This window comes from Massilia eburnea (assembly GCF_050709955.1).
In the GTDB taxonomy this organism is placed as follows: Bacteria; Pseudomonadota; Gammaproteobacteria; order Burkholderiales; family Burkholderiaceae_D; genus Rugamonas; species Rugamonas eburnea_A.
Genome location: NZ_JBNZFX010000012.1, coordinates 56,257 through 113,927, shown reverse-complemented (window position 1 = coordinate 113,927; position 57,671 = coordinate 56,257). Strand labels below are relative to the sequence as shown.

The 57,671-nt window shown below is 63.3% G+C and carries 47 protein-coding genes, 1 tRNA gene, 4 pseudogenes and 1 riboswitch (2 of these 53 only partly in view); of the genes and pseudogenes, 42 read left to right on the top strand and 10 right to left on the bottom strand.

Annotated features, from left to right (window positions below):
- Both ACQ4MM_RS08550 and ACQ4MM_RS08545 read right to left on the bottom strand, forming a co-directional pair.
- A protein-coding gene (locus ACQ4MM_RS08550; RefSeq protein ID WP_431476969.1) for a DUF58 domain-containing protein crosses the window boundary here: on the bottom strand, positions 1-904 show its 5' portion. Its footprint begins 56 nt before the window's first position; only the first 904 of its 960 coding nucleotides appear in the window; its start codon is at positions 902-904; its stop codon lies off the left edge, out of view.
- 24 nt (positions 905-928) lie between these two features.
- On the bottom strand, positions 929-1,849 hold the full coding sequence (locus ACQ4MM_RS08545) for an AAA family ATPase (protein WP_431476968.1): 921 nt from the start codon (positions 1,847-1,849) through the stop codon (positions 929-931).
- A gap of 61 nt (positions 1,850-1,910) precedes the next feature.
- On the opposite strand from ACQ4MM_RS08545, the gene ACQ4MM_RS08540 reads away from it, so the two are divergent.
- From ACQ4MM_RS08540 to ylqF, 3 genes are read left to right on the top strand one after another with little or no spacing between them, the layout of a single operon-like run.
- On the top strand, positions 1,911-2,837 hold the full coding sequence (locus tag ACQ4MM_RS08540) for a histone deacetylase family protein (protein ID WP_431476967.1): 927 nt from the start codon (positions 1,911-1,913) through the stop codon (positions 2,835-2,837).
- Between the two features lies 1 nt (position 2,838).
- The gene (locus ACQ4MM_RS08535) at positions 2,839-3,441 is read left to right on the top strand and encodes an energy transducer TonB (protein WP_431476966.1); all 603 of its coding nucleotides are present in this window, start codon (positions 2,839-2,841) and stop codon (positions 3,439-3,441) included.
- A 37-nt stretch (positions 3,442-3,478) separates the two neighbouring features.
- Positions 3,479-4,426, top strand: coding sequence for a ribosome biogenesis GTPase YlqF (ylqF, locus tag ACQ4MM_RS08530; protein WP_431476965.1), 948 nt, complete (start codon positions 3,479-3,481; stop codon positions 4,424-4,426).
- A 24-nt stretch (positions 4,427-4,450) separates the two neighbouring features.
- On the opposite strand, the gene ACQ4MM_RS08525 is transcribed toward ylqF, so the two are convergent.
- The 3 genes from ACQ4MM_RS08525 to ACQ4MM_RS08515 are packed head-to-tail and all read right to left on the bottom strand — an operon-like array spanning position 4,451 to position 8,257.
- Positions 4,451-5,239 (bottom strand): DODA-type extradiol aromatic ring-opening family dioxygenase, encoded by a 789-nt coding sequence (locus ACQ4MM_RS08525; RefSeq protein WP_431476964.1) that lies wholly within the window; start codon positions 5,237-5,239, stop codon positions 4,451-4,453.
- A gap of 19 nt (positions 5,240-5,258) precedes the next feature.
- Entirely contained in the window at positions 5,259-6,119 is an 861-nt protein-coding gene (locus ACQ4MM_RS08520; RefSeq protein WP_431476963.1) for a hypothetical protein, read from the bottom strand.
- Positions 6,116-8,257, bottom strand: coding sequence for a M1 family metallopeptidase (locus ACQ4MM_RS08515; RefSeq protein ID WP_431476962.1), 2,142 nt, complete (start codon positions 8,255-8,257; stop codon positions 6,116-6,118). The genes ACQ4MM_RS08520 and ACQ4MM_RS08515 overlap by 4 nt, the downstream gene beginning before the upstream one ends.
- A 49-nt stretch (positions 8,258-8,306) precedes the next feature.
- A riboswitch (cobalamin riboswitch) is annotated at positions 8,307-8,509 on the top strand.
- Positions 8,510-8,580: 71 nt separating this feature from the next.
- Between ACQ4MM_RS08515 and ACQ4MM_RS08510 the strand changes: the two genes are divergently transcribed.
- The 3 genes from ACQ4MM_RS08510 (at position 8,581) to ACQ4MM_RS08500 (ending at position 11,612) form a co-directional block, all read left to right on the top strand.
- Entirely contained in the window at positions 8,581-10,524 is a 1,944-nt protein-coding gene (locus ACQ4MM_RS08510; RefSeq protein WP_431476961.1) for a TonB-dependent receptor, read from the top strand.
- Between the two features lie 116 nt (positions 10,525-10,640).
- The gene (locus ACQ4MM_RS08505) at positions 10,641-11,297 is read left to right on the top strand and encodes a thiol:disulfide interchange protein DsbA/DsbL (protein ID WP_431476960.1); all 657 of its coding nucleotides are present in this window, start codon (positions 10,641-10,643) and stop codon (positions 11,295-11,297) included.
- A gap of 3 nt (positions 11,298-11,300) precedes the next feature.
- The gene (locus tag ACQ4MM_RS08500) at positions 11,301-11,612 is read left to right on the top strand and encodes a hypothetical protein (protein WP_431476959.1); all 312 of its coding nucleotides are present in this window, start codon (positions 11,301-11,303) and stop codon (positions 11,610-11,612) included.
- Positions 11,613-11,638: 26 nt separating this feature from the next.
- Here ACQ4MM_RS08500 and ACQ4MM_RS08495 read toward each other — a convergent pair whose 3' ends face one another.
- Entirely contained in the window at positions 11,639-12,136 is a 498-nt protein-coding gene (locus ACQ4MM_RS08495) for a MarR family winged helix-turn-helix transcriptional regulator (RefSeq protein ID WP_431476958.1), read from the bottom strand.
- A gap of 297 nt (positions 12,137-12,433) precedes the next feature.
- Here ACQ4MM_RS08495 and ACQ4MM_RS08490 point away from each other — a divergent pair, with 297 nt between their 5' ends.
- Together ACQ4MM_RS08490 and ACQ4MM_RS08485 are read left to right on the top strand one after the other, a co-directional pair.
- Entirely contained in the window at positions 12,434-12,748 is a 315-nt protein-coding gene (locus tag ACQ4MM_RS08490) for a hypothetical protein (RefSeq protein WP_431476957.1), read from the top strand.
- Between the two features lie 192 nt (positions 12,749-12,940).
- The gene (locus ACQ4MM_RS08485) at positions 12,941-15,790 is read left to right on the top strand and encodes a TonB-dependent receptor (RefSeq protein ID WP_431476956.1); all 2,850 of its coding nucleotides are present in this window, start codon (positions 12,941-12,943) and stop codon (positions 15,788-15,790) included.
- Positions 15,791-15,868: 78 nt separating this feature from the next.
- On the opposite strand, the gene ACQ4MM_RS08480 is transcribed toward ACQ4MM_RS08485, so the two are convergent.
- Positions 15,869-16,837, bottom strand: coding sequence for a LysR family transcriptional regulator (locus tag ACQ4MM_RS08480; protein ID WP_431476955.1), 969 nt, complete (start codon positions 16,835-16,837; stop codon positions 15,869-15,871).
- A 106-nt stretch (positions 16,838-16,943) separates the two neighbouring features.
- Between ACQ4MM_RS08480 and ACQ4MM_RS08475 the strand changes: the two genes are divergently transcribed.
- Complete coding sequence (locus tag ACQ4MM_RS08475; protein ID WP_431476954.1) at positions 16,944-17,969, top strand: zinc-dependent alcohol dehydrogenase family protein; 1,026 nt, start codon at positions 16,944-16,946, stop codon at positions 17,967-17,969.
- Positions 17,970-18,191: 222 nt separating this feature from the next.
- Here the strand turns inward: ACQ4MM_RS08475 and sodB are convergent, their stop codons facing one another.
- The gene (gene sodB, locus ACQ4MM_RS08470) at positions 18,192-18,770 is read right to left on the bottom strand and encodes a superoxide dismutase [Fe] (protein ID WP_090441166.1); all 579 of its coding nucleotides are present in this window, start codon (positions 18,768-18,770) and stop codon (positions 18,192-18,194) included.
- Positions 18,771-18,837: 67 nt separating this feature from the next.
- Positions 18,838-20,181: an exodeoxyribonuclease VII large subunit gene (gene xseA, locus ACQ4MM_RS08465; protein ID WP_431476953.1), complete on the bottom strand. Its 1,344-nt coding sequence runs from the start codon at positions 20,179-20,181 to the stop codon at positions 18,838-18,840.
- A 906-nt stretch (positions 20,182-21,087) separates the two neighbouring features.
- Between xseA and ACQ4MM_RS08460 the strand changes: the two genes are divergently transcribed.
- The 21 genes and pseudogenes from ACQ4MM_RS08460 to ACQ4MM_RS08360 all read left to right on the top strand — a co-directional run bounded on the left by ACQ4MM_RS08460 (position 21,088) and on the right by ACQ4MM_RS08360 (position 45,170).
- Complete coding sequence (locus ACQ4MM_RS08460; protein ID WP_431476952.1) at positions 21,088-21,693, top strand: MotA/TolQ/ExbB proton channel family protein; 606 nt, start codon at positions 21,088-21,090, stop codon at positions 21,691-21,693.
- Between the two features lie 21 nt (positions 21,694-21,714).
- Positions 21,715-22,134, top strand: coding sequence for an ExbD/TolR family protein (locus ACQ4MM_RS08455; protein WP_090441411.1), 420 nt, complete (start codon positions 21,715-21,717; stop codon positions 22,132-22,134).
- Positions 22,134-23,213: a tetraacyldisaccharide 4'-kinase gene (gene lpxK / locus ACQ4MM_RS08450; protein ID WP_431476951.1), complete on the top strand. Its 1,080-nt coding sequence runs from the start codon at positions 22,134-22,136 to the stop codon at positions 23,211-23,213. Before ACQ4MM_RS08455 ends, lpxK begins: the two co-directional genes overlap by 1 nt.
- Entirely contained in the window at positions 23,194-23,370 is a 177-nt protein-coding gene (locus ACQ4MM_RS08445; protein ID WP_426341977.1) for a Trm112 family protein, read from the top strand. Before lpxK ends, ACQ4MM_RS08445 begins: the two co-directional genes overlap by 20 nt.
- Positions 23,371-23,373: 3 nt before the next feature.
- Complete coding sequence (kdsB, locus tag ACQ4MM_RS08440) at positions 23,374-24,132, top strand: 3-deoxy-manno-octulosonate cytidylyltransferase (RefSeq protein ID WP_431476950.1); 759 nt, start codon at positions 23,374-23,376, stop codon at positions 24,130-24,132.
- Between the two features lie 78 nt (positions 24,133-24,210).
- Positions 24,211-24,868, top strand: a pseudogene (adk, locus tag ACQ4MM_RS08435) (adenylate kinase).
- Between the two features lie 158 nt (positions 24,869-25,026).
- A pseudogene (locus ACQ4MM_RS08430) lies at positions 25,027-27,355 on the top strand (sodium-translocating pyrophosphatase).
- Complete coding sequence (locus tag ACQ4MM_RS08425) at positions 27,285-27,776, top strand: hypothetical protein (RefSeq protein ID WP_431476949.1); 492 nt, start codon at positions 27,285-27,287, stop codon at positions 27,774-27,776. The pseudogene ACQ4MM_RS08430 and the gene ACQ4MM_RS08425 overlap by 71 nt, the downstream one beginning before the upstream one ends.
- A gap of 63 nt (positions 27,777-27,839) precedes the next feature.
- Positions 27,840-28,601 (top strand): 3-hydroxyacyl-CoA dehydrogenase, encoded by a 762-nt coding sequence (locus ACQ4MM_RS08420; RefSeq protein WP_431476948.1) that lies wholly within the window; start codon positions 27,840-27,842, stop codon positions 28,599-28,601.
- A gap of 39 nt (positions 28,602-28,640) precedes the next feature.
- The gene (ggt, locus tag ACQ4MM_RS08415) at positions 28,641-30,389 is read left to right on the top strand and encodes a gamma-glutamyltransferase (protein ID WP_431476947.1); all 1,749 of its coding nucleotides are present in this window, start codon (positions 28,641-28,643) and stop codon (positions 30,387-30,389) included.
- A 75-nt stretch (positions 30,390-30,464) separates the two neighbouring features.
- Complete coding sequence (locus tag ACQ4MM_RS08410) at positions 30,465-31,634, top strand: patatin-like phospholipase family protein (RefSeq protein ID WP_431476946.1); 1,170 nt, start codon at positions 30,465-30,467, stop codon at positions 31,632-31,634.
- 79 nt (positions 31,635-31,713) lie between these two features.
- The gene (locus tag ACQ4MM_RS08405; protein ID WP_431476945.1) at positions 31,714-35,871 is read left to right on the top strand and encodes a two-component regulator propeller domain-containing protein; all 4,158 of its coding nucleotides are present in this window, start codon (positions 31,714-31,716) and stop codon (positions 35,869-35,871) included.
- Positions 35,872-35,889: 18 nt separating this feature from the next.
- Positions 35,890-36,597 (top strand): response regulator, encoded by a 708-nt coding sequence (locus ACQ4MM_RS08400; RefSeq protein WP_431476944.1) that lies wholly within the window; start codon positions 35,890-35,892, stop codon positions 36,595-36,597.
- 88 nt (positions 36,598-36,685) lie between these two features.
- Positions 36,686-38,329 carry an AMP-binding protein gene (locus tag ACQ4MM_RS08395; RefSeq protein WP_431476943.1) on the top strand — a complete coding sequence of 548 codons (1,644 nt, stop codon included), beginning with the start codon at positions 36,686-36,688 and terminating at the stop codon, positions 38,327-38,329.
- A gap of 8 nt (positions 38,330-38,337) precedes the next feature.
- Complete coding sequence (locus tag ACQ4MM_RS08390) at positions 38,338-40,716, top strand: bifunctional salicylyl-CoA 5-hydroxylase/oxidoreductase (protein WP_431476942.1); 2,379 nt, start codon at positions 38,338-38,340, stop codon at positions 40,714-40,716.
- 3 nt (positions 40,717-40,719) lie between these two features.
- Positions 40,720-41,496, top strand: a complete 777-nt coding sequence (locus tag ACQ4MM_RS08385) for an SDR family NAD(P)-dependent oxidoreductase (RefSeq protein ID WP_431477006.1) — start codon at positions 40,720-40,722, stop codon at positions 41,494-41,496.
- Positions 41,497-41,509: 13 nt separating this feature from the next.
- A complete protein-coding gene (locus ACQ4MM_RS08380) occupies positions 41,510-41,995 on the top strand; it encodes a MarR family winged helix-turn-helix transcriptional regulator (RefSeq protein ID WP_431476941.1) in 486 nt (161 codons plus the stop codon).
- Positions 41,992-42,846 carry an enoyl-CoA hydratase family protein gene (locus tag ACQ4MM_RS08375; protein WP_431476940.1) on the top strand — a complete coding sequence of 285 codons (855 nt, stop codon included), beginning with the start codon at positions 41,992-41,994 and terminating at the stop codon, positions 42,844-42,846. The genes ACQ4MM_RS08380 and ACQ4MM_RS08375 overlap by 4 nt, the downstream gene beginning before the upstream one ends.
- 1 nt (position 42,847) lies before the next feature.
- Positions 42,848-44,009, top strand: a pseudogene (locus ACQ4MM_RS08370) (acyl-CoA dehydrogenase family protein).
- Positions 44,010-44,018: 9 nt separating this feature from the next.
- Positions 44,019-44,411: a RidA family protein gene (locus ACQ4MM_RS08365; RefSeq protein WP_431476939.1), complete on the top strand. Its 393-nt coding sequence runs from the start codon at positions 44,019-44,021 to the stop codon at positions 44,409-44,411.
- Between the two features lie 42 nt (positions 44,412-44,453).
- Entirely contained in the window at positions 44,454-45,170 is a 717-nt protein-coding gene (locus ACQ4MM_RS08360) for a PEP_CTERM-anchored TLD domain-containing protein (RefSeq protein ID WP_431476938.1), read from the top strand.
- Positions 45,171-45,203: 33 nt separating this feature from the next.
- On the opposite strand, the gene ACQ4MM_RS08355 is transcribed toward ACQ4MM_RS08360, so the two are convergent.
- Positions 45,204-45,278 (bottom strand) — tRNA-Arg (locus ACQ4MM_RS08355).
- A gap of 79 nt (positions 45,279-45,357) precedes the next feature.
- Between ACQ4MM_RS08355 and ACQ4MM_RS08350 the strand changes: the two are divergent.
- The 12 genes and pseudogenes from ACQ4MM_RS08350 to ACQ4MM_RS08295 form a co-directional block, all read left to right on the top strand.
- A pseudogene (locus ACQ4MM_RS08350) lies at positions 45,358-47,272 on the top strand (ATP-binding cassette domain-containing protein).
- A 246-nt stretch (positions 47,273-47,518) separates the two neighbouring features.
- Positions 47,519-48,121 (top strand): CAAX prenyl protease-related protein, encoded by a 603-nt coding sequence (locus ACQ4MM_RS08345; RefSeq protein WP_431476937.1) that lies wholly within the window; start codon positions 47,519-47,521, stop codon positions 48,119-48,121.
- A 47-nt stretch (positions 48,122-48,168) separates the two neighbouring features.
- A complete protein-coding gene (gene epsL / locus ACQ4MM_RS08340; protein ID WP_431476936.1) occupies positions 48,169-49,356 on the top strand; it encodes an XrtB/PEP-CTERM-associated polysaccharide biosynthesis outer membrane protein EpsL in 1,188 nt (395 codons plus the stop codon).
- A 15-nt stretch (positions 49,357-49,371) separates the two neighbouring features.
- Positions 49,372-50,754: an undecaprenyl-phosphate glucose phosphotransferase gene (locus ACQ4MM_RS08335; protein WP_431476935.1), complete on the top strand. Its 1,383-nt coding sequence runs from the start codon at positions 49,372-49,374 to the stop codon at positions 50,752-50,754.
- A gap of 60 nt (positions 50,755-50,814) precedes the next feature.
- On the top strand, positions 50,815-51,696 hold the full coding sequence (locus tag ACQ4MM_RS08330) for an EpsD family peptidyl-prolyl cis-trans isomerase (protein ID WP_431476934.1): 882 nt from the start codon (positions 50,815-50,817) through the stop codon (positions 51,694-51,696).
- 21 nt (positions 51,697-51,717) lie between these two features.
- Positions 51,718-52,509: a polysaccharide export protein EpsE gene (gene epsE, locus ACQ4MM_RS08325; RefSeq protein WP_431476933.1), complete on the top strand. Its 792-nt coding sequence runs from the start codon at positions 51,718-51,720 to the stop codon at positions 52,507-52,509.
- A gap of 9 nt (positions 52,510-52,518) precedes the next feature.
- The gene (locus tag ACQ4MM_RS08320; RefSeq protein WP_431476932.1) at positions 52,519-53,076 is read left to right on the top strand and encodes a Wzz/FepE/Etk N-terminal domain-containing protein; all 558 of its coding nucleotides are present in this window, start codon (positions 52,519-52,521) and stop codon (positions 53,074-53,076) included.
- Positions 53,003-53,938 carry a hypothetical protein gene (locus ACQ4MM_RS08315; protein ID WP_431476931.1) on the top strand — a complete coding sequence of 312 codons (936 nt, stop codon included), beginning with the start codon at positions 53,003-53,005 and terminating at the stop codon, positions 53,936-53,938. Before ACQ4MM_RS08320 ends, ACQ4MM_RS08315 begins: the two co-directional genes overlap by 74 nt.
- Positions 53,939-54,811: a chain length determinant protein tyrosine kinase EpsG gene (epsG, locus tag ACQ4MM_RS08310; protein WP_431476930.1), complete on the top strand. Its 873-nt coding sequence runs from the start codon at positions 53,939-53,941 to the stop codon at positions 54,809-54,811.
- Position 54,812: 1 nt separating this feature from the next.
- Complete coding sequence (xrtB, locus tag ACQ4MM_RS08305) at positions 54,813-55,697, top strand: exosortase B (RefSeq protein WP_431476929.1); 885 nt, start codon at positions 54,813-54,815, stop codon at positions 55,695-55,697.
- Positions 55,698-55,704: 7 nt separating this feature from the next.
- Positions 55,705-56,379 carry an exosortase-associated protein EpsI, B-type gene (gene epsI, locus ACQ4MM_RS08300; protein WP_431476928.1) on the top strand — a complete coding sequence of 225 codons (675 nt, stop codon included), beginning with the start codon at positions 55,705-55,707 and terminating at the stop codon, positions 56,377-56,379.
- Positions 56,380-56,386: 7 nt separating this feature from the next.
- Positions 56,387-57,671, top strand: the 5' portion of a protein-coding gene (locus ACQ4MM_RS08295; RefSeq protein WP_431476927.1) for a hypothetical protein. Its footprint extends 248 nt past the window's final position; the window shows 1,285 of its 1,533 coding nt (coding positions 1-1,285); the start codon lies at positions 56,387-56,389; the stop codon falls past the right edge of the window.

Here is a 57,671-nt window from a genome sequence, read left to right as displayed (position 1 = left end):
CTTCGCCCAGGCCTTGCGCGATCTCGCGATGGCCGACATGCAGGGCATAGGGCAGGGCGCGCCGCTCCGCTTCCAGCACCCAGGCGGTCAAGCGGGACAGGCGCACTTCGATATCGAGCAGCGGCGGCAGCGCATCCAGGTCCAGCAGCAGGTCGGACACGGCGCCGCCTTCGAAATGCTTGCTCACCAGGTGGCCGCCATCGGCCGGATGCAGGCGTGCGATCTGGCGCCAGGCCAGGTGGCGCATCGGGTCGCCCGGCTGGTAGTTGCGGATGCCGGAAAAATTATCCAGGCCGACGGTGCCGTAGCCATCCTCGCGCGCGGCGCCGGTGGTGGGCAGCGGCGGCGGCGCAGCTTCCGGCTGCGGGTAGACCAGCACTTTCAGGTCCGGCTGCCAGTACGACCAGGAGCCGAACAGGCCAAGCGGGAAGCGGGTGAACAGGCGCACGCGCGGCGCTGCCAGCCAGCCGCGTTGGGCGCTGGGGCGCGACAGCATCACGGCGGCACTGCCCTTGGACGCGACGTCGATCGACTGGCGTGGTTCGCCCTCGTCCTGGAAACCGAGCCAGATCGCGTAGCGCGCGCGCGGTGTGGCATTGCGCACCAGCAGTTCGAACTGGGCCTCGTCGCCGGCGAACACCGGCTGGGCGCGGCCGGGGGCCAGGTGCAGGAAGGCCAGGTTCTTGGCCGTCATGTACATGTCGACGATGGCGCAGGACCCGGTGAAGAAGGTCAGCACGAAGCCCAGGCCCAGGTTGTAGTTGATGGAGCCGATCAGCATGATCAGCAGCAGTCCGACAAAGGCCAGGCCGGGCCTGGTCGGCAGGATGAAGACGCGGCGCATCACGAGATGCACCTCGCCCGGTTCCTTTTCCTTCAGCTGGAACAGCCAGCGGTCAAGCATTCTCCGCGCTGGAGCAAGCATGGCTTAAACCGCTACCGATTTTTGCAGTTGCAGCACCAGGTCGCGGCTGGCCAGCGCAGTGCCGTGCGAAGACTTGAGCGGGCGCAGGCGGTGCGCGCAGACCGGCACCAGCACGGCCTGCACGTCTTCCGGCATGACGTGGTCGCGGCCTTCCAGCGCAGCCCAGGCGCGGGCCGCCTGCAACAGGGCCAGCGCGGCGCGCGGGCTCAGTCCTTCGGCAAAGAAGCCGTTCTGGCGCGAAGCCTGCGCCAGCGCCTGCACATAATCGATCAGGGCCGGAGCGGCGTGGATCTGGCGCAGCGACTGCTGGGCGGCGAACAGTTCGGCCGGCGTCATGGCCGGCGGCAGGTGCTTGAGCATCTGGCGGCGGTCTTCGCCCATCAGCAGCGCGCGTTCGGCGGCGGCGTCCGGATAACCGAGCGAGATGCACATCAGGAAGCGGTCGAGCTGCGATTCCGGCAGCGGGAAGGTGCCGACCTGGTGGATCGGGTTCTGCGTCGCGATCACGAAGAACGGCTCGGGCAGGGGCCGGGTCACGCCATCGGCCGAGACCTGGCGCTCTTCCATCGCTTCCAGCAGGCCGGACTGGGTCTTCGGCGTGGCGCGGTTGATTTCGTCGGCCAGCAGCACCTGCGTGAAGATCGGGCCGGGGTGGAAGCTGAAGGCGTTCAGCTCGCGTTCATAGATCGAAACGCCGGCCACGTCGGCCGGCAGCAGGTCGCTGGTGAACTGGATACGGTTGAACTGCAGGCCCAGCGACAGCGCCAAAGCGTGCGACAGCGTGGTCTTGCCGACTCCCGGCAAGTCTTCCAATAAAAGGTGGCCGCCGGCCAGCAGGCAAGTCAGGGACTGGCGTACTTGCAATTCCTTGCCAACGATGACCTGCCCAACCTGGCGTGCTACGGCGTGTAATTTGGTATACATGGTTTTGGTACTCATCCCGCCGCGTGGTAGATTAGTCGCATTCTATGCGAGAACGCGATTCATGAGCACAGCAATTTACAGCCATCCCGACTGCCAGCGCCACGAAATGGGCGACTGGCATCCCGAATGTCCGGCGCGCCTGCAGGCCATTGCCGACCAGTTGATCAATGCCCACATCGACGACCTGCTGGATCACCGCGACGCGCCGCTGGCCGATGAAGCTTCGATCGCGCGCAACCACACTGCCAATGCCATCGCTATCGTGCGCGACCACCTGCCGTGCGCCGGCGACTACTATCCGATCGATGGCGATACTTCGCTGAACGCCCATAGCTGGCAGGCCGCGCGCCGCGCCGCCGGCGCCGCGCTGGCCGCCACCGACGCCGTGCTCGATGGCGAGATCGACAATGCCTTCTGTGCGGTGCGCCCGCCAGGCCACCATGCGCGGCCGACCGAGCCGATGGGCTTCTGCCTATTCAATAATGTGGCGATCGCCGTCAAGCATGCGCTCGACGCGCGCGGCCTGGAGCGCGTGGCGGTGGTCGATTTCGACGTCCATCACGGCAACGGTACCGAGGAAGCGCTGCTCGACGAGCCGCGCGCGCTGATGGTGAGCTTTTTCCAGCATCCGTTCTATCCATATTGCGAAGTGCTGCCGGAGACGCCGAACCGCGTCAATGTGCCGGTGCCGGCCGGTTCCAAAGGCGACACGGTGCGCGCGCTGGTGCAGGAGAAATGGCTGCCGGCGCTGCATGCGTTCAAGCCGCAGATGATCTTCATCTCCGCCGGTTTTGACGCGCACCGCGAGGACGACCTGGGCGGCATGGGGCTGGTGGAAGCCGATTACGCCTGGATGACGCAGCAGGTGATGGAGGTCGCGCGCCAGCATGCGCAAGGCCGCATCGTGAGCTGCCTGGAAGGCGGCTACAACCTGTCGGCCCTGGGCCGCAGCGTGGTCGCCCATGTAAAGGCCCTGGCCGAGATCTGAGATGCTGCCGCTGTTGCTTGCGCTGGCCGGTGCCGGCGCCTTTCCCTACGAATCGCTGGCCACGCCGGCCAACTGCACCGTGCCCGAGTGGCCGCGCGAAGCGGTACGCTACGAAATCGAAGGCACCACCATGCTGCAGTTCCAGGTCGGCGCCGATGGCGCGGTGCGCAATGCGGAAGTAACGCAGGGCAGCGGCTGGAGCATCCTTGACCGGGCGGCGCTGGCCGGGCTGGCGCGCTGCCGTTTCAAGCCGGGGCTGGCCGCGGCGCGCGACGGCACGGTGTTCCCGCTGCAGTATGCCTGGACGCTGGAAGGCCCGGCGCCATTGCGGCCGATGCTGCTGCCCGGCAGCTGCGGCCCGTCGCAGCGCTTCCTGCGCTACGATAACCTGGACCAGCGGCCCGATGGCCGGGCTTCCATCAAGCTGCGCTTCCTGGTCGACCCGGAGGGCAAGGCCCAGCGCATCGTGCCGGAAGCGGCGCATTTCGACGCCGGCGTGCTGCGCGACGCGGTGAGCTGGCTGCAAACTTGTCGTTTCGGCATCTCGCCCAAGGCCTCTGGTGCCCGCACCGACACCTCGTTCGGCAGGGTGGTCTTGAGGTAAAATGGCGGATTGTTCATTCGATTCGTAAGGCAAGAGCATGTCTATCCAATGGTTCCCCGGGCATATGAACGCCGCCAAGAAAAAGGCGGCGGAACAGATGGCCGACGTCGATGTCGTCATCGAAGTGGTTGACGCGCGCCTGCCTGCGGCCAGCTGCAACCCGCTGGTGGAAGAACTGCGCAAATTCCGCCAACGCCCTTGTCTGAAGATCCTGAACAAGATCGACCTGGCCGACCCGGATGCCACCGCGGCCTGGATCCGCCATTTCGAGCAGGACAAGACCGTCACCGCCTATGCGATGACGACCAAGAAGCCGTCCGATGTGGCCAGGGTGATTTCCAAGGCGCGCAAGCTGGCGCCGCACCGCAACGAGGCGATCAAGCCGCTGCGCATGATGATCATGGGGATTCCCAACGTCGGCAAGTCGACCCTGATGAACGCGCTGCTCAATCGCCGCGTGGCGAAAGTGGGCGACGAGCCGGCCGTCACCAAGCAGCAGCAGAAGATCTACCTGGATCTGGAAACGGTGCTGATCGACACGCCGGGCCTGCTGTGGCCGAAGATCGAGATGCCGTCCGACGGCATGGCGCTGGCGGCTTCGCATGCGATCGGTGCCAATGCGCTGATCGAGGAAGAAGTGGCGGTATGGCTGGCGGAAGAACTGCTGAAGCGCTATCCGGACCTGCTGAAGGCGCGCTACAAGGCCGATGTGTCGGCCATGGATGGCGTGGCGCTGATCGAACGCGTGGCGCAATTGCGCAGCTACCGCCTGCGCGGCGGCGATTGGGACTTCGAGAAAGCTTCGCACATGCTGCTGCAGGATTACCGCAGCGGCGCGCTGGGCCGCATTTCGCTGGAAACGCCTGCCACCCGCGCCGAAGCGCTGGCAATCCATACGGAAGCGGAGCGCATCAAGGCGGAAGAGGCGGAGCGCAAGGCCGCCGAGAAGGAAGCCGAACGAATGAAGGGCAAGCGCGGGTCCTGAGCCGAACCGAGTCCGAACCGAGCCCTAACCGAGCTTGAAGCTGCTGACCGCCAGCGCCCCCATGAAGCGGTCTTCGTGATACACCACCTCGGCGGCCGCATCCTCGGCCGCACCCACCACCACCATCAAAGGCAGCAAGTGCTCTTCGCGCGGATGCGCCAGCCGCGCGGCCGGTGCACGCTCCCACTCCAGCAGGCGCCTTGTGCGCTCAGCGGGAGCCGCCGCCATGGTCTCGCGCAGCCAGCCATCGAACAGCTGCGAAGCTTCGGCGCCGCCGGCGTTGAAAGCGCGCAGGTTGTGATAACTCAGGCCGCTGCCGGCTATTAACACGCCCTCGGCGCGCAAGGGCCGCAGCAGGCGGCCGATTTCCAGGTGTTCGGCCGGGTCCAGGCCATGGCGCAGCGAGAGCTGCACGATCGGCACATCGGCTTGCGGGAAGGCGGGATACATGGCGCTGAACGTGCCGTGGTCGAAACCGCGCTCCGGATCAAGCCTGGCACGCGCGCCAAGCAGTTCGATCACGCGCGCAGCCACTTCCGGCGAACCCGGGGCAGGGTACTGGATCTGGTAAGTATGCGGCGGGAAGCCGCCGTAATCGTAGATCATCGGCGGCCTGGCCGACGATGAAACGAGGAACTCGCGTCCCTCCCAGTGTGCAGTAACAGCCAGCACGGCTTTCGGCTTGCCGCCGGCCTGGCGCGGCAGGTCGCGCAGCGATGCGTCCAGCTGGTCGTAAGCGTTGCCGAATTGGTCGCGCATCCAGGGCCAGGGGCCGCCGCCATGGGACAGGAAGAAGGTGGGCAAAGTAGTCATGCCCACCAATATACTCCGCTCAGGGATTCGTTGCAGACAGCGTCATCAAGGCAAACAGTCGCGCCGCGCGCATCCACGCCATTGCCAGCACCACCAGCTGCGCCAGCAGGAAGCCGGCCAGCAGCAGCAAGCCGTTGCTGCCTTCCACGTTAAAGCGCGCCAGGGCGAACAGGCCGGCCACCAGCAAGCCGGTTACGGTCAGCAGCAGGTAGCTGCCGAACATGGCCGCCGGGCGGCGCAGCAGCAACTTGAGGCCCCGCCACCAGGCCTTGACCGCGGACCTGCGGCGGCGGTCGATGGCCAGCTGGGCGCGCCCCGCGTCCAGTGACAGGTTGGCCAGGGCAAGCAGCAGCACGCCCAGCACGTTGGCGAACAGCGACCAGGCGTCGGCGCTGGATTCGAGGCTGGCCTTCTCGCTGAAGTCCTGCACGCTGTCGGCCAGCGCGCCGCTGACCGCCAGCGCCAGGCCGAGTGGGATCACCGCCCACAGCAGCATGCGGAACATGCGCGGGTATTCGCTCACCCCGCCTGCGAACAGTTGGCGGAAGCTGGCGGTCTCCTGCGCCCGCCCTGCAGTGACGATCACGCCGGTCAGGAAGGGCGACAGCAGCAGGGTCAGTACCAGCGCGCCGATGCCGCCAGCCTGCAGCGCCAGGCTATTGCGCTTGATTTCACCCATGATGTCTGCCAGTGCCAGCACGTCCAGCGCTTTGGCCAGTTCAGGCGCATGCACCGAATGGGAAAGAATGCCGGAAAGGGCACTCCACATCGGCAGCGCGAGCAGCAAGGCAGGCAACAGCGTGGCAGCGAGCCAGATGACAAGCAGGCGCCATTGCAGGGCGGCGCGGCTTGCGTTTTTCAGGTTGGCGGTCAGTTTCATAGGGTTGCGATGAAGGAGATCAGGGTCTGGACGATGGCCGCAAAGTCGAAGCTCCAGCGGCGTGAGGCGCGGCCGTCGGACTTGAGCGTACGGCTGTCATCGAGCTTGCTGACGTCGAGATGGTTGCTGCGGCCAGGGTCGATTTCGGCCGACACAGCCTTCGAAGGCCGGGTCCATTCGAAGGTCTGCCAGCGTTCTTCGCCGCGCCATTGCACGGTTTCCTTGCTGCCGTCGGCGAAAGTGACGACCAGGGTTTGCGGCACGTCGGCGCCGCGGCGGCGCACCGTGACCATGGTGTGGTAAGGGAAGGGGCCTTCGCCTTCTTTCGCATTCGGGTGCGCCTTCTCCCATGCCTTGCGTTGCTTGTCTTCCCGCTCCTCGGCCTGCTCCGCCGTCAGCTCGACGTGCTTGCCGTTCTCTACCTGCACGCCTGGCAGCGGCACCACTTCGGCACTGCTGAACTTGGCGATGCGGTCGTCGACGCGGCTTACGCTGTACACCTGCTGGGCGAATACCCGCTCCACCAGTTCGCGCTTGCCGCTTACCTCGCTCAACACCTCGCGGAAATCGGCCACGCTCGGATGCCGGAATTTCCAGCGGCGATAGTATTCTTTGAAGGCGCGCCCCATCACCTCCTTGCCCAACTGGGCCTCCAGGTCGTGCATGGTGGTGGCAGTACGCGAATACACCGGCCCTACCCCCTGCAGGCGATGGAAGGCGCTGGCGCCTAGCGGATCGGCCGGTTCGTCGCGCGGGCTCGCGGCGCGCTCGACCTGCCACACATCGAAGCGCGGAGCAAAGCCGATCTTGCTGAGCAAGGGCGTGGTGGCATCGATCGTACGGCGCAGGTCGGCCAGCATGCGCGTGTTCCAGTATTGGTTCAAGCCTTCGTCCAGCATCGGCTCCTCAAACTCGTTGCTGGCGAGGATGCCGTAAAAGTAGCCATGGCCGAACTCGTGGATGGTGACGAAATCGAGCTCGAAAGCGCTGAATGTGCCAGGCGTGACGTCCTTGTAGGCATCGGCGGTAAAGAAGGTCGGGTATTCCATGCCGGCCGCTTCGCGCGCGTTGAACGGCGGGATGACGACAGTGACCGTCTTGTAAGGGTAAGGCCCGAGCGTCTGCGAGAAGTAGTCCAGCGAATCCTTGGTGGCCTTCAGTGCCGGAGCTGCATTCGATGCGTATTCCGGCGGGAACAACACGGTGATCGTCACCTGCGGGCTGCCGGCGCCGGTCCAGGTGCCGGTCAGCGGCTTGGCGCTGCGGCTGTCGGCCGTCCAGGCGAAATCGTGCACGTCGCCCTGCACGAAGTGGTGGGTCAGCTTGCCGTCTTTTTCGACCGGCTGGCCTTGCAGTTCGCCGGTGGCGCCCACGGTATAGCCTTTAGGTACGGTCAGCTTGACGTCATAGCTGCCGAAGTCGGCGTAAAACTCAGACTCGGCGTGAAATTCGTGCGCATTCCAGCGCGCCTGCGCCGCGCCGCGCTCACCGGGCAGCTCCAGTACCGCGATCTTGGGGAACCATTGCGCCACCAGGTGGAAGGTGCCGAAGTAGCCGGTGCGCGATACCACGCGCGGCAACTGGTCGAAGAAGCTGATGTCGAGCGTGGTGCTGGCGCCCGGCGCTACCGGCTGCGGCAGGTCCATGCGCACCACGGTGCGGTCGGTAACGGGGCCGCCATCGGGCTGCACGAACTGCCACGCCACGTTGGCGCCGTTCTGCTGCACGCTGCGCAGATCGATATAGCCCCATTCGCCGTCCTTGGTGTCGACGCCGGAGCGGAAGCCGCCGCCGCTCTTGCGCTGTTCGGTAAAGTAGGTGCTGCCGGCATTCTGGAAAGCGTTCAGGTACAGGTGCAGGTACACGCTGCGTACCGGTTCGCTGCTGCGGTTGCGCCAGGTCAGGCGCTGCTTGCCGTCGATGGTGTGCTTGACCGGGTCGAGGCTGGCCTCGATCTGGTAGTCCACCACGCGGTCGGACAGCGTGGCCTCCTGGCCGGTGCGCATGCCGCCCCAGGCATTGGGGGCGCTGGGCACGCTGACTGCGGCGGCGTTGTGCGGGGCAGTCCGGATCTCCGCTGGCGGTGCTGCGGCGCCGGCCAGCAGGGCGACGGCGGCGAGCGCGATGAAAGTGCGCATTGATTCCCTCATAACAATTTGGCAACGCGTCACTATAGCTTAAGCAGCGTATAATGTGCGCGCCTTGGTGCCCGCTCCCTGTTCGTGGGGGCAGTTAAACGGGAAACGCAATGTGCTGCCCCCGCAACGGTACGCAAGCGCCGTCGTCATGACGGCGGATCGCGCCAAACAACCACTGCATCAATCAACACGCAGGAAGGTGGAACGGTCAGTCTTGCCAGCCCGGATACCGGCCAGGGAGGTGGAAGCGCACCCGCACAGGGATCGTCTTCCGTGGATTTCGGCTGCGGGGAGGCAGGCGGAAAATACTCACTATAAAAGCCATGACTTTCATCACTTCGCGCTGCGCGCTTGCCGCAGCTATCGCCCTGTGCTTCGCCGCAGCGGCCCAAGCCCAATCGAACACCGTTGTCGTTTCCGGTTCCCGCTTCGCCAGCGATCCATCGCTGCTGCCGATCGGCGCCACCACCATTACCGCGGCCGAGATCCGCCGCGCCGGCGTGTCCGACGTCAGCCAGGCGATCCGCAAGATCGGCGGCGTGTATGGCCGCCAGAGCCTGACCGGCAGCCCCGACTTCGGCCTTGACCTGCGCGGCTTCGGCACCAACAGCGACCAGAACGTGGTGATCGTGCTCGATGGCGTGCGCCTGAACGAGAACGAGCTGTCCAGCGCAACCTTGTCCACCATCCCGATCGACATGGTGGAGCGCATCGACATCATGCGCGGCGGCGCCAGCGTGCTGTATGGTGAGGGCGCCACCGGCGGCGTGATCCAGATCACCACCAAGCGCCCGCAAGCCGGCCAGCGCAGCGGCAATGTGTTCACGGAACTGGGCCAGTTCGACAGCGGCGAAGTGCGCGCCAGCGTGGCGCAGGGCTTTGACGATGTCGCCTTTGACGCGTCGGCCGGCCACCAGCGCTCCGACAACTACCGCGACAACAATGAATTCAAGCAGTCGCGCTTGAATGGCGGCGTGAAATTCAACACCGCTGCTGGCCGCTTCTCGCTGCGCGCCGATATCGCGCGCCAGGACCAGCGCTTTGCCGGCAGCCTGACGCAAGCGCAATTCAACGACAATCCGCGCCAGACCCTGACTCCGAACGATTTCGGCAAGCTCGATACCGACCGCTACACCGCGGCCTGGGAGCACAAGATCGGCTCCTTCGACCTGGCCGCCGAACTGTCGCACCGCAAGAAGGACGCGGAAGCCACCTATTTCAGCCAGTTTGGCGTTTCCAGGTCGGCCTACGACACCAAGCAGACCCAGTTCTCGCCGCGCGTACGCCACCTGGGCCAGTTCAACGGCATGCTGAACGAACTGGTGGCCGGTTTTGACTTCGGCCGCTGGAACCGCGTCACCAGCTCCGCCTTCTCGGCCGCCGACGCCACGCAGAAGAGCAAGGCGTTCTATGTGCGCGACGAGATGAAGTTCAGCGGCCCGCAGCAATTCCGCCTGTCCGCCGGGGTGCGCCGCGAACTGTTCGACAAGGACTCCGTCGATCCAGTGCCGTTTACCACCGCCACCTACAGCGTCAAGCAAGCCAACAACGCGTGGGAAGTGCAGGGCAGCATGCTGGCCGCGCCAGGCCTCACCGCATGGGCCAAGGCTGGACAGAGCTACCGTGTCGCCAATTCCGACGAGAACGGCTTCACACCGCAAGCCAACAAGCCGCTGGCAACCCAGACTTCGCACGATGCCGAGATCGGCCTCGGTTACGCGCAGGGCGCCGCCAAGGTCGACGCACGCATCTTCCGCCACAACCTGGACAACGAGATCTATTACGACCCGACCGCAGGCATGTTCGGCGCCAACACCAACCTGGCACCGACCCAGCGCAAGGGCTTCGAACTGGATGGCAGCTACCGCTTCGCGCCGCAATGGCAGGTGCAGGGCCACTTCCAGCAAGTGGATGCCGAGTTCCGCTCCGGCCCGAACGCCGGCCGCGAGCTGGCGCTGGTACCGAAGAACATCCTGACCGTGCGCCTGGCATGGCTGCCGACCGACGGCCAGAGCGCCGACATCGGCGTGCAGCGCGTCGGCGAGCAGCGTTACGGTAGCGATTTCGATAACAGCTGCAGCACGCGCATGCCGGCCTACACCGTGGTCGACGGCCGCTACGCGCGCAAGTTCGGCCAGTGGGAGCTGGCGGTGACGGCGCTGAACATGTTCGACAAAGAGCACTTCAGCCAGGCCTTCAGCTGCCGCGCGGGCATCTACCCGAACAGTGGCCGCCAACTGAAAGTTTCGGCGCGCTACGACTTCTAAGCGCTTAAAGCAGGCTTAAATCAGCCCCGCTGGCGCCATTTTGGCCGGCGGGGCTGATCACGGGGCGCAAAAAATGGTAATCTCGCGGCGTTTACCATTTTCCTCTAAGGATGACCATGCGTTTGCTGCGACTGCTGATTGCTTCTGCCGCCCTGATGTTTACCGCCGCCGGCGCCTATGCCGCCGAGCCGAAACAAGGCGTTGACTATACGGTCCTCGATACCCCGGTGCGTAGTGAAGCCCAGGGCAAAAAAGTCGAGGTGGTCGAGTTCTTCATGTTCACTTGCCCGCACTGCTACGCGCTCGAGCCACGCATGTCGGCCTGGGTCAAGCAGAACGCCGAAAAAATCCACTTCCGCCGTATCCACTTTGCCCGCGGTGAAAAAGACCCGCTGGCACGCGCATATGTGACCCTGGAAACCATGGGTGCCACGGATGCCGCTAGCCTAAGGCTGTTTGACGCAATTCACAAAGAACGCAAGCGCCTGATGCGTGAGGAAGACGTGACCGCCGTGGTGGTCAGCGCAGGGGTCGACAAAGCCAAATACGAAAGCGTCTATAAATCCTTCAGCGTCGAGTCTAAAATGAAGCGTATGGAGAGCATCGTCGCCCAGTACAAGGTGGATAGCGCACCGACGCTGGTGATCGACGGCCGTTATGTGACCTCGCCATCGATGGCCGGCCGCCCAGGCCAGCCGGAAGAGCAGTCCCAGGCCGCGGCGCTGGCTGTCGCCGATTACCTGGTAGCCAAGGCTGCAGCGACCAAGAAATAAGACATGGATCAACGTGAAGAAGGTGTGATGCGTGCATTCCGGGAGTCGGCCCCTGACGAGGCCGGCCTGGTGCCGCGCACCTGGGTCAACCACCTGGCCTGGACCTTGGTGGTTGTGCTGTCCGGGCTGGTGTTCTGGCTCGTGCTGGCTGTGGTGAATGCGGAGAACCAGCGCAATGCACTGGCCAATATGCAATGCCGCGACCGCGTCTTCAAGGAAGAGATCGACCGCCAATGCATGCTGAGCGTGCAGTCACGCGAGCACTGGTGGCAGCACCTGTACTACGCCATGAAGCATACCAAGCCCCAGAAATGAAGAAAGCCCGCAGTAGCGGGCTTTTTTTAAGCAGTAACGTCGAGGTTGGCAAGCTGGCGCTTGAAGAGCTGCTCCTGCACGCGGATATCGTCGATGTTGTAGCCGTCGTAGGCGCGGGTGGTGCGCGTCCAGACTTCCGGCATCACCTGTTCGATCAGGTTGCGGCCGGCGTCAGTCAGGGTGATCATCACGCAACGGCGGTCGCCCGGGCGGTTGCCGCGGGTAATCAGGCCTTGCGCCTCCAGGTCGTTGCAGACCCGGGTCAGGTTGGCCGGCTTTTCCATGCAGGCTTCGCCCAGGTTGGAAGCGGTCGACGTCTCATTCTCCGATCCATACAGCACCGCCAGCACCATATAGCTGGCATCGACCAGGTCATACTTGCGCAGCACCGAGTTCGCCAGATCCTTCATGCGTTTCTGGACGTGATAGGTCATGCGCAGCAGGCGTACCAGCTCTTCCGGGAATTCCGGGATGCGAGTATGAATATTTTTCAGGCGCTTATTTGTTGCGTCAAAACTACTCATTCTGCGGGCACTCCTGTGCAATTTGTTCAAGCCTGAATTGTACTAGTGTTGACCTAAGGTAAATGCCTTTTTGATCTGTATCAAACCCCAAACGTAAGCTCCAAGTAGGGACAAGTTCCGTCCTTTTTGAAAGCTACATCTTGGTAAAACCTTATACTTAAAGGGGAAATTTGGTACAAATGCCATACAACCGAAGATGTTTCAGGTTTATTGCTTATGTAACACAGTGTTGGCATCTTCCAACACTGCGCCGTCCGCAGCCCGAATTCGTTAAATTAATGGAAACAGGAGGACACCATGTCAGGAACCAGTACCCTCGACCCCGACAATATGCCAGCCCAGCCTGACCGCGAAGTCAACAAGGGCCATGGCACCGGGGCGCTCGGCCCCAGCGACTCGTCCGACTCCGGCAGTGACCTGCAAGGCGCGCGCCCACCAGGGCCCGGCGACACCGAACTCGACAGCGATTCCGATGCCCAGGGCACCGGCGAACGCGCCAGCGTTGGACGCGATACGCCAGCGCCGGATGGCGGCGATATCGACGTCGACCACGTCGAATCGATGCCCGACGCCAAGCGCAAGGAACACGACGACGTCGAACGCGGCAGTTAAATGCTGTTGCGGTAAGGCTACAGCACGTCCCGGACGCCGTTGCCGGGGCGCACGTACGAGCGCGCTTTCCCCTAGGGCGCCAGCCTGCTCGATATCAAAAGCGGTATTGAAGTCGGAAAAGAATTAATTGGATTGCATTGCGGTAGTTCCCCTACATTCGGTTTCAACAAAAACCAATCAGGGAGACCACAAATGCAGCACCAGTTAAATTTGAAAACCACCGTCGCCTGCATGCTGGCCACTGGCCTGCTGAGCAGCGCTTCGGTGTGGGCGCAAGAGGCCGCGGAAAAGGCGGAGCCGACTGACAGCTCGACCGTGGTCGTCACGGGCGTCAAGGCATCGCTGATCAAGAGCTTGGCGATCAAGCGCACCAACGACCAGGTCGTGGAATCGATCGTGGCCGAAGACATCGGCAAGCTGCCCGATAACAATGTCGTCGAAGCGCTGCAGCGCGTGACCGGGATCCAGGTTACCAACCGCGCCGGCGGCGAAGTCGGCACCTTGTCCATCCGTGGCCTGCCCGACCTCCTGACCAGCTGGAACGGCCGCACGATTTTTACCGCGTCCGGCACGCAGGTCGCGCTGCAGGACATTCCTTCGACCCTGGTTCGCCAGATTGACGTCTACAAGACGCGCGACGCCAGCCAGCTGGAAACCGGCATTGCAGGCCAGGTTGACGTCAAGTCGCTGCGGCCGTTCGATTTCAAGGGGCCGAAAGTTTCGCTTTCAGCGCGTGAAACCTATCTCGATCCGGCGAAAAAGGCGAACCCGCAGCTCAGCGCCATGCTAAGCAACCGCTGGCAAACCGGCATCGGCGAATTCGGTGCCCTGGTCAACCTGGCAGCTACCAAGACGAAATACCGAAATGAAAGCGTGACGCCGGGCGCCATGGTGCCGTTTACCAGCCCCAATGCCGCCGAAGTTCCCCCAGGTTACACGCCCTTGCAGCGCATCTTCGACAACAAAATCTGGACACCTGGCACCCATGCAGGCTTGCCGATGGCAGAGGGTTCGACGCTGGATTTCAACGGCAAAGCCTATCCATATTACCTGGCGCGCGACGCCGTTTTCCAGAGCGATGTGCAGGGGGAACGCAAGCGTCCCGCCGCCAATATCGCCTTGCAGTGGAAACCGAACAGTGATTCGGTCTACACCTTCGAATCGATGTACAACGGTTATCGCGACAAGTCCTTCAACCGGCTGCTGTTCAGCTTCGTTGACTGGTGGGGGGATCTCGGCAGCAACCCTGCGGGGACGATCACGACATTCCCGGGAACGAACGTCATCAAGAGCCGTCACGTGAATAACGTCTATGGCTTCAATAGCGGCGACTACACCACGTCGGCAACCGATTCCCGTGTTTATGCCCTGAACGGCAAGTGGGACCTTGGCGACCGCCTGAGGCTGGAAGGTGATCTGTCGTACCAATCCAGCAGCTATCACTCGGAATTCACAGCCACCCGGATTGACCGCGTTGCACCGTCTATCGACGTCGACTTCAATGCCGGCGGCAACAACACGGCGTTCCATTTCAATAACGATGCCGACCTGGCCGACCCGGCCAAGTGGAATGTTGCGCAGTTCTTCGATAACGCCAACCGTAATAAGGGCAGCGCCGCGACGGCCAACCTGACGGGCGTCTACGATGCCAACTGGGGTGCGCTGGAGACGATCCACTTCGGCGTGCGCTTTGACGACCGCAAGGCGTCGGAGGCTAACCGGACGCAGTCGGGCACCTTGAACCGCAACCTCGCCGCGCTGGGTCCGGAGTATTCCTCCACCAACTCGAACTTCGGCACGGACATCTCGGACGTTCCGCGTTCATGGGTAGAGCCGAATGCCTACTACATCCGCAACCATATCGACGACTGGCGCAAGCTCCTTAACTCGGCCGATGCGAACTTCCAGACGACCGACAAACTGCGCCTGCAGAAGACGTTTGAGGTCGATGAAAAGACGAGCAACCTGTTCCTGATGGGGAATACCCAAAACGAGCTGTTCGGCCATCGCCTGCGCGGCAATTTCGGCGTGCGCTACGTCAAGGTCGATACCGACATGACTTTCTATAAGGTTGATGCCACCACCAAGGCGGTCACGTCGTCCAGTGCCAGCAAATCGACCAGCAAGTTCCTGCCCAGCATGACCCTGATTTACGACGCATCCAAGGACGTCGTGCTGCGCTCCAATTATGGTGAAACCCTGCGCCGCCCGAACTTCGGCGATCTGAATCCTGTCCTGCAACTCGGCGACGACGTTTCGAAGGTGGGTTATGGCTCGGGCAGCGGCGGCAATCCGGACTTGAAACCGACGCGCTCCAAGAATCTCGATCTGACAGCCGAATGGTATTTCCAGAAGGACAGCGCACTTTACGGCACTGTGTTCAAGCGCAAGATCGACGGCCTGGTCGTGAACTTGCGCCACAAGGTTCACGTCGATCCGGCAAACGACCCGTTCCGCAACTCGACCTCGGGCGGCGACCATACGAACGGATATGACTACGTGATCAACTCGCCGGTCAACGCCTCCAACGGCACGATCAAGGGCGCTGAGCTGGGCTTGATCTACTTCCCGAAGGGGCTGCCGAGCTTGCTGGACGGCCTGGGATTCCAGGGCAGCTATACGCGAATAAGCTCGTCGCAGAACGTGCCCGACGCCAATGATGCCGGCGTCATCGTCGCCCAGCTCGAGACACCATTCTTCGGCGTGTCCAAGAGCTCCTACAACGCCACACTGGCTTACGAAAAGGGCCCGGTCAGCGCGCGCTTGTCTTATGTCTGGCGCTCCGGCTTCCTGGCCAGCAATGAAGCCGCCTTGTTTGCAAATCCGATCGGTATCTGGCGTCACCCGGAAAAGAGTGTGGACTTCCAAATCTCTTACAAAATCAACGACAGCATGTCGTTCGATATCAGTGGCGTCAACTTGACGAACGAAATGCAGCAGCAGTACTACCACTTCGGCAATGCCGGTAACGCGCAGGTGAGCAATTTCGGTACGGTCCAGACCGGACGTTCGGTCTCGGCTGGACTCCACTGGAAGATGTAAAGCCCGAGGGGCAAGAAAGCCACGCCAGCCAGGCAGGGCGTTGCTCGGTTCACAACCGCAACGCCCGATTTCATTCCCCTAGTGCCTATCGGTAGCGGCCGTCTTGCGCTGGCGCCCGTGAGGCAGTGCGGGGTTTTGCTCCGCACTCGCCAGGTAAATCGGCGTAACCTCCAGCAGCGTATCGATCGCGACACGCAGCTTGGCGGGCATGTAGGGAGTATGGGGCCACACCAGGTGCATCCGTGAGGCTTCCATCTCCCCGCAATCGAACAGCACTTTCAATTCGCCCCGTTTCACATACGGAGCGATCAGCCAGCAGGGCAGCCAGGCCAGGCCCATGCCGCGCGCCGACGCTTCGGCAATCACCTGCAAATCATCCAGCACCATGCGCTGCTGCGGCAGCAGGTCTTGCGTGCGGCCATCCGGCGCGGACACCGTCCACTCCTTCACCACGCGGCCGCGCGAGTACAGGATGCCGGCGTGCCCGGTCACCTCCAGTAGATTCTTCGGCTCGCCGTGCGCCTGCAGGTAAGAGGGCGCGGCGCAGATCAGCATGCGCTGCTGGCCAAGGTGGCGGGCGGCCAGCGTGCTGCTGTTCGGTAGCGGGCCGACACGCAGGCCAAGGTCGAAACCTTCATCGACCAGGTCCACCACCCGGTCATTGAATGAGATGTCGATGGTCAGTTGCGGGTAGCGCTGGGCCAGGTCCATCATCAGCGGCGCCACGAACTGGCGCCCGAACAGCACCGGCACGCTGATACGCAGGCGCCCGGTCGGTTCACTGCGGCCGGTACCGATGCAGGCCTCGCCCGCATCCAGCTCGGCCAGCGCGCGCACGCAACGCTCGTAATAAGACTGGCCGGCTTCGGTCAGGTTCTGGCTGCGCGTGGTGCGGTGGAACAGGCGCACTCCCAGCCTTTCTTCCAGCCGCGCGATGGACTTGGCCACGGCGGAACGGGTCTGGTGCAGGCGGGTGGCGGCAGCGGAAAAGCTGCCGGCTTCCACGGCCTGGACAAAGACATTGATGCCATTCAGGCGTTCATTCATATTGTTTCCATTTGGTCGACAATTTGTCGAAAAAACTCCACCACTGTGGATCATGGGGAAACTATATAGTTCTTCTCACTTAACCACAACTTGTGAGGAAATCCAAATGCATGCTTACCAAATCACGCCTGGCGCCGGTATCGAAAGCCTGGAAGCCGTCAAACTGCCCAAGCGCGAACTGCAGCACCATGAAGTGCGCGTCAAAGTACATGCCGTCTCGCTGAACTATCGCGACCTGATGGTGGCGCAGGGCAGTTACCCGACCAGTGGCGAAGGTGCTGTGGTACCGGGCTCCGATGCGGCGGGCGAGGTGATTGAAGTCGGCCCAGGAGTGGAGCGCTTCCGCGTCGGCGACCGTGTGGCGAGCACTTTCTTCCCTGAGTGGGAAGAGGGCAAGGTCACGCCGGTCAAAACGGCTGCCACGCTGGGCGCCGGCGGCAACGGCGTGCTGGCCGAAGAACTGGTGATCCACCAAGGCGGCCTGGTTGAGGTGCCGCAGCACCTGAGCTACGAAGAAGCAGCCACGCTGACTTGCGCCGGCGTCACCGCCTGGAATGCGCTGTTCGTCGAAGGCGGCCTGAAAGCCGGCGACACAGTGCTGTTGTTGGGGACTGGCGGCGTGTCGGTATGGGCGCTGCAGCTGGCCAAGGCGGCAGGCGTGCGCGCAATCGTCACCTCGTCCAGCGACACCAAGCTGGAACGTGCGCGCTCGCTGGGCGCCGACGTGTTAATCAACTACCGCAAGACGCCCGAGTGGCAGGAAGAAGTGCTGCGCGCCACCAATGGCGCGGGCGTCGACCTGGTGCTGGAAGTGGGTGGCCAGGACACAGTGGCGCGCTCGATTGCATCGGTCAGCATGGGCGGCAAGGTGGCGGTGATCGGCGGCCTTGGTGGCGGCTTCGAAACCAGCCTGCAGTTGCTGGGCATCGTCATCGGCGGCAAGAGCATGAGCGGCATCTATGTGGGCAGCCGCAAGATGCAGGAAGACTTGTCGCGCCTGGTCTCCCAGCGCAACATCAAACCCGTGGTAGACCGCGTGTTCGACATCCACCAAGCGCGCGAAGCCTACCAGCACCTGGCCTCCGGCAACCACTTCGGCAAGGTCGTGATCAGCGTCAAGCCGCGCTATTGATCCAATTCGGTGCCAAAATTCGGTGCCAGGTCTGTCATTCGGACACGCGAGCGGTTTCTTTGACAAATCTCAATACGCAATTTCCGTGGAATTTGCGTATTGAGAAATATCAAATGAGAGCGCTAGCTGTACAATTGACAGACCTGGCACCGAATTTCCCGAATTTCTGAAAATAAAAAAGCTCGCGATGTGCGAGCTTTTTGTGTTGGCGCAGAACCGCGATTAGGCGAAGTTCTGGGCCACGAAGTTCCAGTTCACCAGGTTCCAGAAGATCTCTACGTACTTAGGACGGGCGTTGCGGTAGTCGACGTAGTAAGCGTGTTCCCACACGTCGCAGGTCAGCAGAGGCTTGTCTGCGCCGGTCAGCGGGGTAGCGGCGTTGGAGGTGTTGACGATCTCGACGGAGCCGTCGGCCTTCTTCACCAGCCAGGTCCAGCCGGAACCGAAGTTGCCGACGCAGGACTTGGTGAATTCAGCCTTGAAGTTGTCGAAGGAACCGAACTTGGCATTGATGGCGTCAGCCACGGCACCGGTAGGCGCGCCGCCGGCGTTAGGAGCCATGCAGTTCCAGTAGAAGGTGTGGTTCCAAACCTGGGCTGCGTTGTTGAACACGCCGCCGGAAGACTTCTTCACGATCTCTTCCAGGGACAGGTTTTCGAACTCGGTGCCCTTGATCAGGTTGTTCAGGTTGGTGACATAAGCCTGGTGATGCTTACCGTAGTGGAATTCCAGGGTTTCCTTGGAGATGTGCGGCTGCAGCGCGTCCATTGCATACGGCAGTGGTGGCAGGGTATGTTCCATGAATGTTTCCTTTTGATTGAGACGAAAAGTTATTTTTGCCGAAACGGCGACTATTGTAATACGAACGCTAGGTCAGCGTTGGCTGCACGGTGGCTACGCCGATTTCGGCGCTGCCCTCGGCCAGGCGGACGCCCAGCGATTGTCCCGGCTTGATATGCGCCGGGTCGCGCATTACGGCTCCGGCGGCATCGGTGACGATGGCGTAGCCGCGTTCCAGCGTGCGCTGGGGATTCAGTAATTCGAGCTGCGCCGACAGCGCGTGCAAGGCGTCGCGCCGCTGTCCCAGTTGCGCGCGCATGCTGGCAGCGGCCCGGTGTTGCAGGGCTTCCATCGCCGCCCGTGCCTTGCTGGCATCGGGCTTGCGCGCGGCCAGGCGGCCGGCCAGCCGGTCGACCGTGAAGCGGGCTTGCTGCAGCGGGTTGCGGGTGGCGTGCATCATGGCGGTGGACAGGCTTTGCAGCTGCATGCGCTGCTGCGCGATGCGCGCTGTTGGGCTGAGCAGGCGGCGCTGCAGGTTGTCCAGGCTCTGGCTGGCGTCGCTGACGGCGCGGCGCATGGCGCGGCGCAGGTCGGTGGCGTCGGCGCGCAAGGAGCCAAGCCAGTCGGCGCGCGGTGTCGCGGCCAGTTCGGCGGCGGCGGTCGGGGTCGCGGCGCGCACGTCGGCGGCAAAGTCGCAGATGGTGAAGTCGGTCTCGTGGCCAACGCCCGACACCACCGGCATATGGCAGTTGGCCACGGCGTAAGCGACCACTTCTTCATTGAAGCACCACAGGTCTTCCATACTGCCGCCGCCACGCACGACCAGCAGCACATCGCATTCGGCGCGGCGCGAGGCGGTGTCGATGGCAGCGGCGATCTGGGCGCCGGCCTGCTGGCCCTGCACCAGGGTAGGGTAGAGCACCACGTTGACGTGCGGCGCCCGGCGGCGCAGGGCGATCAGCACGTCGCGCAGGGCCGCCGCCTGCGGGCTTGTGACGATGCCGATGGTGCGCGGGAACAGAGGCAGGGCGCGCTTGCGTTCGGTCTCGAACAAGCCGGCCGCGGCCAGGCGTTCCTTCAGGCGCTGGAAGGCTTCGAACAGGGAACCCACCCCGGCGCGGCGGATCGCTTCCACATTGATCTGGTAATCGCCGCGCGGCCCGTACAGGGTCACCAAGGCCCGCACCTCGACCTTGTCGCCTTCGCGCGGCACGAAACCGGCGTACTGGGCGCGGCCACGGAACATGACGGCGCGCACCTGGGCCGCGTCATCTTTCAAGGTGAAGTACCAATGGCCCGAGCTTGCTCGAGTGAAATTCGAGATTTCCCCAGATATCCACTGCAAGGGGAAAGAGCGCTCCAACAGGCGTGCGACGGCCTGGTTGAGTGCACTGACTGAAATAACCTGGTTGGGTTCGGGGCTGTTGATCATTTGACCTGTCCACACTTTTTGAAAGCGGTCATGCTTATGTCATATATCACTTCATCTCGCAAGTATTTTTTGTAAACATTTGATTATTAAGGGTAAACGCCGATGCTACATAAGCGGGCATTTTGCGAATTTCCTTATAGATCAAGGACTTTGCACTAGCGAACCGCTGTTACGCACAAAGATATCCACAGAATGTGTGAGGAACTTTTCGCGCTCAAAACTTGCGTGATGAAAATGTTTGCAGGGTAACTTTCATTTTAGAAATCAATGACTTGGCACTCCAATCGGCCCCTTGCTAACAATTTTATCCACAGAAGCTGTGGGGAAAAGCGCTGCCCAAAAAATGAGCGCCGATCGATTGTCGTTGCAGATCAAGGACTTGCGCCAGCTCCCGGTGCCTTGCTCACACTTTTGTCCACAGAATTTGTGTAGAAGCGGCAAAAATGTCCACTTCGGGGTCAGGAACCATTGTGGACATTGCGCTGCGAAATTTTTACGCATGGCAAGAAAGTCCTTATGGATCAAGCACTTCACCCCTCAAGCATAGCCTTGCTAACAATCTTATCAACAGAATATGTGAAGAAGTGCACAGGTGGCGAAACAGCGGAAAGTCGGCAATGCGCATTTTTTGTGCTTGAGAATAATTCGCTTTGCTATCAAAGGCTTAGCATATAAAAGCCGCTATTCCCCACAATTTTGTCCACAGAATATGTGCAGAACTGTTCCTTCCAGTGCTGATGAAAATATTTGCATTAGAAAAAATCATAATCAAATCATAGAGTTAACGCGAAATAGTAGGATTGCCAACAATGTTGTCCACAGAAAATGTGAAGAATGCACACACTTGCCTGATAGCTCTCGACACGCTACATTGCGCGTTTAGCTTTTCTTTCTTAGGAGTATGTCTTGCTCGCAATTTTCCAAGCCGCCGGCTGGCCAATCTGGCCTCTGCTGATCGCTTCCATCGTTGCCCTTGCGCTGATCGTCGAACGCCTGATGTACCTGCGCCGTTCGCGCATCATTCCGAAGACACTGCTGGACGAGGTCGTACGCGTCTATCGCAGCGGAAACATCAACAACGACATCATCAACAAGCTGGAACAATCGTCCCAACTGGGTGTTGTTCTTTCGGCAGCGTTGCGTAATGTTAACGCTCCGCGTGACGTGATGAAGGAGTCGATCGAAGAGGCTGGCGGCGCCGTGGCGCACCAGCTCGAGCGCTTCCTGACCACCCTCGGCACCATCGCTACCCTGGCGCCGTTGATGGGCCTGTTCGGTACCGTGGTCGGCATGATCGAGATCTTCGGCTCGCAGAATTCGGCCGGTGCCAACCCTGCGCAACTGGCGCACGGTATTTCGGTGGCGCTGTACAACACCGGTTTCGGCCTGGCGATCGCCATGCCGACCCTGGTGTTCTACCGCCACTTCCGCGCCCTGGTTGACTCCTTCGTGATCGACATGGAGCAGCAGGCGGTCAAGTTCGTGGACGTGGTCCACAACACCCGCAAGTAAGCGAGGGATCAGTTTATGGCGATGAATTTCCGCCGCGGCCAGAAGCGCGAAGATCCCGAGATCAACCTGATCCCGTTTATCGACGTGCTGCTGGTGATCCTGATCTTCCTGATGATCACCACCACCTACAGCAAGTTCACCGAGCTGAAAATCACCTTGCCGACCGCCGATGCGGAGAAGACGGTGGAGCAGCCGAATGACCTGAACGTGACGGTGGATGCCAAGGGCAACTACACCATCAACGGCGAACCGGTGGCGTTCCACGATGTGGCCGGCCTGTCCGAGCAGATGAAGGCCGCTGCCAAGGGCGCCAACCCGATCGTCAAGATCAACGCCGACCAGTTCGCGATGCACCAGATGGTGATCAACGTGATGGAAGCGGCGCGTGTGGCTGGCTTCGAGCGTGTGACCTTCGAGGCACAGACCGCCCAGGCCAAGTAATGGCCTCTTCCCTCGAGACGACGTTCTCGCGCGAATGGTTGCGGCGGGGCGCGCTGGCATGCGCGCTCTGGCCGCTGTCCTTGCTGTTCCGGGGACTGGCTGCCGTTCGCCGCGGTTTGTTTGCGGCCGGCGTTTCGCACGCCGAGCGCCTGCCGGTACCTGTCGTCGTCGTGGGCAATATTTTCATTGGCGGCACCGGCAAGACGCCGCTGACCATCTGGCTGGTGGAAGCGCTGCGCGCAGCTGGTTTCCGACCGGGCGTTGTTTCGCGCGGGTTTGGCGCCAAGGATGCTGCGCCGCGCGAAGTCAGCGCAGCATCGACGCCTGCAGAAGTAGGCGATGAGCCAGTACTGATTGCCGCCCGCACCGGCTGCCCGGTGTTTGTCGGCCGTGCGCGCGCGGCGGCGGGCCGGGCGCTGCTGGCGGCCCACCCGGAAGTGAACGTAATCGTCACCGACGACGGCTTGCAGCATTACGCCTTGGCGCGCGACGTCGAAATCGTGCTGTTCGACGGCCGGGGCGTGGGCAACGGCTGGACTTTGCCTGCCGGTCCACTGCGCGAAACGCCGTCCCGCAAACGCGATTTCACCGTGGTCAACGCGCCTGAACTGACGCCAGCGCTGTGCGCCGCCGTCGCCCCGGCCGGCGCCATGCGCGGCGGCGCACCGGCTGCTGCCTGGCAGATGCGCCTGGCCGGCGACGTTGCGGAGCGCCTGGCCGAGCGCAGCCAGAGCATGACGCTGGCCGAGCTTGCGCACCGTGCCGGGCAGGGCGCCGGGCTGCGCGTGGCCGCTGCTGCAGGCATCGGCAATCCCGCCCGCTTCTTTGGCATGCTGCGCGCCGCGGGACTCAAGCCGCAAGAGCTGCCGCTGCCCGACCATCACGACTTTAAAGACCGTCCTTTCGCCAATATCGAGGCCGACTTTATTCTGGTGACGGAGAAGGATGCAGTAAAATGCTGGCAAATTGAAGAACTACGCAACGATCCAAGAATCTGGGTCGTTCCAGTCAGCGCCCGTATCGAAGCGGCGCTGGCCGATCAAATTGTGGAGAAACTACGTGGACGCACGCCTGCTTGATATCCTGGTCTGCCCTGTGTGCAAGGGCCCTCTGGAGTACGACAAAAAAGCCCAGGAAATGATTTGCAAAGGCGATCGCCTGGCATACCCGATCCGCGACGGCATCCCGATCATGTGGGCCGACGAAGCGCGCTCCCTGCCAGACACCGCGGAGTAAGCGGTGTCCTTTATCGTCATCATCCCGGCCCGCCTGGCCTCGACCCGCCTGCCCAACAAGCCCCTGGCCGACCTGGGCGGCAAGCCGATGGTGGTGCGCGTGGCCGAACGTGCGAAAGAAGCCGGCGCCGCCCGCATCGTGGTGGCCACCGACCACAGCTCCATCAAAGAAGCCTGCGAGCAGCACGGCATCGAAGCCTTCATGACCCGCGCCGACCACCCGTCCGGCACCGACCGCATCGCCGAAGTGGCGCGCGCCATGAACCTGCCGATGGACGCCGTGGTGGTCAACCTGCAGGGCGATGAGCCCCTGATCGACCCGCAACTGCTGCAAGCTGCCGCCGCCCGCATCGGTGCCGATGTGCCGATGTCCACCTGCGCCCACCCGCTGCATGATGCGGCCGACGCCTTCAACCCGAACGTGGTGAAGGTGGTGCTGGACAAGCAGGGCCGCGCACTGTATTTCAGCCGTGCCACCATCCCGTGGCACCGCGATGCCTTCGCCAAGGACAAATCGGCGCTGCCGGCTGGCTATGTCCCGCTGCGCCATATCGGCCTGTACGCCTATCGAAACGACTTCCTGCAAGCCTACCCGGCGCTGGAAGTGTCGCCGCTGGAGGGGATCGAAGCCCTGGAGCAGCTACGCGTCCTCTGGCATGGCCATCCCATCGCCGTGCACGTGACCGATTCCGCCCCGGCGGCCGGGGTGGATACGCCGGAAGACCTGGCGCGTGTGCAAGCTCTCTACAAAAGTGGCGGTTAAGCCAACTTTTGTGGTAAGTTTCTAGCAAGGTGGCTAAGGCATCATCAAAAATTATTATTAAATCGTTTAGGAACATTCATGCGTCTCATTCTGTTAGGAGCACCAGGAGCCGGTAAGGGCACCCAGGCCAACTTCATCAAGGAAAAGTACAACATTCCTCAGATTTCCACCGGCGACATGCTGCGTGCGGCGATCAAGGAAGGTACTGAAATGGGCCTGGCAGCTAAAAAAGTGATGGACGCTGGCCAACTGGTTTCGGACGACATCATCATCGGCCTGGTGAAAGACCGCCTGAAGGCAGCGGATTGCGCCAATGGCTATCTGTTTGACGGCTTCCCTCGCACCACTGCGCAAGCCGACGCGATGAAGGACGCGGGCGTCAAGATCGACTACGTGCTCGAAATCGCCGTGCCGGACGACCAGATCGTCGAACGCATGAGCGGCCGCCGCAGCCACCCGGCTTCGGGCCCGCGTGTACCACGTCAAATTCAATCCCCCTAAAGTCGAAGGCAAGGACGATGTCACCGGTGAAGACCTGGTGCAACGCGACGACGACAAGGAAGAAACCGTCAAGAAACGCCTGGACGTCTATCACAACCAGACCGAAGTGCTGCTTGGCTACTACGGCGAGTGGGCCAAATCGGGCCAGCCTGGTGCGCCGAAGTACCGCAAGATCGAAGGCGTTGGTCCAGTCGACGAGATCCGCGACCGTGCATTCGCGGCGCTGAACAGCTAATCACACGAAGCGGGCTCCTGGCCCGCTTTTTTATTGCGGGCGTGCGCGCCTGCCACGCGGCCCCCTGGCCGTGAAGTGTCAAAGTTTTGCAGTACGTAGTTCGGTCGTACCGAGTTCGTTTTGTAGCTTTTGATTCTAATAACGTTAGGGGGCAATTTATGGCAGCAAGTTTGTGGTTCGCGATAGCGTGCGGCGTGCTCGCGGTTGTATACGGGCTGTGGGCGCGCAACTGGATTCTTGGACAGGACGCGGGCAATGCCCGCATGCAGGAAATCGCGACAGCCATTCAGCAGGGTGCTGCGGCCTACCTGGCCCGCCAGTACCGCACCATCGCCATTGTCGGCGTGGTGCTGCTGGTAGCCATCGGGGCGGCGATCGATATCAAGACCGCCATCGGCTTCCTTCTTGGAGCGGTTCTTTCCGGCGCTTGCGGCTTTATCGGCATGAACGTGTCGGTACGGGCCAATGTGCGTACCGCGCAGGCGGCGTCGGTGGGCATGAACGAAGCGCTCAATGTCGCCTTCAAGGGCGGCGCCATCACCGGCATGCTGGTGGTCGGCCTCGGCCTGCTGGGTGTGGCCGGCTTCTACTGGGTCCTCACCGTGATGGCGGCGCCGGCTGCTCCTGCGCCGTCGCTCAATGTGCATGAGGTGCTGAAGCCGATGATCGGCCTGGCCTTCGGTGCTTCCCTGATCTCTATCTTCGCCCGCCTGGGAGGCGGCATCTTCACCAAGGGCGCGGACGTCCGGCGCCGACCTGGTGGGCAAGGTGGAGGCGGGCATTCCGGAGGATGATCCGCGCAACCCTGCGGTGATCGCCGACAACGTGGGCGATAACGTGGGCGACTGCGCCGGCATGGCGGCCGACCTGTTTGAAACCTATGTGGTGACCCTGATCGCGACCATGCTGCTCGGCGCGCTGATGATTACCAATGCGCCGACACAAGCGGCGATCTATCCGATGCTGCTCGGCGCGGTGTCCATCATCGGCTCCATCATCGGCTGCTCGATGGTGAAGGCGAAACCGGGCAAGAAGATCATGTCGGCGCTGTACACCGGCTTGTGGTGGGCTGCCGGCCTGTCCTTGATCGGCTTCGTGGTCGTGACCTGGATGATCTGGCCCGACGACGACATGCGCTACAAGATGCTGGGCGCAACCGTGGTCGGCATCGTGCTGACCGGGCTGATGGTCTACATCACTGAGTTCTACACCGGCACCGAGTTCACTCCGGTGCGCCATATTCGCGGAAGCTTCCACCACTGGCCACGGCACCAATATCATCGCGGGCCTGGGGGTGTCGATGAAGTCCACCGCATGGCCGGTGCTGGCTGTCTGCGTGGCGATCCTGGTTTCGTTCAAGCTGGCCGGCCTGTACGGCATTGCGATCGCAGCAACTTCGATGTTGTCGATGGCCGGTATCGTGGTGGCGCTGGATGCTTACGGCCCGATCACCGACAACGCCGGCGGGCATCGCAGAGATGTCGGGCATGCCCGATTCCGTGCGCGCCATTACCGACCCGCTGGATGCGGTGGGCAATACCCACCAAGGCCGTGACCAAGGGCTACGCGATTGGCTCCGCCGGCCTGGCGGCGCTGGTGCTGTTTGCCGACTACACCCACGCGCTGGAGTCGCGCAACATGTCGATGACGTTCGACCTGTCCGACCCGATGGTGATCGTGGGCCTGTTCATCGGCGGCCTGATTCCTTACCTGTTCGGCGCCATGGCGATGGAGGCGGTGGGGCGCGCCGCTGGTGCGGTGGTGGTGGAAGTGCGCCGCCAGTTCCGCGATATCAAGGGCATCATGGACGGCAGCGGCAAGCCGCAGTACGACAAGGCGGTCGACATGCTGACCGCATCCGCCATCAGGGAAATGATCATGCCGTCGCTGCTGCCGGTGCTGGTGCCGATCCTGGTCGGCATGCTGCTCGGGCCGCGCGCGCTGGGCGGCTTGCTGATGGGCACCATCATCACCGGCCTGTTCGTGGCGATATCGATGACCACCGGCGGTGGTGCCTGGGATAACGCGAAAAAATATATCGAGGACGGCAACCACGGCGGCAAGGGCTCCGACGCGCACAAGGCGGCGGTAACCGGCGATACCGTGGGCGACCCGTACAAGGATACCGCCGGCCCGGCCGTCAACCCGCTGATCAAGATCATCAATATCGTGGCGCTGCTGCTGGTGCCGTTGCTGCCGGCTACCGGCATCCTGTCGGTGACCATGGCGCCGATGCAGGCGCAGCAACAGGTCGGGGCGCCAGCTACGGCCACCGCGCCGCAGGTGCAGCACCGGTGGCGGTCCCTGTCGCCGCCGAGGTGCCGGCGCAAGCGGCAAGCGCAATCCCGGCGGCCAAGTAAGCCGCGCCACCGCCACCCCCTGCGGCGTATGATGGCGGTACGCTGCGGAGGGCATCATGAACTTTCCACTCCTGCTGGCGCTGGCGGCCGGGCTTTCCGGCCCGGCCGCCGGCGCCGAATCCCTTGATGAGTACCGGCGATTGCCGGAATGCCGGCTCAGTGCGGACGGCAAGCATTTGCTGCGGGAGCCTTGCCGCACTGCGCCTGCCCGCAAGAACATGCCGCGCCGGCCGGTGCCGCTGACTGTCACGCCAAGCCCGCGTATCGCACCCGCGCCCGATCCGGCGCTGACCTGGGCCCCCGTGCTCACCAAGCGCGATCCCCATGCCGCGCCGACGGCAATCGCCCAACTGCCCCGCTCCGGAGCCCCGGCCGCGCCCGCGCCGCCCACGCCTTTGCCCGGTCCCAGTGTGCCGATCCCGGTCCAGTGCGATGCGGGCGGCTGCCGCGACGCCAGCGGTACCTACTATCACGGGCCGCCAGGACAGGTGATCAGCCCGAGCGGAAAAGTGTGTTCCCAGAGCGCAGGATGGATGACTTGCTATTGAATTCGGCTACAATACGCCTCGATTGACGTTTACGTAACGTAAAGTGAATAGGGGAGACAAAGCATGCAAATCAAGGACCAAGTATTCATCATCACCGGCGGCGCCTCGGGCCTGGGCGCGGCTACCGCGCGCATGATCGTCGAGAACGGCGGCAAAGTCGTGCTGGCGGACGTGCAGGTGGAAGCGGGCGAAAAGCTGGCGGCCGAACTGGGCGCGGCGAAATTCGTGCAATGCGACGTGACGTCGGAAGCGGACGGCCTGGCCGTGGTGGCTGCGGCGACCGCCATGGGCACCCTGCGTGGCCTGGTCAATTGCGCCGGCGTGGCGCCTGCCATCAAGACCGTGGGCAAAGATGGCCCGCATCCGCTGGACTCGTTCGCCCGCACCATCAGCATCAACCTGATCGGCACCTTCAATATGTGCCGCCTGGCGGCTGATGCCATGGGCAAAACCGAAGCCGCAGAGTGGGGCGAGCGCGGTGTGATTATCAATACCGCATCGGTGGCGGCGTTCGATGGCCAGATCGGCCAGGCGGCTTACGGTGCATCCAAGGCTGGCGTGGCCGGCCTGACCCTGCCGATGGCGCGCGACCTGTCGCGCAGCGGCATTCGTGTGATGACCATTGCGCCGGGGATCTTCGAGACCCCGATGCTGCTGGGCATGCCGCAGGAAGTGCAGGACGCGCTGGGCAAGATGGTGCCGTTCCCGCCACGCCTGGGCAAGCCGTTCGAATATGCTTCGCTGGCCAAGTCCATTATCGAAAATACCATGCTGAACGGCGAGACGATCCGCCTGGATGGCGCGATCCGCATGCAGCCGAAGTAAGGCAGGCAAGGCGAGGGCGAATTGGTGTAGCATTTGGAAATGAAAGCCATTGCCCTCGCCCTCGCAGCGCTCTGCTGCACCAGCCTCCCGCTCCACGCCCAAGACAACCGCGCTCCTGAAATCGCCACTGGCTGGCAGGAGAAAGCCGGCTGGTCTGCGCAAAAATTCATGGTTGCCGCGGCCAACCCGCTGGCCACCGAAGCCGGCTACCAGATGCTGAAGCAGGGCGGTTCCGCCGTCGATGCCGCCATCGCCACCCAATTGGTACTGACTCTGGTCGAGCCGCAATCCTCCGGCATTGGCGGCGGCGCTTTCATGATGCATTGGGATGGCGCGAAAGTGCGCTCCTTCGACGGCCGCGAAACCGCGCCCGCAGTGGCCACGGAAACCTTGTTCCAGGACGCCAGCGGCAAGCCCTTGCCGCGTGCCGAAGGCGTGGTCGGCGGCCGTTCGGTCGGCGCTCCGGGCGTGCTGCGCATGCTGGAGCTGGCGCATAAAGAATACGGCAAGCTGGCCTGGCCCAAGCTGTTTGCGCCGGCCATCAAGCTGGCGGAAGAAGGATTCGCCGTCAGCCCGCGCCTGAATGCCCTGCTGACCAATGAGCGTTACCTGCAGCGCGATCCGGTCGCTGCCGCCTATTTCTTCGACAAGGACAGCAAGCCCTGGCCGGTCGGCTACGTGCTGAAAAATTCGGCATTGGCCAGGACCCTGCGTGAAATCGCTGCCGAAGGCGCCGACGCCTTCTACCGCGGCCACATCGCGCGCGACATCGCCGCGAAAGTGCAGGGCCACCCGACCAATCCGGGTGGCCTGACGGCAGCCGACATCGCCGGCTACAAGGCCCGCGAACGCGAGCCGCTGTGCGCCGACTACCGCGCATACACCGTGTGCGGCATGCCGCCGCCTTCGTCCGGCGGCGTGGCGATCGCACAGATCCTCGGCATCCTGGAAAACAGCAAGATCGGCGACTATGCACCGGTCAACGGCGTGCTCAGCGCCGACGCCATCCACCTGATGTCGGAAGCGGAGCGTCTGGCCTACGCGGACCGCAACCGCTACGTGGCCGACACCGACTTCGTGCCGCTGCCCGGCAAGGGCGCCAGCGGCCTGTTGGACAAATCCTACCTGCGCCAGCGCGCCACCCTGATCGGCGACAAATCGATGGGCCGCGCCCGCGCCGGCGTGCCGGCCGAAGTCAAAGTGGCCTGGGGCGACGACACCGCCCTCGACAAGCCATCCACCTCGCACCTGGTGGTAGTGGACGGCTTTGGCAACGGTCTCTCGATGACCACCTCGGTGGAAGACGCGTTTGGCTCGCGCCAGATGGTGGGCGGTTTCCTGCTGAACAACCAGCTCACCGATTTCTCCTGGGATTCGGCCGATGAAAACGGCCCGGTCGCCAACCGGGTGCAGCCGGGCAAGCGACCGCGCAGTTCGATGGCGCCAACCCTGGTGTTCGACAAGCAGACCAGGAAGCTGGTACTGGCTGCCGGTTCGCCGGGCGGTTCGACCATCATCAATTACGTGGCCAAGGTGCTGGTGGGCACGCTGGATTGGAAACTGAACGTGCAGCGGGCCATCAGCCTGCCCAATTTCGGCAGCCGCAATGGCCCGACCGAAATCGAAGCGGGCAAGGTTCCGGCCGAGGTGGTGGAGCAGTTGAAGGCGCGTGGCCACCAGGTGCGGCAGATCGAGATGAACTCCGGCCTGCAAGGCCTGCAGCGCACGCCAGGCGGCTGGTTCGGCGGCGCCGATCCGCGCCGGGAAGGCATCGTGCGCGGCGAGTGACGGGCGCGCGACAGGCCGGGGCGGGCAGGGGCGCCAGGCATTCCCGCCCCGCGGCCAGCATGTTACCCTTGATAAATGGGCATGAAAAAGAAAACAGGCTTGATCCTGACGGGCGGTGGCGCCCGCGCGGCTTACCAGATTGGCGTTTTGCAGGCGATCTCCGAAATCCTGTGGGAAGCAGGGTGGCCGCCGGCACGTAATCCATTCCAGATCATCTGCGGTACCTCGGCTGGCGCCATCAACGCCACGGCCCTGGCCTGCCGCGCCGATAACTTTGGCGAAGGCGTGCAAAAGCTGCTCGATGTGTGGAGCAACTTCGAAGCCAACCAGGTCTACCGCGCCGACTCGCTGGGCGTGCTGCGTTCCGGCGCGCGCTGGCTGTCGCTGCTGTCATTCGGCTGGCTGCTGCGCAAATGGCGCGCCGCGCCGCCGCAGTCGCTGCTCGATAACACGCCGCTGGTGAACCTGCTGCACCGCATGCTGGACTTGCCGCGCCTGGACAACTGCCTGCAGGAGGGCCTGCTGCATGCGGTGGCCGTCACCGCCTCGTCCTACACCGGCGGCCAGCACATTACCTTCTACCAGACCGCCGCCGAAATCGCGCCCTGGGTGCGCATGCAGCGGGTGGCCATGCAGGACCAGATCGGCGTCGAACACCTGCTGGCGTCGTCGGCGATTCCCTTCATCTTCCCGGCCACGCCGCTGTACATGGGCGGCCACCTGGAATATTGCGGCGACGGTTCGATGCGCCAGCTGGCGCCGATTTCGCCGGCCATCCATCTCGGCGCGCAGAAGGTGCTGGTGGTCGGCGCCGGCCGCCTGACCGAGCCGCCGCGCCAGATGCGGGAAACGCCGCGCTATCCAAGCCTGGCGCAGATTGCCGGCCACGCCATGTCCTCGATCTTCCTGGATGGCCTGGCGGTCGATATCGAACGCCTGAACCGGGTCAACCAGACCTTGTCCGTGCTGCCGGAGGATTTGCTGGCCAAGACCCCCTTGCGGCCGGTCGAACTGCTGGTGATTGCGCCCTCCGAACGGCTGGACGACCTGGCGGCGCGCCACATCGGCAGCCTGCCGGCACCGATCCGCACCATGCTGTCCGGGATCGGCGCCACCGAGGCGCGCGGCTCGGCGCTGGCTTCCTACCTGCTGTTCGAATCGAGCTACACCCAGGAACTGATTCGCCTCGGCCAGCGCGATACGCAGGCCCGGCGCGCCGACGTATTGGCATTTTTCGGGTCTTGACGGTGACCAATAGTAAAATGGCAGCTTTTGCCCCGCATCTTCCTGGTTATTGATCCCTGTGGCTGGTACCGTACGTCGAATGATCCTGCGCTTGGCCGCCCTGGCCATGGTTTGCACGCTCGCCCTCCCGGCGCTGGCGGCGCCGCCGCGCACCCTGCGTTTCGAGCAGTTGGACGTGGACGACGGCCTGGCCCAGGAATCGGTGCTGTCAATTGTGCAAGATCGCCAAGGTTTCATGTGGTTCGGCAGCCAGGCGGGCCTGAGCCGCTTCGACGGCTACAAGGTCACGGTCTACCGCAATATCGTCGGCGACCAGCGCAGCCTGGCCGAGAACTGGGTCGGCGTGCTGCACCTCGACCCGCGCGGGCGCATGTGGGTCGGCACCGACGGCGGACTAGACCTGTTCGACCCCAAGACCCAGGCATTCAGCCACTACCTGCCGCGCGAGCCGGAAAAGCGCGGTAGCGGCAACCGCCATATCAAGGCCATCATCGACGACGGCGACGATGGACTGTGGATCGGCACCGCGGACGGCCTGCAACACTACGATCCGGCCACCGGCAAGTTTGTCATCTACCACCACGATCGCGCCGAACCGGGCAGCCTTGGCCATGACCAGGTCAACGCGCTGGCGCGCGACAAGCAGGGCAGGTTGTGGGTCGCCACTTCGGCCGGCGTTGACATGCTGGAGAGCGGCTCGCGCAGCTTCACCCACTATCCGTTGAAGGCGGCGGGCGCGCGCGGCGCGCAATCGTTGCTGGTGGACCGCGACCAGGTGCTGTGGGTCGGCACCCAGAACGGCATCGAGCGCTGGACGCTGGAGGGAAAGTATCCGCAGCGCCGAAGCATGGGCGCGGCGGAAGGGCTGCCGCAAAGTACCGTCAAGCGCATCTACCAGGACCAGGATGGCACGCTATGGGTCGGCAGCCAGACCGGCGGCCTGTTCCGCTGGCGCCAGTCGGACGACCGCTTCGTGCAATACCGCCACCAGCAGGGCGATCCGCACAGCATCGCCGACAACTATGTGTTCTCGCTGTTCCGCGACAACGTGGGCACCTTGTGGGTCGGCACCTGGTACCGCGGCGTGAGCCGGGTCGACCTGGGCAGCGGCGGCTTTGCGCGCCTGGTCAAGGACCCGGGCCAACCGTTCACCTTGTCCGACAACAAGGTGCGCGCCTTGCTCGATGCCGGCGATGGCAAGGTCTGGGTCGGCAATAACGATGGCTTGAATTACTACGACCCGGTGACCGGCAAGACGGTGTTGTACCGCACCGGCGCGGGAGCCAATAGCCTGGAATTCCAGGTCACGGCCTTGCTGCATGACCCGCGCGACCGCAACGTGCTGTGGGTCGGCAGCCGCAACGGCGTGCGCCGCTTCGACATCAAGGCGCGCCGCTTCGGCCCGCTGATGCTGTCGCACGGCGATCCTGAAAATGACGTGATCCGCTTCCTGTACGGCGACCGCGAAGGCATGGTGTGGGCTTCCGCCCGCAACGGCCTGCACCGCATCGATCCGTCCAGCAACGGCGTGCTGACCTTCCGTCATGATCCGGCCGACATCCACAGCATGGCCGACAGCGTGGTGCGCCCGGTGCTGGAAGACCGGCGCGGCAACCTGTGGGTGGGTACCTTCAACGGCCTTGACCTGCTGGACCGCAAGACCGGCCGCTTCACGCACTACCGCAACAACCCGAACGACGCGGGCAGCTTGAGCCATAACGAGGTGCACTACCTGTTCGAGGACGACGACGGCATGCTGTGGATCGGCACCGCGGCGGGCCTGAACCGCATGGAACGCCGCCCCGATGGCAGCGTGCATTTCCGCCGTTTCCTGCGCAAGGATGGCATGGCCGACGACGCGATCGCGGGCATCCTGCCGGACCGCGGCAAGTACCTGTGGCTGTCCACCAATACCGGCATCTCGCGCCTTGACATGGGCAACGGCCAGGTGCGCAACTATTCCGGCGTGGACGGCACCATCGAGGGCGCCTATTTCGACGGTTCCGCCTTGCGCGCGGCCGACGGCACCCTGTACTTCGGCGGCTTTAACGGCATCACCGCCTTCGATCCGCAGGATGTGCGGGAGAACAGTTCGGCGCCGACCGCGGTCATCACCGATTTCCAGATCTTCAACAAGCCGGTGCGGCCAGGGCAGGGCGGCGCCAACAAGGGCGTGCTGCAGCAGGCCATCGAGTACACCAGCTCCCTGTCGCTGCGGGAAGGCGACTCCGTCTTCTCGCTGGAATTCGCGGCGCTGCACTACGCCGCCCCGCAGCGCAACCGCTTTGCCTACCAGTTGGTGGGCTTCGACAAGGACTGGGTGGTGACCGATGCAGGCAAGCGCTTCGCGACCTATACCAACCTCGATCCCGGCACTTATCAGTTCCGCGTCAAGGCCGCCAACAAGGACGGCATCTGGAACGACAACGCCGCCATGCTGGAAATTATCATCGCGCCGCCCTACTGGAAAACCTGGTGGTTCAGGCTATGCCTGCTGGTGGTGGCGATGGGCGGTGCCTGGGCTGCTTACCACATGCGCGTGCGCGTGCTGCGCAGCCAGCAACTGCAGCTGGAAAAGCAGGTCAGCCTGCGCACCGCCGAAGTCGAGCTGAAGAACCAGCTCCTGCAAGAGCAGAAGCGCGAGCTGGAACAGCGCGACAAGCACCTGTCGCTGGCCAAGCAGCGGGCGGAAGACGCCACGCGCCAGAAGTCCGAATTCCTGGCCAATATGAGCCACGAAATGCGCACGCCGCTGGCCGGCGTGATCGGCATGCTGGGCTTCGCGCTGCGCGACAACGCGCTGGCCGAGCGCACCCGCGAACAGATCGAGCGCGGCCAGGGCAATGCGCAGTCTCTGCTGGCCATCATCAATGACCTGCTGGACTTCTCCAAGATCGAAGCAGGCAAGTTGCACATCGAATCGATCGATTTCGCGCTGGCCAGCATGGTGGAGAACGTGGTCAGCCTGTTCGCCGAGCACACCGTGTCCAATATGGTGGGTTTTGAAGTCGATTTCGCGCCGGACCTGCCGGAGTTCGTGGTCGGCGACCCGACCCGCCTGCGCCAGGTGCTGGTCAACCTGGTCGGCAACGCCTTCAAGTTTACCGAGCGCGGCAAGGTGTCGCTGCGGGTCGAGCGCGAAAGCAGCAGCGCGGAAGGGCACCGCATCCGCTTCACGGTGGAAGACACCGGTATCGGCATTCCGCCGGATGCCTTGCCGCGCCTGTTCCAGAAGTTCGAGCAGGGCGATACCACCACCACCCGCCGCTACGGGGGCACCGGCCTTGGCCTGGCGATCAGCAGCCAGCTGGTGGAACTGATGGGCGGCTTGGTCGACGTGGTCAGCGCGCCGGGCGCGGGCTCCAGCTTCGCCTTTACCGTTCCGCTGCGCGATGGCGTGGCGCCGCCGCTGGCGCCGCACGTGGCGCGCGAGCCGCATTCGCATCAACTGCGCGTGCTGTGCGCGGAAGATTTCCCGACCAACCAGATCATCGTGCGCATGATGCTGGAAGACCTGGGGCACAAGGTCGATATCGCCGGCAACGGCGTGCTGGCGCTGGCCGCCTGCGCCCAGCAGCGCTATGACCTGGTGCTGATGGACGGCCGCATGCCGGAAATGGACGGCTCCACCGCGACGCGCCTGATCCGCTCCGGCGGTCCGCGCGAAGCGCCGGTGCTGGACCCGCACCTGATGATCGTGGCCCTGACGGCCAACGCCAGCGACGAGGATCGCAGCCGCTACCTGGCCGCCGGCATGGACGATTTCCTGACCAAGCCGATCGACGAAGGCGCGCTGCACATGCAGCTCGAACGTGCCATCGAGCGGCAGCTTGCGCGCGGCATCAAACTGCCGCGGATGCGGGCGCACACGGAGGAGCGGCCCTCTTTGGCAGAGCTGGATGCCATGTTCGGCGTGTGCGACCTGCCGCCGCCGAAACCGATGCCGGGCCAGGCCGGGCAAGCGCTCAAGCTGCGCCTGCGCGACGCCTTCATTGCCGACCTGCCGGCGCGCCTGCGGGAGATGGACCAGGCGCTGGCTTCGGCCGACGCCGATGCGGCGGGCCGCCTGTTCCATGGCATGAAGGGCAGCGCCGCCTATCTGGACGAGGCCGAGCTGCATGCATTGTGCGGTGAACTGGAACGGGCCGCGGATCGCGCCATGTGGCCGGCGATCCGCGAAAAGCTGCCGCGCCTGCGGCTGCTGCTGGAACACGTCGTATCCCCAACGCGGCACTAAAATAAAAGCGGAGAGAGCATGAAAGTATTGGTAGTCGACGACGACGTAGTCTCGCGCATGGTGCTGATGCACCTGATCGATGGTTGCGGCAAGTTCGAGATCGTGGAGGCGGAAGATGGCGCCGAAGCCTGGCAGCAGCTGGAAGATGGACTGCGTCCGGGCATCATCTTCTGCGACCTGCGCATGCCGCGCCTGTCCGGCATTGAACTGCTGCAGCGCGTGCGCGGACATGGCGAGCTGGCGGAAGTGCCGTTCGTGCTGGTGTCGTCCGCCACCGACAAGGAAACGGTGCAGCAGGCCACCCTGGCCGGCGCCACCGGCTATATCGTCAAGCCGTTCCAGTCGGAGCAGGTGCGGGCCCACCTTGGCGCCTTCCTCGACCAGGCGGCCAATGGCTATGAACATCGGGCGGAAGAGCCGTCGGCCACCCTGCTGCGGCTGGGGATTGGCGCCGACCGCCTGCTGGTCTATCTGACCGGCTTCCAGAACCAGCTTACGGCGGCCGGCAGCGAGATCGATGCGCTGCTGGCACACGACGAGCTGGCTGAAGTGCGCGTGCGGCTGGAACGCCTGCATACCGGCTGCACCACGCTGGGCCTGCAGGGCGCGGCGGCGGCCCTTAAGCCTTTGATGGAAGGCCACGTGAGCAACGAGGCGGTGCAGTCGGCGCTGACCGACGTGATCCGGGCGGTGCTGCATCAATCCTCGCTGGTGCGCCAAAGCTGAACAGCCGAGCCTTGCGGTAAATATATTTTAGGTTTAAAGTAGTCTGCACCGCAGGCTGTACTTTCAACCGAACCTTACCCAGGCGACCATGAACAGAAACACTGCTGCTGAACCGAGCGCGCATCTCGACCAGTTCGCGCGCCAGCACCTTCCCCCGGCCGACCAATGGCCGGACCTGCTGTTCGACCTTCCCGAGTTGCAGTACCCGGCGCGCCTGAACTGCGTGGCCGAGATCCTCGACAAAGGCGTAACCGCAGGCGGCGGCGCGCGCCTGGCGCTGCACGGCGAGGGCATGAGCTGGACTTACGCCGAACTGCAGCAGCAGGTCGACCGCATCGTCAACGTGCTGCGCGGGTCAATGGGACTGGTGCCCGGCAACCGGGTGCTGCTGCGCGGCGCCAATCATCCGATGATGGCCGCTGCCGTACTGGCCGTGCTCAAGGCCGGCCTGGTCGCGGTGCCGACCATGCCGCTGCTGCGCGCGCGCGAGCTGGGCGTCATCATGCAGAAGGCGCAGGTGCAGGCGGTGTTGTGCGCCCACACGCTGCGCGAGGAGATCGAGGCAGCGCCAAACCGCCCTGAGCGTACCCTGTGGTTCAACGTGCCGGCCGATGCCCAAGCCGGGCTCGCGCCGGAACGTTCGCTCGATGCGCTGATGGCGGCGCAGCCAGCCAGCGCCGCGGCATGCGATACGGCTGCCGACGACGTTTGCCTGATCAGCTTCACCTCCGGCACCACCGGCGTCCCGAAAGGCACTATCCACTTCCATCGCGACGTGCTGGCCATTTGCGACTGCTTCCCGCGCCATATCCTCAAGTCGCAAGCCGATGACCTGTTCATCGGCACACCGCCGCTGGCTTTTACATTCGGCCTTGGCGGCTTGCTGCTGTTCCCGCTGCGCGTCGGCGCCGCGGCCGTGCTGCTGGAAAAGCTGACGCCGGAATCGCTGCTGCAGGCCATTGAAAAGTATCGCGCCACCATCTGCTTCACCGCGCCGACTTTTTACCGTCAGATGGCGACACTGGCCGGCAAATACGAGCTGTCCAGCCTTAAGAAGTCCGTATCGGCCGGTGAAGCCTTGCCGGTGGCGACGCGCGAAGCCTGGCAGCAAGCCAGCGGCCTGCGCATGATCGACGGCATCGGTGCCACCGAAATGCTGCACATCTTCATTTCCGCAGCGGGCGACGATATCCGGCCCGGCGCCACCGGCAAGCCGATTCCCGGCTACCGCGCTTGCGTGCTCGATAACAACGGCCAGCCGGTAGGCCCCGGCATTGTCGGGCGCCTGGCAGTCAAAGGACCGACCGGCTGCCGCTACCTGGACGATCCGCGCCAGCGCGACTATGTGCTGAACGGATGGAACCTGACCGGCGACGCCTATGAGATGGATGCCGAAGGCTACTTCTTCTACCGTTCGCGCACCGACGACATGATCATCTCCGCCGGCTACAACATCGCCGGCCCCGAAGTGGAGGACGCCTTGTTGCGCCATCCCGCTGTCGCCGAATGCGGCGTGGTTGGCAAGCCGGACGATGAACGCGGGCAGATCGTGGAAGCGCATGTGGTGCTGAAGCCCGGCTTTGAGCCGTCGCCCGCGACGGCGGCGGAATTGCAGGACTTCGTCAAGGAGCAGATCGCCCCTTACAAGTATCCACGCTCGATCCGCTTCCTGGCGTCGCTGCCGCGTACCGAAACGGGCAAGCTGCAGCGCTTCAAACTCCGTAGCACCTGAGGAATCGCATGAATATCGTTTGTATTGGCGGCGGCCCGGCCGGCCTCTATTTCGCACTGCTGATGAAAAAGCAGGACCCGTCGCACCGCATCGTCGTGGTGGAGCGCAACCGGCCTTACGATACCTTCGGCTGGGGCGTGGTGTTTTCCGACCAGACGCTGGGCAACCTGGTGGCAGCCGACGAAAAGACGGCGCGCGAGATCCTGCAGTCGTTTAATCATTGGGACGATATCGACGTTTTCTTCAAGGGACAGAAGGTCACGTCGGGCGGCCACGGTTTCTGCGGCATCGGCCGCAAACGCCTGCTGAACATCCTGCAGCAGCGCTGCGAGGAACTTGGCGTGGAGCTGGTGTTCGAAACCGATGTGCAGGACGACCAGGAGCTGGCGGCGCGTTACGACGCCGACCTGGTCATTGCATCGGACGGCCTGAATTCACGCATACGCACGCGCTACGAAGCGGATTTCCAGCCGATGATCGAGGCGCGCCAGTGCCGTTTCGTGTGGCTTGGAACGAGCAGGAAATTCGACGCCTTCACCTTCGACTTCCAGCAGACGGAGCATGGCTGGTTCCAGGCGCACATCTACCAGTACGACGGCGAGACCTCGACCTTCATTATCGAAACGCCGGAATCGGTGTGGCGTGCCGCCGGCCTGGACGACATGTCGCAGGAGGATGCGCTGGCCTGGTGCGAGCAGCTGTTCGCCGATCGGCTGGAAGGGCATAAGCTGATGTCCAATGCGGCCCACTTGCGCGGCTCGAGTGTGTGGATCAAATTCCCGCGCATCGTGTGCCAGCAGTGGGTGCACTGGAATGACCGCGTGCCGGTGGTCCTGATGGGCGACGCGGCGCACAGTGCGCACTTCTCGATCGGTTCCGGCACCAAGCTGGCCCTGGAAGATGCGATCGAACTGGCGCGCTGCTTTGCCGCGCATGGGGATGCATCCGCCGCGCTGGCGGCATACCAGCAAGTGCGCGCAGTCGAAGTGCTGAAGATCCAGAGCGCCGCGCGCAATTCGATGGAGTGGTTCGAGAACGTGCAGCGCTACAGCGCAATGGAGGCGCCGCAGTTCGCCTACTCGATGCTGACCCGCAGCCAGCGCCTGTCGCATGAAAACCTGCGCGTGCGCGACAAGGAATACGTGGCCGGTTTTGAGCGCTGGCTGGCGGAGAGGGCCTTCGCGCAAGCAGCTCTGCCCCAGCCAGTCGCGCCGGCGCGCCCGGTGCCGCCGATGTTCACGCCGTACAAGGTGCGTGAGATGGTGCTGAAAAACCGCATCATTGTATCGCCGATGGCGCAATACAGCGCCGTCGACGGCTGCGTGGGCGACTGGCACATGGCCCACCTGGGCGCGCGCGCGATGGGCGGCGCGGCGCTGGTGATGGCGGAAATGACCTGCGTCTCCGCCGACGCCCGCATCACGCCATTCTGTCCTGGCATGTATGCACCGGCGCATACGACGGCCTGGAAACGTATCGTCGACTTCATTCACCGGAACACGGACGCCAAAATCGGCCTGCAACTTGGCCACGCCGGTGCCAAGGGCTCGACCCGCGCCATGTGGGACGGCATCGACCTGCCGCTCGACCAGGGCAACTGGCCGCTGGTGGCGGCTTCGCAGCAGCAATACCTGGCCGGCGTGTCGCAAGTCGCGCGCACTGCGAGCGGCGAAGACATGCGCCGCATAGAAGCCGATTTCGTGCGCGCCACGCTGGCGGCTGAAGAGGCAGGATTCGACTGGCTGGAGCTGCACTGCGCCCACGGCTACCTGCTGTCGTCCTTCATTTCGCCGCTGACCAATGAGCGCGGCGACGAGTACGGCGGCTCCCTGGAGAATCGCTGCCGTTTCCCCTTGCGCGTATTCGCGGCGATGCGCGCGGCGTGGCCGGCGCATAAGCCGATGAGCGTGCGTATTTCGGCGCATGACTGGGTCGAAGGCGGCATTACGCCGGATGATGCGGTACAGATTGCGCGCTTGTTCAAGCAAGCGGGCGCCGACATGATCGACTGCTCGTCGGGCCAGGTCAGCAAGCTCGAAAAGCCGGTCTTCGGCCGCATGTTCCAGACACCGTTTGCCGACCGCGTGCGCAACGAGGCGGGGATTCCGACCATCGCGGTGGGCTCGATCTTCGAAGCGGACCATGCCAACGGCATCATTGCCGCCGGCCGCGCGGACCTGTGCGCCGTTGGGCGCCCGCATCTCGCAAACCCGTCCTGGACGCTGGGTGAGGCGGCCAAGCTGGGTTACACGCCAGTGACGTGGCCCAAGCAGTACCTGGCCGGCAAGCAGCAGCTGGAGCGCAACCTTGAGCGCGAACGCCAGCTGGCCGCCGCCAGCGCCGGGCTGTCGCCGCAGCAAGTCGCGGCCAAATTGCTGGAGGGTTGAGTGATGCCGCTTACCGGCCAGCATGCTTTCATTACCGGCGGCAGCCGCGGCATCGGCCTCGCTTGCGCGCGCGCGCTGCTGGCGCAGGGCGCAAGCGTGACCATCGCCGGACGCGATGCCGCTTCGCTCGCCGACGCTGCAGCGTCGCTTCGCGCTGCCGGCTGCGCGCGCGTGGCGACCTGCGTGCTGGACGTGACGGACGAAGCGGCGGTACATGCTGCCATCGCGGCAGCCGGGCAGCAGCTCGGACCGATCACTATCCTGCTGAACAATGCAGGGCAGGCGCAGCCCGCGCCTTTTGCGAAAACCACCAGCCAGCACTGGCGGCAAATGCTCGACGTGAACCTGACCGGCGCCTTCCACTGCACTCAAGCGGTACTGCCGCAGATGCTGGAAAAGGGCTGGGGCAGGATCATCAACATCGCCTCCACCGCCGGGCTGAAAGGTTACAAATACGTCAGCGCCTATGTCGCCGCCAAGCATGGCCTGATCGGCTTGACGAAAGCGCTGGCGCTGGAACTGGCGACCCGGAACATCACGGTCAATGCGGTCTGTCCTGGCTACACTGAAACCGACATCGTGCGAGACGCCATCGCCAACATCATGCAGAAAACCGGCCGCAGCGAAGGGCAGGCGCGCGCCGAGCTGGCAGCCGGCAACCCGCAACAGAAGCTGGTGCAGGTCGAGGAAGTCGCCAACGCCGTGACATGGCTCTGCCAGCCGTCATCCAGCGCAATGACCGGCCAATCCATCGCCGTCGCCGGCGGTGAAGTCATGTAAGGAAACCGGAACCATGCAATTAGACCTGGAAAGCCGCCTGACCAACGACCACCACCAGTCGCTGAAACTGTGGCTGCGCATGCTTTCTTGCACCAACAAGATCGAAACTGAAATCCGCAGCCGCCTGCGCACCGAATTCGGCATCACGCTGCCGCGTTTCGACCTGATGGCGCAGCTGGAACGCCACCCGGAAGGCCTGCGCATGGGCGAGCTCTCCAAACGCATGATGGTCACCGGCGGCAATATCACCGGCATCACCGACCAGTTGGAGCAGGAACACCTGGTGGCGCGCGTGCCCGACCCGAAAGATGGCCGCGCCTTCAGTGTCAAGCTGACAGCGGCCGGCCGCAAAGTCTTCACGCAAATGGCCGAAGTCCACGAAAGCTGGGTCGCCGAACTGCTGCAAGAGATTTCGCAAGAAGACAAGGGACAGCTCATCGAACTGCTGTCGCAAATGAAGGGCCACCTGTACGCCCGCGAACAAAAGGACAAACCATGAAATACCTGCAAGGGGAAGCGCAACACCTGCCGGGCAACCGCGCACAATTCGCAGGCTACCAGGCCAAGCATTTCCAGTTCACGGTGCAGCAGGGTGTCGCCACGCTCACCCTGGACCGCCCAGAGCGCAAGAACCCGCTCACCTTCGAGTCCTACGCCGAACTGCGCGAACTGTTCCGCGCATTGGCGTATGCCGACGACGTCAAGGTCATCGTCATCACCGGCGCCGGCGAGAACTTCTGTTCCGGCGGCGATGTGCACGAAATTATCGGCCCGCTGACCAAGCTCGATATGCCTGGCCTGCTGGCTTTCACCCGCATGACCGGCGACGTGGTGAAAGCCATGCGCGCCTGCCCGCAGCCGGTGCTCGCGGCCATTGACGGCGTGTGCGCCGGCGCCGGCTCGATGCTGGCCCTGGGCTCCGACATCCGCCTCGGCACGGAGCGCAGCAAGACCGCCTTCCTGTTCACCCGCGTCGGCCTGGCCGGCTGCGACATGGGGGCTTGCGCCTTGCTGCCGCGCGTTATCGGCCAGGGCCGCGCTGCCGAACTGCTGTACACCGGCCGCTCGATGTCCGGTACTGAAGGCGAGCGCTGGGGCTTTTTCAACAGCCTGCACGCGCCGGAACACCTGCTCGCCGCGGCGCAAGCATTGGCCCAGGGACTGGCCAGCGGCCCGACCTTCGCGCATGGCATGACCAAGAAGATGCTGCAGCAGGAATGGAATATGGGCGTTGACGAAGCGATCGAAGCCGAAGCCCAGGCGCAAGCGATCTGCATGGCCACCAACGACTTCCATCGCGCCTACCACGCCTTCGTGGCAAAGCAGAAACCCCTGTTCGAGGGCGATTGAGATGGCCGATAAATCCTACCTGGGCTGGCCTTTCTTCGAGCAGCGCCACGCCGCGCTGGAGCGCGATCTGGATGCGTGGGCGGCGCAGCACGTGCGCGATGCCCACGGCAGCGACACCGATGCGCAGTGCCGCCAACTGGTGCGGGCGCTGGGCAAAGCAGGCTGGCTGCGCCACGCCGTCGGCGGCGCCGCATACGGTGGCGCGCTGGACGCCATCGACACCCGCGCCATCTGCCTGATCCGCGAGACCCTGGCGCGCCACAATGGGCTGGCCGATTTCGCGTTCGCCATGCAGGGCCTGGGCTCCGGTGCCATCAGCCCTGTTCGGCAGCGAAGCCAACAAGCAAGCTTACCTGCCGCGCGTCGCGCAAGGCGAAGCCATCGCCGCGTTCGCGTTGTCGGAGCCGCAAGCCGGCTCCGACGTCGCCGCCATGCAATGCGCCGCCGTGCAGGATGGCGACCATTACGTGCTCGATGGCGAGAAGACCTGGATCTCCAACGGCGGTATCGCCGACTTCTACGTGGTCTTCGCCCGCACCGGCGAACAGCCCGGCGCACGTGGCATCAGCGCCTTCATCGTCGACAAGGAAACGCCCGGCTTCGAGATCGCGGAACGCATCAACGTGATCGCCCCGCATCCGTTGGCGCGCCTGAAGTTCAGCAACTGCCGCATTCCCGCCAGCCTGCGCCTGGGTGAAGCAGGGCAGGGCTTCAAGGTTGCGATGGCCACGCTGGACGTATTCCGCACTTCGGTGGCCGCCGCTTCGCTGGGCTTCGCCCGCCGCGCACTGGACGAAGCGCTGGCGCATGCGCAAAGCCGCAAGATGTTTGGCCAGACCCTGGCCGACTTCCAGCTCACGCAAGCCAAGCTGGCGCAGATGGCGACCGGTGTCGATGCTTCCGCTTTGCTGACTTACCGCGCCGCCTGGCAGCGCGACCAGGGGCAGAAGGTGACGAAGGAAGCCGCCATGGCCAAGATGACCGCTACCGAAACCGCGCAGCAGGTGATTGACGCCGCCGTGCAGATGTTCGGCGGGATGGGCGTGGTCAGCGAACATCCGGTCGAGCGCCTGTACCGCGAAATCCGCGCGCTGCGGATTTATGAAGGCGCCACCGAAGTACAACAATTGATCATCGCGCGCGAGCTGCTGCGCGAAGGCTGAGGAGTCACTATGCAAATATTACAACCGCCAGGCTGGGCGCGCCCACGCGGCTATTCCAATGGCATCGCGGCCACCGGCCGCATGGTCTTCGTCAGCGGAATGATCGGCTGGGACGCGAATTGCGAATTTCAAACGGACGATTTCGCCGGACAAGTGCGCCAGGCGATCGAAAACATCCTGACGGTGCTGAAGGAAGCCGGCGGCGGTCCGGAACACATTGCCCGCATGACCTGGTACGTGGTCGACAAGCATGAATACATGGGCGCCTATACAGCCATCGGTGCCATCTACCGTGAGTTGATCGGCAAGCATTATCCGGCCATGACGGCAGTCGAAGTGGCCGGTTTGCTGGAATCGCGTGCCAAGGTGGAGATCGAGGTCACGGCAGTCGTGCCCGCGTAGTTTTAATGAAGTGATATAGTCCGGCCGTGGAGGTGCAATGCCATGGCTAAACTTCTCGTGCGCCTGATTGGCGCTATCTTTCTGCTAGTCCTGACGACGGCGCAAGCTGCGACACCGCTCTTGACGGATGCGGAGGTCGCCCAGCTATCGACCTGGCTGGGTAATGGGCCGGTGAGGTTGGAGCGCTTATATAAAAAGCGCGACGGACAGACCGCAGCGGATTTCCACGCGGCGGTGGACGGCAAAGGCCGTACATTTACCGTGATGGAAGCCACCAATGAGCTGGGGCAGATGTTCAAGGTGGGCGGCTACAACCCGCAAAGCTGGGATTCTTCCGGCAAGTTCCACATCACGACCGACGATGCAAAGCGCACCGGCTTCCTGTTCAACCTGACGTCGCGCCAGATGCATCGCCAGACGCCGCGCACTTACGCGCTCGATACGGTCGGTTCTTTCCAAACCTGGAACGATGCCAGGACCGGACCGGTGTTCGGCGCCGGCCACGACTTGTACGTGCCGTGGGACCTGACCAACGGCGGTTACTCGATCATGTATTCCTACATCGACCCCGAACGCAGCAACTTCGACTCCAGCCTGCTCGATGGACGCGACTACAAATCGCCCAACGTCACCTACGGCGATATGGAAGTGTGGCGGATATTCGCCGTGCCGGAAACGGGGACGTGGATGATGCTGCTGTCAGGACTGTGCGTGATTGGGTTCATGTGGCGCCGCTCTCCCGCGGCGGCCGCAGGATGACGCGATGCTGCGCCGCCCGCGATGGGGGCGCTGTGGTCCCCCCGACTGGAATCGAACCAGTATCCCACGCTTAGGAGGCATGTGCACTATCCATTGTGCTACGGGGAGGACGCAAAGCGAGCGCAATTATAGCTGACAGGCTGGCAACAGGTAAAATGCGTCTTTTCCCGTCACATATTGCACCCCCATGGCTGTCATCTCATTAACATCTGCACAACTGGCTTTTGGCCACCACGCCCTGCTGGACCACGCTGAATTTTCCCTCGAAACCGGGGAGCGCGTCGGCCTGATCGGGCGCAACGGCACCGGTAAATCCTCCCTGCTGAAGATCATTGCCGGCTTCCAGAAGCTGGACGACGGCCTGCTGGTCATGCAGCAGGGCCTGAAAGTCGTCTACGTGGAGCAGGAGCCGCAGTTCGAAGCCGGCCAGAGTGTGTACGACGCGGTCGCATCCGGCCTGGGCGAGTTGCCGGCGCTGTTGAAAGAATACGATGAACTGACCGGCAAGTTCGGCCAGGGCGATGATGATGCGCTGATGGAGCGCATGCATGACATCCAGGTCAAACTCGATGCCGGCGATGCCTGGAACCTGAAGAACAAGGTGGAAACCGTGCTCGGACGCCTGAACCTGGATGGCGCGGTGCTGATTGAAACCCTGTCCGGCGGCACCAAGAAGCGCGCGGCGCTGGCGCGCGCCCTGGTCGGCGCCCCCGACGTGCTGCTGCTGGACGAACCGACCAACCACCTGGACTTCAACTCCATTACGTGGCTGGAAGCGCTGCTGCGCGATTTCAAAGGCAGTATCCTGTTCATTACCCACGATCGTTCCTTCCTGGACAATGTGGCGACCCGCATCATCGAACTCGATCGCGGCAACCTGATGTCCTATCCGGGCAACTTCACCACCTACCAGGTGCGCAAGGCCGAACAGCTGGCTGTCGAAGAAATCGAAAACGCCAAGTTCGACAAGGTCCTGGCGGCCGAAGAGGTATGGATACGCAAGGGCGTGCAGGCGCGCCGCACCCGCGATGAAGGCCGCGTGCGCCGGCTGGAGCGCTTGCGCGAGCAGCGCGCCGCGCGCCGCGACCAGCAGGGTCAGGTTCGCCTGGAAGTCGGCACCGGCGAGCGTTCCGGCAAGATCGTGGCGGAGCTGGAAAATGTGAGCAAGACCTACGGCGCCAAGACCATCGTCAAGGACTTCAGCTCGATCATCATGCGTGGCGATAAGTTTGGTTTGATCGGCCCCAATGGCGCGGGCAAGACCACGCTGTTGAAACTGGTACTGGGCGAAGAGTCGGCCGACAGCGGCATGATCAAGCAAGGCACCAAGCTGCAGGTGGCGTACTTCGACCAGATGCGTGCCCAGCTGAATGATAACGCCACGCTGGCCGACACCATTGCGCCGGGCTCGGACTGGGTCGAGATCAATGGCCAGCGCAAGCACGTGATGAGCTACCTGGGTGACTTCCTGTTCGAACCGCAACGCGCGCGTTCGCTGGTCAGTTCCCTGTCTGGTGGTGAGCGTAACCGCCTGCTGCTGGCGCGCCTGTTCGCCAAGCCGGCCAACGTGCTGGTGCTGGACGAACCGACCAACGACCTCGACATCGATACGCTGGAACTGCTGGAAGAACTGCTGGAAGATTACGCCGGCACCGTCTTCCTGGTCAGCCACGACCGAACCTTCCTCGATAACGTGGTGACGCAAGTGATCGTTGCCGAGGGCGAGGGCAGGTGGAAAGAGTACGTGGGCGGCTACAGCGACTGGGAGCGCGTGCGCGACGCCAGCGCTGCGGCGTCGAAGAAAGCCGACGCCAAGCCGGCCGCCGCCGCGACTCCGGCGCCCCAAGCGGCTGCGCCGGCGCAGGCCAAAGGCAAAAAACTCAGCTACAAAGAGCAGCGCGAACTGGAAGAACTGCCGCAGCTTATTGCCAAGCTGGAAGATGAGCAGACTGCGCTGAGCCTGGCGCTGTCCGATCCGGACTTCTACAAGAAGACGCCAGCGGAAGCGAAGCGCCTCAACGACCCGCGTGGCGCAGATTGAGGTAGAGCTGATGTCAGCGCTGGAACGTTGGGAAGCCATCGAAACCCGTAATAACGTTTGATGTAACGCAATCCACTCTTTGCACTTTCTCACTTTCGTGCGCTTGCGCACGATTGCCCGCTGTAATATCTGACAACCTTAATGCCGAGGCAGTCCTGCTTCGGCATTTCCAACGGGAAGGCAGATATCGTGACTTTACAGCAGCCACCTAAACGCGTTTCCCAGCAGCCACAGGCGAGAGCGGCTGCCGCGCCTGTGCTCGCACTGCGCGCCAACGGCAGCGCCGTCATGCCGCGCGTGCTGCCGTTTGCCACCCTTCATTGCTTTCCTCATCTTCGCCGACGTGCTTGAACGATTCGGTGCGCACGCGACCACCATGCGCTGGCTGTATCCCGTCAAGATTGCGCTGGTGCTTGCCATGCTGCTTGCGTGGCGCAAACACTACCGGGAGTTACGCCCGCTGCCGGCGCGGCGCGATGCGCTGCTGGCGGCCGGCATTGGCGCTGCCGTCTTCGTGCTGTGGATTGCGCTCGATGCGAGCTGGATGCACCTCGGCGCGCCGCGAGGCTTCGATGCGGCAGGCAGCGATGGCCGCATCGATTGGCCCCTGGTTGCCGTGCGTGCTTTCGGTGCGGCATTGGTGGTGCCGTTAATGGAGGAACTGTTCTGGCGTTCCTTTCTGTTGCGCTGGCTTGAGCAGCGTGACTTCCTGTCACTGCGGCCGGCGCGTGTTGGCCTGCGGGCAGCGACGATTTCCGTTCTTCTGTTCGGTATCGAACATAACTTGTGGCTGGCCGGCATCGTCGCCGGCAGCGCCTACACCTTGTTGTACATGCGCAGCGAAACGCTGTGGACTCCCATCCTGGGACATGCCGTGACCAACGGCTTGTTGGCTGCCTGGATCAGGTGACCGGTAGCTGGACCTATTGGTAGTGTCAATAAAAGGCTAAAAATAATATGCGCATCCTGCCAACTCCCTTGGCGCTGGCTGCCGCACTGGCGTGCTGTCCGGCGCAGGCGGATATCAGCGAAACCTTCAAGCCCTTCATCAGCGTGGGCCAGTCGTATGACGATAACCTGCTGCGCCTTCCGGACAATTCACCGGACGCCATCCAGCGTTCGGACCGTGCCAGCCAAGCGATTGCCGGCATCGCGCTGGAGCGCCCTATCGGGCGCCAGAAGATTACTGGCCAAGCAAAAGTCTCGCGCGTGACTTTCGATCACTACGAGCAGCTCGATTACAACGGCAAGGATTTCAGCCTGGACTGGGCGTGGGTGATCGGCAACCATTTCGACGGCAATATCGGTGGCAGTTACCAGCAGGTGCTGACGCCATTCAACGACTTTCACTCGGAACAGCGCAACCTGCGTACCCAGCGCCGCCAGTATGCCAACGGCGGCTGGCGCATGCATCCGAGCTGGCGCATCTACACAGGCTTCCAGCGCGACCGCTTCGATTACGAGCTGGAAGCGCAAAGCTTGAACAACCGTAAGGAAGACCGCAGCGAAGTCGGCATCGACTACCACGCGTCGAGCGGCAGCAGGGTGGGCCTGGTGGCGCGCCATATCAAAGGCAACTTCCTGAACCCGCGCCGAATCGGCAGCACCTTTCTCGACCAGAACTATACGCAGGACGAGCTGAAGGCCAATGTCAACTGGCTATACAGCGACATCACACAACTGCAACTGCTGGCCGGCTATGCCAAGCGCAAGCACGATACTTTCGCCGAGCGCGATACCAGCGGATTGAATGGCCGCGCCACCCTGAACTGGCGGCCGCGCAGCAAACTGCGCTTCACTGCCGACGCATGGCGTGAGTTCGCTGCGGTAGAAAGCATTGTGGTGAATAACAGCGTCAACAAGGGCGCCAGCCTGACTGCCGCCTGGGATATCTCGGCCAAGGTGCAGGCTAATGCCGGCCTCAAGCGTGAGAAGCGCAAGTTCGAGCGCATGCCTTACGTCACCTTCGATGGCGACCCGAGCGATACCACGCGCAGCACCAATATCGGGGTGGTCTACCAGCCCTGGCGCAAGGTGCAGCTGAGCGTGACGGGCTTCAAGGACCGCCGTACCGGCACGCCCTTGATCGGCACCGGCAGTTACAAGGCCAAGGGTGTTTCATTCATGGCGACAGTGCAATTCTGATGACAAGGAGCGACGATGACGGTAAACGATATTCCTTTGGTCTCCTTTTTCCAGCGTGTGCTCGATCCGCTGATCATCATGGGGATGCTGTACGCCACGTCAATGGTGTATGGGGAGCCGTTTACCGGTTATTCGCTGGTACTGATGGTGCTGGCCTTCTTCATTTCGTCGGCGGTGTACCAGCATGTCGACCCGTATCGCACCTGGCGCAGCGGCCGCATTACTGCTTACGCACGCGATATCTTCATGGGCTGGATCGTTACTGCGGTGATCCTGGTGTTCCTTGGTAACGTCAGCGGCCTGGCTTACCACTACGATGAGGCGGTCGTGTTCAGTTGGTTCCTTGCCACGCCATTTGCACTGCTGATGAGCCACCTGGCGGCGCGCCATGTCGGTACCGATCCGGCCAAGGAGAGCGAGGTGCGCTCGGTGGTCATCGTCGGCGCCAATGAGGTGGGCACCAAATTCGCCGGCACGGTGGAGCGCATGCCCAACCTGTTCCTGAGCGTGCGTGGCTTCTTCGACGACCGCACCGCCGAGCGCCGCAAATCCGGCCTGTCGCATCCCGTGCTGGGCGATATGGGCGATGTGGCCGGCTTCGTACGCGACCACCACATCAAGATGATCTTCATCAGCCAGCCGATCTCGGCCCAGCCGCGCATCCGCAAGCTGCTCGACGAGTTGCAGGACACCACGGCCTCGGTATATTTCCTGCCCGACATTTATGTGTTCGACCTGATGCAGGCGCGCTTCGACAGCGTGGGCGGCATGCCGGTGGTGGCGATTTGCGAGACGCCGTTTGTCGGCTTTGACGGCATCGTCAAGCGCGCCAGCGACGTGCTGATCGGCAGCGCGATCCTGATGGCGCTGGTGCCGTTGATGCTGGTCATTGCGCTGGCCGTGTGCATCAGTTCGCCGGGCCCGGTGATCTTCCGCCAGCGCCGCTACGGCCTGTATGGCGAGGAAATCATCGTCTACAAATTCCGCTCGATGCGTGTGACCGAAGACGGCGCGGTGGTGCGGCAAGCCACGGCCCACGATTCGCGCATCACCAAAATCGGCGCCTTCCTGCGCCGCACCTCGCTGGATGAACTGCCGCAGTTCATCAATGTGCTGCAAGGATCGATGAGCATTGTCGGGCCGCGTCCGCATGCCGTTGCCCACAACGAACAATACCGCAAGCTAATCAAGGGCTATATGTTGCGCCACAAGGTCAAGCCGGGCATTACCGGCTGGGCCCAGGTCAACGGCCTGCGTGGTGAAACGGAAACCCTGGAAAAGATGGAAGCGCGTATCCGCTATGACCTGGATTACCTGCGCCACTGGTCGCTGTGGCTCGACCTGTGGATTATCTTGCGGACAGTCAAGGTGGTATTGAACCGGCAAAACGCGTACTGAATCAATCGTGCGCGCTCGTCGCGCTATTAGAATGAGTTGCAACAGTCGAGGGAGGATATTTTGAAGCACATCAACCCGAATATGGCTTTCGCGGGCATGCTGGCGATTCTCGTTTCCGCCTGCAGCAGCAAGGTGGAACAGAAACCGGGCCAGGCCTTGGCCAACGTCAACGGTGAGGAAATCACCGTGCTGCAGTTGAACGATGAACTGTCGCGCAGCAACGCCCCAGCCACGCAACAGGAAGCCGCCCGCAAGCAGGCGCTGGAGGCGCTGATCGACCGCCAGCTGCTGATCGGCGAAGCGGCGAAAGAAAAAGTCGACCGCGACCCGCGCGTGGTGCAGGCGATCGAGCGGGCGCGCTCGGTGATCCTGGCCCAGGCCTATATGCAGAAACGCATCGGCACGCCGGCCAAGCCGAGCGCGGCGGAGGTGGAAGCCTACTACAGCCAGAACCCGCAATTCTTCGCGCAGCGCAAGCATTTCGATATGCGCGAAATCGTCTTGCCGACCCGTGATGTGACCGATGAACTGAAAGCGGTGATGGACAGCACCCGTTCGCTCGACGAAGTGGCGGCCTGGCTTGATCAGCACAAGGTCAAGTACCAGAAAGCCCAGTTGAGCCGCAGCGGCTCGGAACTGCCGCCGGAACTATCGGCCAAGCTGCTGGCCCTGGCGAAAGGCCAGCTGTTCATCGTGCGCGAAGGCGAACGCAGCATGCTGGTGACGATTGCCGATATCCGCTCCTCCCCGGTCGAGCTGGATGCGGCGCGGCCGCAGATCGAGCAATACCTGGTCGCCAAGAAGGGCAAGGAGTCGGCGGAAGAGGAAGTCAAGCGCCTGCGCGCCAGCGCCAAGATAGCCTATATCAACCAGCCCTCGCCGGTAGCGGACGCGGGGGCCCCGGCCACCGCCCTGGAACGCGGCGTGGCTGGCCTCAAATAAAAACTGGATCGAGGAGCAATCATGAAACGACTACTGATGTGGATGGCGGCGATGGCTTTTGTGCTGGGCGCAGGTTTGGCACAGGCCGCCGACCTGACGCTGGGCGCTGGCGACGTGATCAAGACTTCCGTGTTCGGCAACCCCGACATGTCGACCGAAACCCGGGTCAGCGAAGCGGGCAAGATCACTTTCCCCTTGCTGGGGGAGGTCAAGGTCAGCGGGATGACGGTGCAGCAGGCCGAACGGGCGATCGGCGAACAGCTGGTCAAGAAGGGCTACCTGAAAAATGCCCAGGTCAGCATCATCGTCTCGCAGATCCAGAGCGCGCAAGTGTCGGTGCTGGGCATGGTGAATCGTCCTGGCCGCTATCCGCTTGATGGCGGCAAGCGCGGTGTGATGGATATGCTGGCGCAGGCGGGCGGCTTCAATGTCGATGGCGGCGATACGGTGAGCGTGGTGCGCACCCGCGATGGCAAGACCTCCAAGACCGTGATCGACGTGGTCGACATGGTGCGCAATGGGGCGCTCGACAAGGAGATCGAACTCGGTCCCAACGATGTGATCTATGCCGAGCGTTCGCCGCGCTTCTACATCTATGGCGAAGTGCAGCGCCCTGGTTCGTTCCGGCTGGAACGCACCATGACGGTCAGCCAGGCGCTGGCGGTCGGCGGCGGCCTGACGCCGCGCGGCACCGAGAGCGGCATCAAGATCAAGCGCCGCGGCGGCGACGGTTCGGTGCAAGTGATCGCTGCCAAAAATGAAGACGTGGTGCAGACCGACGACGTCATCTTCATCAAGGAAAGCTGGTTCTAAGGAGGATGTATGAATTTCGCCCAGTTCCTGCTGATCCTCCAGGCGCGTAAGAAGATCGTGCTGCTGACCTTGCTGGTCACGGTGGCCGCCACCCTCGTCGTCAGCCTGCTGCTGCCCAAGACGTATGAGGCGACCAGTTCACTGGTGATGAATTACAAGGGCGTCGACCCGCTGACCGGGATGGCCTTGCCGGGCCAGCTCATGCCCGGCTATATGGCAACGCAAATCGACATCATCAGCAGCAAGAATGTCGCGCTGCGCGTGGTGGACCAGCTGAAGCTGGCCGACAGCCCGGCCGTCATCGCCCAGTTCACCGAGTCGACCGGCGGCAAGGGCACGGTGCGCGACTGGCTGGCCGAGCTGCTGCAAAAGAAGCTCGATATCGTGCCGGCCAAGGAAAGCTCGGTGCTGAACGTGACCTTCAAGGCGTCCGACCCGCAGTTCGCCGCCGCGGTGGCGAATGCCTTCGCCGACGAGTTACCAGAAGATCAATGTGCAGCTCAAGGTGGAACCGCTGAAGAAAGCCACCAGCTACTTCGACTCCCAGCTGAAGGTGCTGCGCGATAACCTGGAAGTGGCGCAGGCCAAGCTTTCCAAGTACCAGCAGGAGCATGGCATCGTCAGCGTCGACAACCGGCTCGATGTGGAATCGATGCGCCTGAACGACTTGTCGGCGCAACTGGTGGCGGCGCAGTCGCAGGCCATGGAGGCCAATTCGCGGCAGTCGGTGGCGCGCGGCTCCGGCAGCGCTTCGCCGGACGTGACCGCCAGCCCGGTGGTGCAGAACCTGCGCGTCAACCTGGCGCAGCAGGAATCCAAACTGGCCGAGATGGGCCAGCGCCTGGGCCGCAACCACCCGCAATACCAGAGCGCTGCGGCGGAAGTGGCGCGCCTGCGGGCCGGCCTGAACGAGCAGACGGCCCTGGTGACTTCCTCGGTCAGCAACAACGCCAATGTGTTCGCCCAGCGCGAAGCGGCGTTGCGCACGGCGCTGGCCGAGCAGAAGACCAAGGTGCTGCAGCTGAATCGCCAGCGCGATGAAATGAATGTGCTGAACAAGGATGTCGAGAGTACCCAGCGCGCCTTCGACAATGCTTCGCAGCGCTCGTCGCAGACCCGCATCGAGGGCGGCAACGACCAGTCCGACGTGTCGGTGCTGAATCCGGCCGTGGCGCCGATCGAACCGGCCGGCCCGCGCGTCGTGCTGAACACCGTGCTGTCGCTGCTGCTGGGGGACCATGCTGGGCATCGGTATTGCCATGCTGTCCGAGATGTTCGATCGCCGCGTGCGGTCGGAAGCCGACCTGGCCGAAGTGATGCACATTCCGGTGCTGGCCACGATCGACTGGAATCCGCCGCGCCAGCGCCGCTTCGGGCTGCCGCAATTGCATGCGCCGCGCACGCTGCGGCTGAATTGAGGAGGAGCTGAATGAACAGCCCATTGCATTTCAATCCCGCCTCGCCGCACGGCGTGGGCGATGCGACCATCGGCGCCTTGCTGCAGGAAGCGGGCAAGCTGACGCCGGAGAATACCGTGGCCGTGCTGCGCATGCAGGAGGAAACCGGCATCCGCTTCGGCGAGGCGGCGCAGGCGCTGGGCATGGTCAGCGCGGCCGACATCCAGCAAGTGCTGGCGCGGCAGTTCGACTACCCCTACGTCCCGGCCGGAGAAAAGTATTTCTCTTCGCGCCTGGTGGCGGCCTATGACCCGTTCAGCCGCCAGGTGGAGAAGCTGCGCGCGGTGCGCGGCCAGCTGATGCTGCGCTGGTTTGCACGCGGCCATAAATCGTTGGCGATCGTCGGCGTCGAGCCGGGATCCGGCACCAGCCTGTTTGCCGCCAACCTGGCGGTAGTGTTCTCGCAGCTCGGGCAGAACACGCTGCTGGTGGACGCCAACCTGCGCCAGCCTTCGCAGCACGAGATCTTCAACCTGCAGGGCAAGACCGGCCTGTCCGACATGCTGGCCGGGCGCGCCACGATGGCCTCGGTGACGCGCATCGACGCCTTCGAATCGCTGGCCGTGCTGGGCGCGGGCACGCTGCCGCCCAATCCGGCCGAACTGCTGGCGCGCAAGGATTTCACCGGCCTCAATACCCAGCTCGAGGCGCTGCACGACGTGGTGCTGTATGACACCTCAGACGTGCTGACCGCCCACGATTCGCTGCCGGTGATGGCGCGCGCCCATGGCGTGCTGCTGGTGGTGCACCGGAATGCCACTTCGCTCTACGATGTGGCGGCGCTCAGCGAACAGGTGCGCTATGCCGGCGCCGAAGTCGTAGGTTCCGTGCTGCTGGAGTTCTGACGTGGAGCCAGGCCTGGCCATCCGCCCGCCATCCGCCGCGCGTGCGGCCTTGCGCGACGCGTTGCCCGACTGGCTGCCGGTGTTGCTGGGCATGCTGGTGCTGTACGTGCCCACGTTCTACCGGCTGCTTACCGGCTTGTGGGCCACCGAGGAACAGGCCCATGGCCCGATCATCCTGCTGCTCGCATTGTGGCTGATGTACCGGCAATGGCCGGCCATGCTGGCGCGGGCCGACGGCCAGCCGTCCGCCATCGGCTGGCCGGTGCTGGGCGTTGGCCTGCTGGCGTATATCCTGGGCCGTTCGCAAGGCATCATCGCCTTCGAGATTGCCTCCTTCATCCTGCTGCTGGCTGCGGTGCTGATGCTCAAATGCGGCCACGGCGCGCTGCGTGTGCAATGGTTTGCCTTCTTCTTCATGGCTTTCATGGTGCCGTTGCCGGGGCCTTTGGTCGGCATGCTGACCATGCCGATGAAGATGGCGGTCTCATGGGCTACCGAACACCTGATGTATGCGGCCGGCTACCCGATCGCACGCAGCGGCGTGATCCTGCAAGTGGGTCAGTACCAGTTGCTGGTGGCCGATGCCTGCGCCGGCCTGCAAACGCTGTTGACGCTGGAAGCGCTCGGGTTGTTCTACCTGAACGTGGTGCGCCATTCCTCGGCCTTCCGCAACGTGGCGCTGGCTTTGCTGATCATCCCGATCTCGTTCACGGCCAACGTGATCCGGGTGATCACGCTGTCGCTGGTGACCTATTACCTTGGCGACGCGGCGGGGCAGGGCTTCCTGCATGGCTTTGCCGGCATGGTGCTATTCATTACGGCGCTGCTGCTGATTATCGGCGTGGACGCCTTCCTGCAATGGTTCGTCAAGTGGCGCAACTCATGAAAAATCGATGATGGTAAGCCTGGTGCTGGGCGCGCTGATGGTGTGTTCGGCCGCAGTGACACGGGCACTGACGCCGACCGCGCGCATGGCTGATACGGCGGGCCGGTTCAGCCTGGAGCAGATGGTGCCGCGCAACTTCGGCGAGTGGCAGGTCGATGCGCGGGTGATGCCGCTGCAGGTCGATCCTGCCACCCAGGCCAAACTGGACAAGATCTACAACCAGACGCTGAGCCGTACTTACGTCAACCGCAATGGCGAGCGCATCATGCTGTCGATCGCTTACGGCGGCGACCAGAGCGACAATATGGGCGTGCACAAGCCGGAGGTGTGCTACACGGCGCAGGGTTTCACCGTGCGTGATGGCGAGAAAAGCAGCCTCGATACGGGAATTGGCCTGCTGCCGGTAAAGCGCCTGTTTGCGGTTGCCGGTGCGCGGCAGGAGCCGATTACTTACTGGATTACGGTCGGGCGCAAGGCGACCATGCCCGGTGTCGACCAGCGCTTGCAGGAATTGCGCTACGGCTTGAGCGGCACGGTGCCGGACGGGATGCTGGTGCGGGTCTCCAGCATCAGCGCCGAATCCGGTGCGGCATATGCCCTGCAAGACCAGTTCGTGCGTTCGATGCTGGCGGCACTGGACAAGCCGGCACGCGAACGCCTGGTCGGCGTGTTCAGCGAATAGGGGAACGATGATGCGCCTGCCATTGTTCCATCGCGCCGCGACCGCGACTGCCGGCGGCAGCCAGCGCGCGCTGGCTCGCCCGAATCGCGGCCTGCCGCTGATGCTGTTGTTGCCCTTCATGCTGCTGGCGATTTTCGTGGGCATGGTGGGCGGGCTGGATTCGCCGCCGCTGATAGCAATTGTCGGCACGGCGGTGCTGTCGGTGCTGATGTTGTTCGTGCTGCCGCTGCACGGCATGTTCTGGTGCCTGTTCGTGCTGACCTTCCTGCTGCAAGGTTCGGCCGTCTATTTCCTGAAATTGCGGCCGGCCGCCTGGCTCGCCTTTGGGCTGGCGATATTGTTCTTCTGCCGCGCGCTGCTCGACCTGGTAGTGCACAAGCGCGAGCAGCAGCACATGCGCAAGGGCGACGGCTCCACCGTTGAAATTGCAGCGATGCTGTTCGTGGCCGCCTTTGTCATCAGCCTGGTTTTCAACCGCGTGCCCAAGACGCAGATTTTTTCCGCGGCGAAGGCCATGCTGCCGATGTTCTCGGTGCTGTTCGCCTTGTACTGGTTCCGCTGGAAAGAGAACCACCTGGAGATCAGCTGGCGCATGATGTTCTGGGTGGTGCTGATCCAGGTGCCGGTGGTGTTGTACCAGCACTTTTTCGTCGCCACGGCGACCTCCTTCGATTCGATCGTCGGCACCTTCGGCGGCACGCCTGGCTTTGGCGGCAATAGCGCCATCATGGTCTTGTTCACCGTGCTGGCCATGGGCTATGCCGCGGCGCGCTGGAACGCGGGCCAGATGTCGGGCAAGGCGATGTGGGCTTTCCAGGCAATCGGCTTTGCCATCATCCTGCTCGGTGAAGTGAAAGCGGCTTTCATCTGGCTGCCGCTGGTGCTGGCCTGGGTGCTGCGGCGCCGAATCCTGCGCAGCATCGGCGCCTTTATCGGCTTCGCCATCCTGCTGGCAGCCTTCGTCGGCACCACCTATACCGTGTATGAAACGCTTTACTGGGGCAAGAAGGTGCAGTCGGCGCATAACGTGGCCGAGAAGCTGGACCGCGGCGGCGGCTACTTCTTTGACCCGAACAACGTCAATTACCGCACTGGCGAGATCAGCCGCGCCGCTTCGCTCGCGCTGTGGGCCAACGATCCGCTGGCAACGGTGCCGCGCCGCCTGGTCGGCTACGGGCCTGGCGCGTCCAAGCCGTCCGGCCTGCTTGGCGCCGGGGAGGTTGCCAAGCGTTACCAGCCCTTGCACCTCGATGCCACCGCGCTCGGCATTTTGCTATGGGATGTGGGCCTAT

Excerpts from the sequence above, each read along its gene's own strand:
- ACQ4MM_RS08545 (WP_431476968.1), bottom strand. The coding sequence starts at position 1,849 with ATGTATACCAAATTACACGCCGTAGCACGCCAGGTTGGGCAGGTCATC.
- ACQ4MM_RS08540 (WP_431476967.1), top strand. The coding sequence starts at position 1,911 with ATGAGCACAGCAATTTACAGCCATCCCGACTGCCAGCGCCACGAAATG.
- ACQ4MM_RS08535 (WP_431476966.1), top strand. The coding sequence starts at position 2,839 with ATGCTGCCGCTGTTGCTTGCGCTGGCCGGTGCCGGCGCCTTTCCCTAC.
- ylqF (WP_431476965.1), top strand. The coding sequence starts at position 3,479 with ATGTCTATCCAATGGTTCCCCGGGCATATGAACGCCGCCAAGAAAAAG.
- ACQ4MM_RS08525 (WP_431476964.1), bottom strand. The coding sequence starts at position 5,239 with ATGACTACTTTGCCCACCTTCTTCCTGTCCCATGGCGGCGGCCCCTGG.
- ACQ4MM_RS08520 (WP_431476963.1), bottom strand. The coding sequence starts at position 6,119 with ATGAAACTGACCGCCAACCTGAAAAACGCAAGCCGCGCCGCCCTGCAA.
- ACQ4MM_RS08515 (WP_431476962.1), bottom strand. The coding sequence starts at position 8,257 with ATGCGCACTTTCATCGCGCTCGCCGCCGTCGCCCTGCTGGCCGGCGCC.
- ACQ4MM_RS08510 (WP_431476961.1), top strand. The coding sequence starts at position 8,581 with ATGACTTTCATCACTTCGCGCTGCGCGCTTGCCGCAGCTATCGCCCTG.
- ACQ4MM_RS08505 (WP_431476960.1), top strand. The coding sequence starts at position 10,641 with ATGCGTTTGCTGCGACTGCTGATTGCTTCTGCCGCCCTGATGTTTACC.
- ACQ4MM_RS08500 (WP_431476959.1), top strand. The coding sequence starts at position 11,301 with ATGGATCAACGTGAAGAAGGTGTGATGCGTGCATTCCGGGAGTCGGCC.
- ACQ4MM_RS08495 (WP_431476958.1), bottom strand. The coding sequence starts at position 12,136 with ATGAGTAGTTTTGACGCAACAAATAAGCGCCTGAAAAATATTCATACT.
- ACQ4MM_RS08490 (WP_431476957.1), top strand. The coding sequence starts at position 12,434 with ATGTCAGGAACCAGTACCCTCGACCCCGACAATATGCCAGCCCAGCCT.
- ACQ4MM_RS08485 (WP_431476956.1), top strand. The coding sequence starts at position 12,941 with ATGCAGCACCAGTTAAATTTGAAAACCACCGTCGCCTGCATGCTGGCC.
- ACQ4MM_RS08480 (WP_431476955.1), bottom strand. The coding sequence starts at position 16,837 with ATGAATGAACGCCTGAATGGCATCAATGTCTTTGTCCAGGCCGTGGAA.
- ACQ4MM_RS08475 (WP_431476954.1), top strand. The coding sequence starts at position 16,944 with ATGCATGCTTACCAAATCACGCCTGGCGCCGGTATCGAAAGCCTGGAA.
- sodB (WP_090441166.1), bottom strand. The coding sequence starts at position 18,770 with ATGGAACATACCCTGCCACCACTGCCGTATGCAATGGACGCGCTGCAG.
- xseA (WP_431476953.1), bottom strand. The coding sequence starts at position 20,181 with ATGATCAACAGCCCCGAACCCAACCAGGTTATTTCAGTCAGTGCACTC.
- ACQ4MM_RS08455 (WP_090441411.1), top strand. The coding sequence starts at position 21,715 with ATGAATTTCCGCCGCGGCCAGAAGCGCGAAGATCCCGAGATCAACCTG.
- lpxK (WP_431476951.1), top strand. The coding sequence starts at position 22,134 with ATGGCCTCTTCCCTCGAGACGACGTTCTCGCGCGAATGGTTGCGGCGG.
- ACQ4MM_RS08425 (WP_431476949.1), top strand. The coding sequence starts at position 27,285 with ATGAACTTTCCACTCCTGCTGGCGCTGGCGGCCGGGCTTTCCGGCCCG.
- ACQ4MM_RS08420 (WP_431476948.1), top strand. The coding sequence starts at position 27,840 with ATGCAAATCAAGGACCAAGTATTCATCATCACCGGCGGCGCCTCGGGC.
- ggt (WP_431476947.1), top strand. The coding sequence starts at position 28,641 with ATGAAAGCCATTGCCCTCGCCCTCGCAGCGCTCTGCTGCACCAGCCTC.
- ACQ4MM_RS08410 (WP_431476946.1), top strand. The coding sequence starts at position 30,465 with ATGGGCATGAAAAAGAAAACAGGCTTGATCCTGACGGGCGGTGGCGCC.
- ACQ4MM_RS08405 (WP_431476945.1), top strand. The coding sequence starts at position 31,714 with ATGATCCTGCGCTTGGCCGCCCTGGCCATGGTTTGCACGCTCGCCCTC.
- ACQ4MM_RS08400 (WP_431476944.1), top strand. The coding sequence starts at position 35,890 with ATGAAAGTATTGGTAGTCGACGACGACGTAGTCTCGCGCATGGTGCTG.
- ACQ4MM_RS08395 (WP_431476943.1), top strand. The coding sequence starts at position 36,686 with ATGAACAGAAACACTGCTGCTGAACCGAGCGCGCATCTCGACCAGTTC.
- ACQ4MM_RS08390 (WP_431476942.1), top strand. The coding sequence starts at position 38,338 with ATGAATATCGTTTGTATTGGCGGCGGCCCGGCCGGCCTCTATTTCGCA.
- ACQ4MM_RS08385 (WP_431477006.1), top strand. The coding sequence starts at position 40,720 with ATGCCGCTTACCGGCCAGCATGCTTTCATTACCGGCGGCAGCCGCGGC.
- ACQ4MM_RS08380 (WP_431476941.1), top strand. The coding sequence starts at position 41,510 with ATGCAATTAGACCTGGAAAGCCGCCTGACCAACGACCACCACCAGTCG.
- ACQ4MM_RS08375 (WP_431476940.1), top strand. The coding sequence starts at position 41,992 with ATGAAATACCTGCAAGGGGAAGCGCAACACCTGCCGGGCAACCGCGCA.
- ACQ4MM_RS08365 (WP_431476939.1), top strand. The coding sequence starts at position 44,019 with ATGCAAATATTACAACCGCCAGGCTGGGCGCGCCCACGCGGCTATTCC.
- ACQ4MM_RS08360 (WP_431476938.1), top strand. The coding sequence starts at position 44,454 with ATGGCTAAACTTCTCGTGCGCCTGATTGGCGCTATCTTTCTGCTAGTC.
- epsL (WP_431476936.1), top strand. The coding sequence starts at position 48,169 with ATGCGCATCCTGCCAACTCCCTTGGCGCTGGCTGCCGCACTGGCGTGC.
- ACQ4MM_RS08335 (WP_431476935.1), top strand. The coding sequence starts at position 49,372 with ATGACGGTAAACGATATTCCTTTGGTCTCCTTTTTCCAGCGTGTGCTC.
- epsE (WP_431476933.1), top strand. The coding sequence starts at position 51,718 with ATGAAACGACTACTGATGTGGATGGCGGCGATGGCTTTTGTGCTGGGC.
- ACQ4MM_RS08320 (WP_431476932.1), top strand. The coding sequence starts at position 52,519 with ATGAATTTCGCCCAGTTCCTGCTGATCCTCCAGGCGCGTAAGAAGATC.
- epsG (WP_431476930.1), top strand. The coding sequence starts at position 53,939 with ATGAACAGCCCATTGCATTTCAATCCCGCCTCGCCGCACGGCGTGGGC.
- epsI (WP_431476928.1), top strand. The coding sequence starts at position 55,705 with ATGATGGTAAGCCTGGTGCTGGGCGCGCTGATGGTGTGTTCGGCCGCA.